The organism is Gordonia sp. NPDC062954 (assembly GCF_044543825.1).
GTDB lineage: Bacteria > Actinomycetota > Actinomycetes > Mycobacteriales > Mycobacteriaceae > Gordonia > Gordonia tangerina.
Window position 1 is genome coordinate 1 of record NZ_JBITWL010000004.1, and the last position, 57,671, is coordinate 57,671.

Sequence of the window (57,671 nt, forward strand, 5' to 3'; positions counted from 1 at the left end):
GGTGGGGCGGGGGGGCTGGGGCCCCCCGCAAACACACCCCCCCCCCCGCCGCCCCCCCCCCCCCCCCGGGGGGGCGCCCCCCCCCCGCCCCCCCCCCCCCCCCCCCCCCCCCCCCCCCCCCGCCCGGCGGCCCGCCACCCGGCGGATTCCGCCCGACCCCCGGATTCGGCGACGACCCTCGCCGCGGCCTGCACCGCACCCGCAACATCATCGTCGCGGTGATCGTCATGATCGCAGTGTTCGCGATCGTCGGCACCTGTTCGGCGAAGGCCATCAACGGGCTCACCGGCGACAACGCCAACGTCCGCAACTACATCACCGCGAATTACCAGCGAGACCCCGCGCTCGACGAGGGCAGCGTCGACGCCTATGTCGCACAGGGCACACCGTCGTCGGTGGCCTCCGAGTTGAGCGGGGTGGAACAGCCCACCGATCAGCGCGCCGGTGACACTGCGAACACCGCCAACGTCGCGGGCACCGAATTCCTGCAGTATCCGGACTACGTTGTCGGACTGTTCCCGCTCGCGGCCGGGACCACCAAGGTCATGCTGAGCCGCGACTACCGATCCGGGTACAACCACTTCCTGCCGTATGTGGGCGGCTTCTGGGTTCCGACACCGAATTTCGGCGGCTCGGGCAGTAGCTACCGCGGCGGCGGCTCAGGAGGCGGCGGCAAATGACCACCAGCTCGACCATCGCACCACCCTCGATCCCCCATCCGACGCGCATCACCATCTGAACCGGAGGACACGTGCTCACCGACATCGTCCGAAATGGCTACGCAGCCGCAGCATACGGCGGGACCGGCATGGTCCTCATGCTGGCATCGTTTGCGGTCATCGACGCCATGACCCCCGGAAACCTGCGGCACCTGCTGTGGGCCGACCGCAACCGCAATGCCGGAATACTGGTCGGCTCCAACGCCTTCGCCGTCGCCATCATCGTCGCGGCGGCGATCGTGGCAAGCGAGGGCCGACTCGTGGAAGGCCTCACCTACACCGTCGTGTACACCGTCATCGGGGTCGCCATCATGACGATCACCTTCTACATCATCGACCTGTTCACGCCCGGCAAGCTCGGCGAGCTGGTCGTCCACCCGGACAGTCACCCGGCGGTGTGGGTGCACGGTGTCGTGCACATCGGGATCGCGCTGATCGTCGCAGTTTCCATCCTGTAGTCACCTTTCGTCTCGACCATGACCGCCACCGATGACTCCGCGCAGCCCGAGCCCGAGCTGACCGACTTCCCGGTCGCCGACGACGCGGCGCGGCCCTCGGCCCGGTGGTCACGTGCGGCGCTGCTCGCCGTCGTCTTCGTCTGCGCGGCGTGCGGCCTCGTCTACGAGCTCGCGCTTGTGTCGCTGGGCTCGTTCCTGATCGGCAACACCGCGACCCAGGCGTCGATCGTGTTGGCGGTGATGGTGTTCGCGATGGGCATCGGGTCGCTGGCCGCCAAACCCCTGCAGTCGCGGCCGATCGTCACCTTCGCCGCGATCGAACTGGCATTGGCGTTACTCGGCGGCTTGTCGGTGATGGCGCTGTATGCGGCGTTCGCCTATCTGGCCCTGTACACGCCCGCGCTGGTGGTGGTCGCGTTTGTGCTGGGCGTGCTGATCGGCGCCGAGATCCCGTTGCTGATGGTGCTGTTGCAGCGCATCCGCCGACAGGACGCCGGCAGCGCGGTCGCCGACATGTTCGCCGTCGACTACATCGGTGCGCTCGTCGGTGGTCTGTGTTTCCCGTTCCTGCTGCTGCCACTGTTCGGGCAACTCGAGGGCGCCCTGGTGGTGGGTCTGGTCAACGCCGCCGCAGGCTCCTTCCTCGTGTTCGGTGTCTTCCGGCACGACCTGTCAGGTCCGGCACGGGCAGTCCTCGGTGTCGCCGCGGTCTCGGTCATCGCTGCACTGATCGCCGGCATGGTGTTCGCCGACCGGTTCGAGGTGACCGCCCGGCAGGCGATGTTCCGCGACCCGATCGTCGCCGCTGAGCGAACTCCGTACCAGGACATCGTGATCACCGAGAGAACCACGCCCCTGGGCCCCGACACCCGGCTCTATCTCAACGGCGACCTGCAGTTCTCGTCGATCGACGAGTACCGGTATCACGAGTCGCTGGTGCATCCGGCGATGGCGGGCACACACCAGCGGGTTCTGGTCCTCGGCGGCGGAGACGGCCTGGCACTACGCGAGGTGCTGCGCTACCCCGATGCCTCGGCGACCCTGGTGGAACTCGACCCGGAGATGATTCGGCTCGGCCGACAGGACGAACGACTGGCACGACTCAACGAGGGGTCGCTGGACGACCCGCGCAGCACCGTCATCACCGCCGATGCCTTCTCCTGGTTGCGCGAGAACTCCGGCGTGTTCGACGTCATCATCGTCGATATGCCCGATCCGGACGAATCATCAACTGCCAAACTGTATTCCACGGAGTTCTACTCGTTGGTCGGCGCCCATCTCGCCGATGGTGGTCGAGCCGTGATCCAGGCCGGTTCGCCGTACTTCGCTCCGAAGTCGTTCTGGTGCATCGGCGCAACCGCGGCCTCGGCCGGTCTGCGCACGCTGCCCTATCACGTCGACGTCCCCTCGTTCGGCGATTGGGGCTACTTCCTCGCCGGTGACACCGAACCCCAGCTCGCCCTTGACCTTCCGGCGCCCCTTCGCTTCCTCGACCAGGCGGAGCTGACCGCAGCATCGGTGTTCCCCGCAGATCGTCCACCGCTGGACATGCCCCCGTCGACGCTGATGGATCCGCGCATTTTGCGCTATGCGCAGTCGGAGTGGGCGGTCTACTGAGTGACGGCCCTCACGGAGTGTGTGGCAGGGTCTCTGGCGAGCGCGGCGACGTCTGCGCAACCGCCCAGTCAAGGGCATGATCGGCGACCGCCTCCCAACCCGGTTCACCACAGGTCCAGTGCGAACGTCCGGGGAACTCATGGAAGTCCGTGACCGCCCCCCGACTTCCGGTACTTGCGGGCGTTGGACTTGTTCACCGCGGCTGGCATGATGTGGTCGGCTCCCCCGGCGATGAACAGCAGTGGCGCACGATCACTCCGGCCGTAGTCTACCCACGTCTCCTGATGTCCGGGAAGAAGATTCGCGAACACTCCGTAACGGAACACCCATGCCCCGGGTGCGGGAATCGCATAGCGATCGTAGACGGCCTGGGACTCCGCATCGTCGAGGGTGTTGGTGAACGCGTAATGCCACTGCTCCGGGGTGAACCCGGCGGCCTTGTGGCGGTTGGACCACCGGGTGAGAATCGGCAGCAGCGATTTGACCTGCGATGGCGGCTGAGTGCGCACGCCCTCGGTGGGCGCGGAGTCGATCACCACGCCGGCGGCGCCAAGCCCACGATCGACGAGTAACTGGGTCATGATGCCACCGAACGAGTGCCCCATGAGGATCGGCGGGGTCGGAAGCGCCTCGACCACACCCGCCAGGTGATCGACCGTCTGCGGCACCGTGAGTGTCGCGATCACATCCGGATTCTCACGCAACGCCTCGACCTCGATGTCGAAGCCCGGATAGGCGGGCGTGATCACCCGGTAGCCCTTGGCTTCGTAGTAGGGCACCCAGTGTTCCCAGGACCGCGGCGTGACCCACAGGCCATGGATGAGGACGATGGTGTCGGGTGTGGCCATGACGGGCTCCGATCCTGATCGGGGTGCGAGGCGAAGCTCGGTGCGATGTGCGCGCGGCCACCCTACGGCCGAAACTGCCGCCCGATCTGGTCGTGCACGCACAATTGTGTGCTCTGCGTGCGGTGACCGGCATGGCCGGCGATGCTCATCACCCGGCGTTGTCGCGGCGCCACTGTGACGGCGAAACACCGAAGGCCATGCGGAATCGTTTCGCGAAGTGGGTGGGGTCGACGAACCCGTGTGAGCGCGCGACGGCTGGAATGGTGAGATGGCGCCGGGTGATCAGCGCATCGCGGGCGCGTTCGAGCCGCCGCCGGATGATGTAGTCACCGAGTGCGGGGCCGTCGTTCGGCCACTCCGCATACAGCTTTCGGGTAGAGATGCTGTGCTGTGACGCTATGAGACCCGCGCACAGGTCGGCGTCGGTGAGGTGTTCGTCGATATAGAGCTTCACCCGCACGATGAGTTCAGTTGACGGGCTGGGTTCGCCCGTCCGGACCGACATGAGCAACAGGGAACGGATGAGCTGGATCGTCGGCGGTGCCAGGTCGGGCAGCATCATCGGACAGGTCGCTCCGACACCCCCGAGGTGGGTCAGGTGCTCGCCGACGAACGCCGACAGCGGGTTGGCATCGTCCAGCCCGTCGATACCACGTCGGACTGTGTCGACCGGGAGAGTGAGCCAGGACATTGGAAAGTCCAGTACCACAGCGTTTCCCGGACCGAACGCTCGGAAGTCGAGGGGTTCGGACGGGTCGGCGACGGCAAGCACGCAGGGATTCGCCTGCGCAAGATCACGTCCACGCCGCAGAATCCACCGGTCGTTGTCGGGTACCGCGACCAAAATCCGGAGCGCGATACCCGGTAACCGTCGATTGTCGGTCACCGCGATGCCGTGATATCGGATGCGGGTCAACCACATGTCATCCCCCATCGGGGTGACGTATGTGTCCGGCGTGCCGACGCAATGCCCGCGGGGCGTCGACACGCCGATGTGATCGGCCAATCGCTGTGGCGCCGGGAGCTGACTCACGGGAACATCACCGCTCCGCGGACAGCGCGAGTTGACGCCACATCCTCGGGCTCATCCCGAACGTCGCGCGGAAGCGCCGACTCACATAGGAGGGGTTGGTCAATCCCCAGCGACGGGATATCTCCGCCACCGATCGGTGTCGGGATTCGGGTCGCGCGAGTTCGTCACGGATACCTTCGAGCCGGGAGGAGATGATCCACTGTTCGATGCTGAAGTCCGCCGCGGCGCAGATCGTGAAGAGCCGACGAACCGAGATGTCATGCGCGGCTGCGATCATCGCCGGCGACAGATCGGGTTCGCCGAGGTGGCGACGAACGTAGCCGCGGATGCGAGGCAACAGCACGTCGGCCATCGGCCCACGGCCGTACTCGATGTCGTATGCCGACGTCAGCAGCGCACGCGCCACATCGATTGCGACCGCCCCCACGGACTCGGCGGTGCCGGGATCGGCGCTGAGCCGATCACCGGCGTCGGTCATCTGGTCGATGCAGGTGCGCAGCAACGGGTACACCGGGCTGGCGGGCAGCCGGGTCGACGCCGCCCGGACCACGTCGGTCGGCAGGTTCAGGTCGGCGAGCGGAACATATAGCGCGCGTGAACTTCCGCGGCCCGGCCAGGCGTATCGGTAGGGCGAGTTCATGTCGTTGACCATCAGGTCGCGCGGCGCCACCGCACGCTGGCGGCCGTACATCTCGTGGCGTGCTGTGCTGCGTTCCTGAACAGCGATGGCCAGCACATCCGCCGGACTCGACCGCACCTGCCGGGCCGACCTGGACAGATGCACCCCGGTCATCTGGGCGCGGAAGATACTGGCCCGGCCGTAGGTGAACACCTCGATGAACGAGTCGGCTGCGGTCGGTTCGTCGAGGTCCACCGTGGTCGGCCAGGACTGCTCGAGGAATGAAGTTCGGGTGACCTCTTCGCGGTCGTTGACCGCAACGTCGGCGGAACGAAACACGATCGCCATGTCTCTCCCTGGGTGACTGGCCGATCCCACAATTGCGACAGCGCTGTGACCAGCAATAATACTGCGTACTTCGACGCCACGCGCAATCTCGGCCAGATCGGTCTCAACCCTCGGCCCGCATCGCCCACCAGGCGTACGGCGTCAGGCCGTAGGTGGTGGTGAAGGCCACCGCGAGTGCGGCGAGATCGCGGAATCCGTGCTCACGCGCAAACACCGCATCAGGCTCCACAGGTGCGGACATCAGGTCATGGCGAGCGCGCGACAGACGTGCCCCGACGATCCAACGCTGCACGTCGACGTCCTTCTCGGAGGTGATCCGGCGTAGCTCACACTCCGTCACCCCGACCGCGTGCGCGACGGTGGCCACCGTCAGATCGAGATCTGCGATGTGGTCTGCCAGCAGAGCGTCGATCCGGTGCATCAACTCCGACCACCCGTCGCTGCGGGACATCGGCTGCCCTTGGCGCGCCTGCTGTCGACCCGTGGGTACGCGTCAGCTACTCACCGCGGTCGCGGCGGACAGGATGATCGCGGTCACCGCGTCCGGCCGCGAAACCAGCGAGGCGTGTGAGGCATCCACCGCGGCGGTGCGTCCGGGTGCTGCACGCGACGCCATGAAGCGTTGCAGCGCGGGCGGGATGACCCGGTCTTGCTGCGAGATCAGATACCAACTCGGCACCGTGGTCCACGAGGGGGCGCCGGACGGTTCGAGGTTGGCCGCCAGCGCCGCCGACTTCTGGTGGGCGTACATGTCGGCGGCCACCGCCGGTGAGACGTCCTGGACAAAGATGTCGCGGAAGTACGGTTGGGCGATGTAGCCGTCGATGTTGCGGCCGGCGATTCCGGTCGGGTCGTTCTCGACCACCTTCACCTGCAGCGCGGGGGGCAGCAACCGACTGCCCGGATAGGTGATCGGATTCAGCAGACCCTGGACGAATTCGCCGGAGGCCGGGGCGAACGCAGCGATGTACACGTTGGCGCGGACGTCGGGATCGTGGGTGTTGGTGATGACGAACCCGCCGTAGGAGTGCCCGACGAGCACGATCGGACCGGGGATATCGGTGAGCTTCTTCTCCAGTTGCGCGGAGTCATAGGCCGGCGACCGGAGCGGGTTGTCGAAGGTCTGCACGGTGTAGCCCTGCCCCCGGAGGTTTGCCGCCACGTCCTTCCACCCCGAGGAGTCGGCGAACGCGCCATGCATGAGCACGATCGTCGGTTTCGGGTTCTGCGCGGACGCGGGCCCCGCTGCCACGCCCAAGAGGAGTGCCAGCGCGGAGAGGACCAGCGCGGCGCGGGTGATCCAGAGACGCAGATCAGGACGGAGAGCAGACATCGGCGACCTTTCTCGAAACCGGATGCGATCACCGTAGGGATGGCCCGTCCCCGCCATCTGGTTGCGCGCGCACGGATATGTGCTGAGCGTGCAGCCGGCCTGTTGGTCTCGATGGTCTCAGCGCATCAGGGATGAGAGTGTTGGAGCCATGTCCGGACAGCTCGCGGTAGCGCTGGCGGTGGTGGCCGTCCTGGTCGTGGTGATTGCAGTGGTCTTGATCCGCACCCGGCGGGTGGTCTCCACCCCCACTGAACGTGCCGTGCATTTCGCCCTGCAGACGGCATCCCGGGCGGCTCGGTCGTTGCGTACCGGGCTCTCGGCGGAGTCGGCACGCGATGCCGTACCGCACCTGCGGGCCCTGACCGCCGCCGATGCCGTCGCACTCTACGACGCGCACGGCGCACTGTTGGCCCGCGAACCCGACGACGATCCGTTCTGGGACACCCAGTTGGTCGCGGCAGCCGCGGACACCGCCACGATCGCCGACGACGACCAGCGCCGGGTGTTGGTCAACGATCCGTGCGGCACGGAGTCGCCGGTACGCGCACTGGTCGCGGCACCCCTCGCAGGCGAGGACACCAGTGTCGGGGTGCTGGTGGTCGCCACCACCCATCGTCCCGGGCCCGGCATGCTCGGCGCGGTCGGCGAGGTCGCCCGGTACGTGTCCAGTCAGATCGAGCTCGCCGAACTCGAGGCGTCCCGGGCACGACTCGATCGCGCCGAGGTGTTGGCGTTGCGAGCACAGATCAGTCCACACTTCATCTACAACGCGCTGAACACGATCGCATCGTTCGTGCGCACCGACCCCGACCGCGCCCGGGAGCTGATCCTGGACTTCGCCGACTTCACCCGCTACTCGTTCCGCGCCGCAGGCGAGTTCACGATTCTGGCCGACGAATTGCGCAACATCGACCGTTACCTGACCCTCGAGCGCGCACGGTTCGGGCCGGCGCTGGATGTGAAGCTGCAGGTGGCGCCCGAGGTCCTCAACGTCGTCGTACCGTTTCTCGCGCTGCAACCGCTGGTGGAGAACGCCGTTCGCCACGGGCTGGCAGGCAAGGGCGGCGGGACCATCACCATCACCGCGGCCGACGAGGGTGCCGACTGCGTCATCACCATCGAGGACGACGGCGTGGGAATGGATCCGGAGCTGTTGCGGTCCGGCGACATCGACGCGCTCGACGCGCCGTCTGCATCTGGTGAACGCAGCGAATCCGACGGGGCGCACGTGGGGCTGACGAATGTGGACCATCGACTGCGCGCCGCATTCGGCAACGACTACGGTCTAGTGGTCGACACCGGTGTGGGTGCGGGTACGCGGGTCGGCATGCGCGTCCCCAAGTTCCGTGCCGGTATCCGCGCGTGACGATCTCGGTGGTGCAAGGAGGTGGCCGATGACCCTCGTCGTCCTTGCCGTCGACGACGAACCGCCGGCACTCGACGAACTGGCCTACCTGCTCGGACGCCAACCCGAGGTCGGCGAGGTGCATACGGCAGGCGACGCCACGCACGCCCTGCGCGAACTCAGCGAGCGGCGTATCGACGCCATCTTCTTGGACATCAACATGCCCGGTCTGAGCGGTCTGGAACTCGCCGGGGTTTTGCGGCAGTACGCCGAACCCCCGCAGGTGGTGTTCGTGACCGCGCACGACGACAAGGCGGTCGACGCCTTCGACGTCGGTGCCGTCGACTACTTGCTGAAACCACTACGTGAGCAACGACTCGAGCAGGCGATCACACGTGTGCTCGCCGGTCGCGACACCGCGCCACGCACTTCCGATCCGGCGGTTCGCGCCGGCGCCACCGACGAGGTCATCCCGGTGGAGATGTCCGGGGTGACCTCACTGGTTCGCCGCGACAGCATCTCCTGGGTGGAGGCGGTCGGCGACTATGCCCGACTGCACTCCGACACCGGCGCACATCTGGTGCGGATTCCGCTGTCCACGTTGGCCACCCGCTGGCAGGATCACGGATTTCAGCGGGTGCACCGCTCCTATCTGGTGGCGTTGCCGATGGTCACCGGTCTGCGCGCCACCGGGTCGTCGACGGTGGTGGCGGTACGTGCCAACGGCGCCTCGGAGGCCGTCGAGTTGCCGGTGAGCCGACGCCAACTGCGCGAACTCAAGGATCTGCTGATCCGCGATCCCATGCGCCAGTATCGTTCCGACGGCGAGCCATGACCGAACAGCCACCCCGCCGCGAACGGGTCGTGCTGTCACAGCGTCGCGGCGCCCGCATGATGCGCACCCGCGTCGAGGTGCAGGAGCAGACCGAGGTGGGTGACGCGCTGGTCCGCGGTTTGATGCGCGCGCAGCTGGGGATCGCGTTGCGGCTGGCAGCGGCCGTGATCGTCGTGATCGTGGCGATCCCGTTGACCGGCACCGTGTTTCCGTGGCTGACCTCGGTGGAGATCCTCGGCGTGCGCCTGAACTGGTTGGTGCTGGTGTTCGCGCTCTATCCGCTGCTCTATGTGGCCGGTCGGATCTATGTGCACTTCGCCGAGCAGGCCGAGCGTGACTTCCTACGGGTCGTCGACGACGAGACCGACCACGAATGAACACCGACGTCGACGCCCTCACCGCGATCGCCCTGGGGCTGGCGGCCATCGCCACCGTCGCCGTTGGCGCCTACGGTGGCCGACTGTCGCGCACCACCTCGGACTTCCTGGTGGCCTCCCGCAGTGTCGGACCGCGATGGAATGCTGCCGCGGTGTCCGGCGAGTACCTCTCGGCCGCATCCTTTCTCGGTGTCGCCGGGCTCGTCGCCAAATATGGGGCCGATGCCCTGTGGTATCCGATCGGATTCACCGCCGGCTATTTGGGGCTGCTGTTGTTCGTCGCCGCTCCGCTGCGCCGATCCGGCGCCTATACCGTGCCCGACTTCGCCGAGTTCCGACTGAACTCCCGCGCCGCACGCCTGACGTCGATGACCGTGGTCGTGGTGGTGTGCGTGCTCTATCTGATCCCGCAGCTGCAAGGTGCCGGGCTGACCCTGAACATCCTGCTCGGCGCACCGGTGTGGGTGGGTGCGGTCGCCGTGGGGGCCATCGTCATCGTCAACGTGGTCGGCGGCGGCATGCGGTCGATCACCTTTGTGCAGGCGTTTCAGTATTGGCTCAAACTGACCGCCATCGCGGTGCCCGCTCTGGTGTTGCTCGGCGTGTTTCTCACCGACCGTGCGGCGTTGGGAGATCCGGTGCCGCCGCGGGTGGATCAGGCGACCACGGTGAATGTCACCACCCCGGTCACGATGACCGTCCCCGAGGTCGACGGACTACTCATCACAGGCACCCTCGACGGCGCGGATGTGGACGCCGCGCCGTTCCCCAGCATCGGCACCCACGAGGTCGGCGCGGGCAGTGTCATCCGACTCGAGGCCGGCGCGGCAACCCCGGTCGTGGATGGTGCGCCGACGACTGGTGAGGGCTGGATCGCCTCGGGCGGCGGGTTGGGTGGACGTCAGCCCCTGTTCGAGGTGTTGTCGCTGATCATCGCCACCTTTCTGGGGACAATGGGTCTGCCGCACGTGCTGGTGCGGTTCTACACCAACCCGGACGGGCGGTCATCGCGACGCACTGCGCTGGCGGTCATCGCGCTGCTGTCGCTGTTCTATCTGTTCCCGACCGTGTTGGGGGTCCTCGCACGCCTGTATGTACCGCAGTTGCTGATCACCGGTACGTCCGATGCCGCGGTGTTGTTGCTGCCCGCTGCCGCCGTCGGGGGGCTGGCCGGGCAGATCCTGGCGGCGTTGGTGGCCGCTGGTGCCATCGCGGCGTTCCTCGCTACCTCGTCGGGGTTGCTGGTCAGCGTCGCAGGCGCGTTGTCCACGGACGTGCTGCGCGGACGAGTGCGCGACTTCCGCATCGCCGCGCTCATCGGCGGTGTCATCCCGATCGGTCTCTCGCTGGCGGCGTCGTCGCTGGAGTTGTCGCGGACGGTCGGGCTGGTGTTCGCCGTCGCCGCATCGACGTTGTGCCCTCTTCTGGTGCTGGGCATCTGGTGGCGCGGCCTGACCGCGCCCGGCGCGGTTGCCGGGCTCATCGTCGGCGGCGTGAGTTCGGGTGCCGCGACCAGCCTTGCGATCGCCGGGGTGGTGAGCAACGACGTGCTCGGCGGTTGGCCCGCGGAGATCATCGGCTATCCGGCCGCGGTGACCGTGCCACTGGCGTTCGCGACGATGATCGGGGTGAGTCTCGCGACCCGTCGCCGAGTGCCCGACGATCTGGCACGGACCTTCGCCCGCATGCACGTGCCGGAGCGGTTGGGCATGGGGATCGAGCGCCTGCCGAGCGAGTAGGCGGTCGGCCGGCGTACAGTGTCGCGTACCGCGCACCACATGGGTTGTTGTGCAACCGATGTGGCCGTCGGGTACGCGACACCGTTGCGGCGCCGTTGGTTCACTCTATGGAGTTCTCAAGGGACGGTTGCGGTCCCGACCGGGATCGGGTGCGTGGGAAGACTTGGCTGCGTGACCTACTCGCCGGTCAGCGTGGCTCAGGCGGCGGCGGGTAGGTTGTCGAGGTTGAGGGTGCGTCGGTTGTAGGCCGGTATCGGCCGCCGGTGCGGGTCGACAGCGACGGGTGGGATGAGCCAGGGATGTCGGTCGTGGCCCATGATCACCTGCCACCCGTTGTGGTGGATGTCGGCATGACACGACGGGCACAGCAGACAGCCGTTGTCCAACACCGTGATTCCACCATCAGCCCAATGCACAATATGATGGCCTTGGCAGCGGGAGGCCGCCACGCCGCATTTGATGCAACACTGATCCCGCTTGTGCAACGCCTTACGCAGATACGCTGGGAACAGGCGTTTGTCTTTACTCATCTCCATCGGCACCGCCTCACCATCGACGATCGCGACCGTCGCGGTGGTGTCGCACGTCAACGTGCGCAACATGGCTTCGGAGATCGACCCCATGAACGGCAACTCGGCCAAATCAGGAGTATCAGCGGGCACCGACACCAGCAGCTGGTGACGGGGCGCCGAGGCCGCATCACCGCTGCGGGCAGCGATATCCAGCAACGCTTCGAGGGCGTCGGCATGCCGGCGCTCGGTGGAACGCGCATCCGGTGAGCCGTCGGGTTCAGGGCGCGGAGCCGCCAGCTCTTCCATCGCGGCCGAGAATTTTTCGCCGACTTCGGTGTTGAGGTCGGCGCGTACCTGCAGCCGCCCGTCACCATCGACATCGTGGACGAGCGCGTTGAGGTTGCGGTCCTCGGATGCCGGTAACCCACCGGTGTCGGCGGCGGCCTGGTTGCCCAGACGACGCGCACGTTTACCGATGTCGGCGGGGGTGGCGCCGGAAAAGAATTGGGCGAGAAGTTCGGTCACGATGTTTAGACGCGCCACATCGTCGAGCGGTTCCGCCGATCTTTTCCCGACATGATCGACCCCTTTACCCACCGCATCCACATGTTCGGCGGAGATCGCCCCATCGGCGGCATGCGCGCCCAGAGTGGGCAGCTGCGCACGGGCAGTGGCGATACGGATCAGACGGGACGCGACCGCCGGCGCGAGCCCCATCACGATCAACAACTCACTCAACTTGCGGCCGTGGTCACGGGCCACACCCAGTCGGTCCAGATGGCCGACCACCGTCGCAGCGTGATGGTCGATCAGATTACGCAACGTGACCAGAGCGGTCATCGCATCAAACGCCGCACGCCCCGACATATCGTCGGCAAAGTGCAGGTCACGAACAGAATCAGTGATGGTGGTGAGATCCCCCGAAGCTCCCATGACTCCACTATGGTCGAACACCAGTTCGATGTCAAGGAGTTTCTTGAAAATAGTGCAGAAGATTTTTGAGCGGGTGGGGTGGTTTCGATATGCGGCGGGCTCGCAAGCTCGCACGCCGCTGCTCAACCAGCGAGGGGGCGGCGGGCTGAGGCACTCGCCTCATGCCCCCTGTGCGGCCGCGAGACTTGGCGAGGGGTTCCCCACCCAACCGCTCGTCGGCCGCCATCGACCGTCCGTCGCACAGTCTCACTACTTCGCCGTGTGACCCACAACACCCCATTCTGCTGTGACTTGCACCTCAATACGCTTGCCAGTCGAGAGTCATCACAGACATTCAGGAGGTAGGCGTGTCCACGATCGAACATCCGCCCGGCTCGGCGTCGCATTCGCCGACCGGCGAGCAGTGGCTGGAAGTCCAGGCCAGCCCGGAATTCCAAGACCTGCGGCATCGACTGCGCCGGTTCGTCTTTCCGCTGACGGCGTTCTTCCTGCTGTGGTACGCGCTCTATGTGCTGCTCGGGGCGTTCGCCACCGACTTCATGGGCACAAAGGTTTGGGGCGATATCAACATCGGCCTGATCCTGGGCCTGCTGCAATTTGTCACGACCTTCGTGATCACTGGGCTCTACGTACGGTTCGCCAACCGTGACCTCGACCCGCGGGCCACCGCTATCCGCGAGAAGATGGAAAGCGAGATCAGCGCATGACCACGATCAATCTGGCTGCGTCCGTCGGCAACCCGGTCGCCAACATCTCCATCTTCGTAGCGTTCGTCGCCGTCACCATGTACGTGGTGATCCGGGCGAGCAAGAACAACAAGTCCGCAGCTGACTTCTTCACCGGCGGCCGTGGCTTCTCCGGCCCACAGAACGGCATTGCCATTGCCGGCGACTATCTGTCGGCGGCCAGCTTCCTCGGCATCGCCGGCGCCATCGCCGTCTACGGCTACGATGGCTTCCTCTACTCCATCGGCTTCCTGGTCGCATGGCTCGTCGCCCTGCTGCTGGTGGCCGAATTGCTCCGCAACACCGGCAAATTCACCATGGCCGACGTGCTGAGCTTCCGACTGCGCCAGCGTCCGGTGCGGTTGGCCGCGGCCATCTCCACGCTGATGGTGTCGCTGTTCTATCTCCTCGCCCAGATGGCCGGCGCCGGCGGTCTGGTGGCGCTGCTGCTCGACATCGAGAGCCGCGTCGGCCAGTCGATCGTGATCGCCATCGTCGGTGCGCTGATGATCGTCTACGTCCTCATCGGCGGTATGAAGGGCACCACGTGGGTGCAGATCATCAAGGCCGTCCTGCTGATCACCGGTGCCGCGGTCATGACGTTCATCGTGTTGGCGAAGTTCGGTATGAACGTGTCCAGCATCCTCGGCTCTGCACAGGATGCGATCACCGGGTCGTCGGATGAGAAGGTCGCCGCCCGTGACGTTCTCGCCCCCGGCGCCCAATACGGCGGATCGCTCTCGTCGCAGATCAACTTCATCTCGCTGGCGATCGCCCTGGTGCTCGGTACCGCAGGTCTGCCGCACGTGCTGATGCGCTTCTACACAGTGCCGACGGCCAAGGAAGCACGCAGGTCGGTGGTGTGGGCCATCGCGCTGATCGGCGCGTTCTACCTGTTCACCCTGATTCTCGGCTACGGCGCCGCCGCCTTGGTCGGCCCGGACGAGATCATGAACGCCGCAGGCGGACAGAACTCGGCAGCACCGCTGCTGGCCTTCGAACTCGGTGGCGTGGTACTGCTCGGCATCATCTCGGCGGTGGCGTTCGCGACCATCCTCGCCGTGGTCGCCGGCCTGGCCATCACCGCGTCTGCGTCGTTCGCCCATGACATCTACGGCAGTGTCATCAAGCGCGGCCAGGCCAGCGAGGACGACCAGGTGAAGGTGTCGCGCTACACCGTTGTGGTGCTGGGCATCATGGCGATCATCCTCGGCATCCTGGCCAACGGTCAGAACATCGCCTTCCTGGTGGCCCTGGCGTTCGCCATCGCCGCAGCCGCGAACCTGCCGACGATCCTGTACTCGCTGTACTGGAAGCGGTTCAACACCCGCGGTGCGCTGTGGAGCATCTACGGCGGCCTGATCTCGACGATCGTGCTGATCATCTTCTCGCCGGCCGTTTCCGGATCGGCGACCGCGATGATTCCCGGCGCCGACTTCGCCTGGTTCCCGCTGTCCAATCCGGGCATCATCTCCATCCCGGTGGGCTTCCTGCTCGGCATCGTCGGCACGCTGACCACGCCGAAGGATGCCGGCACCCCGGAACGTAACGCGGAGATGGAAGTTCGCTCGCTGACCGGTGTCGGTGCGGAAAAGGCGGTCGCGCACTAGGTTTCGCGGGGTTCCGTTCCACCGCTTCGTTCCCGCTCTCTCGCTTGAGGGAGCGGGAACGATGTGCGTCGTCGGCACCGACGGCCAGGATCAACGCAGGTCGGCTCGGGTCGCGCGGGTTGGCTCGGATCGCGCGGGCGGTCGACGACCTGCGTTTTATCGGCCGACCCGCGCGGGCGAAGACGACCCACGGCAGGCGGACCAAGCCGACGAAATCGTGCGATGCCTGGACCATGCGCTCGGGTTGGTCCGCCGGCTATTCCCTGCTCGGAGAGATCGGCCCAGGGGCGCATCGGCTCCCGATGTGCAACCACTGTCAACATCGTTGTAATGCATCGATACTCAGGAAGGCCGGAAATCACCTTGCGCCATTGACGACCTCCACGAATAGTCCGTGGCCGAAGACAAGCACCGGGCCGCCTGGGTTCACAGTTACACAGAGGATCAGCGTGAGCGCCCACACATTGGCTGCCGGGTCTGCTCAGCGCAACGCGATGATCTCGACACCCGAACTATCGTCGTTGTCAGAACGCCGGCAGAGCATCAGAACGGCGCCCGGAACCGGAGTGATACCGCCGGGTCGTCGGCCACACGGTGAGGGTCGTCGACTAATCGAGTTGTCGGGGTGCACCGTCACCAGCCGGTACAGTCCGTCGACGGCGAACTCCGTTGCCGTCATCAACTCCTCACCAACCGTCGCCCACCGAGCAAGGTTCAGCGCCGGGCTCGACCATGAAGTCCAAGCTTCGAGGCCATCGATCCGGCGTCGTTCACCGGCGGGCATCGTCAGCACGTCGGTGAAATCATCACCGGGGTGCGCCATCAGCTCCGCCACGTCGCCCGGAATCAGTCCCTCCTCCGGAGACAGGTGAAGCCAGTCAACCTGTCCCCAGTCGACTCTCGCCGTCGCCGTCGCGGTGTCGACGATGGCCAGGGCCTCGTTGTGCCGACCCCGATCCAAGGTGTAGCGGACCGCTATTCGCGACCCCATCACCGCGAGAACGTCCCACATGATGGCGGCGTCGACACCTGCCCATCGGGAGAGGTCGACCCGTATCCGTTGTGGCGTACCGGTTTCCATGTCAAAAGAGACGGCCGAGACATCCTTCGGTCCCGGGCACAGCTCGAGCACGACCACCGAGCTGGTCACGGTGGTGGCGCTCCAGAGGTCCGCGCACTCACGCACCGGCCGACTCCATCGAACGTGTCCGGTCCGGATGTTGAGGGCGCCGATCCGCGCATCAGTACCCTCGCCACGCACCACACCGACGGCTCCGTCGCCATCCGACACCGCTCGCGCCCGTATTGCCCAGCCCTCGGAGTTGGTCCACAGGTGTCGGCCGGTCATCGCGTCGAATGCGGTGAGGCCGGCATCGGACTGCTCATCGAGCGCGGCAGGCGTGTACTCATCGTCGTCGGCACATTGCACGATGACGACGCTTTCGGCGTCGGTCCCGGTGGACCACGCCGAATAGGGGAAGCATTCCTCCGAGAGTCCGTCGGTCGAGAACCGCCAGCGTTTCCGACCGGTTGCTCCGTCGTAGGCGGTTACGGCTTCCTCGTCGACGGTGACGAATCCAGGGCCGGCCGGGACCACGCGCTGCGAGAGCGCGCTCCGGAGTCTGTAAGCCACATTCTGACCGAGCGAAGTCGGGATCGCCGGTATGGCGATCGGTTCTGCCTGTGCGGCGTCGGCCCCCGTACCCGACCCGGTCGCGACGCCAAAAAGGGTCACCACCAAAGCGACGACGAGTCCGATGATGGGTCCCGCCCATCGGCGCTTCTGCCCAGGGGTCGCGCGAACGTCATGGGTGAGCGAGGCGGCGAGTAACGCCAGCGATGCCACGGCGTAGAGCACCCAAGCCGTCCGGGAGAGCACGACCACCGAATGCGCACCCGGCCCTGAGAGCACGGATACAGCGGCCGGCGCGGATTCGCCCAGAAAGACAAACGCCGCCAGCGCTGTGGCACTTGCGGCCAACCCTGCCGCCGGCATCGTCATCGGTCGTCCGTGCACCAACACCCCAGCGAGCACGATGACGGTCGCGCCCACCGTCAGACCGATACCGAGCGAAACCGCCAGGTACGTGGTTGCGGCGTGGAAGTCACCTCCAACTCGATTGGCAGGCTTCCGGAGCACGAGTGCAAGAACCGCCAGAACGGTTGCGCCGACAGTGGTGCCTACGGCCGTTCCCACACAGACGACGCGCCACATGGCCCTCACCCCCCGATCGATTCGCTGCAAGACCCAGGCTCTACTGCCTGAGCCCATCCCTCCCCCACAACCAATGCGGGATCCTGGCACGAGAGTGCCGCATCAGCGCGGAAAGCGCCTCGCGCTGTCGTCCGAGCGAATGACCAGGTGCGCGCGGCCGATACGCTCATTCCGTGCCGGTAGAGACAAAGGAAGAGCTCAATCGCCCCGACGACGACGCCGTTGGAGCCGAACATAACCAGGTGATGCCGCAGCCGGGTTTGTCACTCGGCATCGTGGTTGGGTTGCCCGTGGTCGCGCTTGGGACGTTGGGCTGGGCGTGGTTGAATCGCACGACACCTGTAGTGATCGATGGGCTCAACGACACGCTGTCCGTTCTACGTCAGACGACGGCAATGGTCGGTGTGACCGCGGGGCTGGTCGTCGCATATCTCACTGCCGGCGCCTACCGGGCCGTGAACAGTACGCGGACCAAGTTCATGGCGTACACGTCCCCGACGCTCGTGGCCGCCGCCATCGCCGGGTTCGTCGCGTGGCGTCGATCGGACAGCAGGGATGTATTCCAGGGCGCCGCCACCGAACAGGCAATCCCCGGTTCGAGCAACGTCCAGTCCGCCGCCAGTGTCGCGTGGGTGATCTCGTGCATCGCCCTCGTTGCGCTGGCGGTCGTCGCTGCCCGCTCCTACTTGCCGTTCTATTACCTGTTGTCGGACGAACCCGTTCCCCGTAGACCAATGCGCACAGCGATAGCGACGCTGCTTGCGGCCGCGGTAATCGGTAGCGCGACGCTCGCCATCGCCACCTACCGGCCCTCGCCATACGAAGGCGAAACCGCTGCTGGCGTGTCGATCCCACCGCTGCCTGATAGCCCCGGCCGAGAAGGGTACACAATCGAGCCCTCCCGCGACTTCACGATCGCCGGGGCGGGATACGCGGTGGTCGCTTCTCATACCGATGGTGTCGCCACCAAGAGCCACGAGACCATCGAGGGACACGGCGGCTCGGACGGCGAGCGGCTGTGGTGGTTCGCCGCGCGCAATAGTGACGTGCTGGATTTGACGTCCACCGGCACCGGCGAGTCCTCTGTGCTGATTGCGCACATTTCCGGTCAAGGCCAGCAAGGTATAGCGGGAGAACCGTTCATCGGCCTTGATGCCACCACCGGCGAACGTTTGTGGACCAAATGGTTTACGTCGCTGCTTGACTCACGCCAACCGTTTGTCATGGTCGCCGACGACGTGCTTCTCCTGCGCGATCAGTCCGATGAGGCACCGGCGACCACGGTCGCCGCTCCACACGAACAGTGGACCGCGATCTCACCGCGAACCGGCGAGGTTATGTGGACCCGCCCCCTCCCGGACCACTGCGAAACCCGGGCCCGCGCCGCCGACAACGCAATCGTCATGACGACGTGCGACGGCGACCCCGACCTCATCGCATCAGTTCTCGATCCGAGGACCGGCGATGCACTCCGCGAGATCCGAGAATCGTACCTTGGGATCGACATTGCGCAGGACACCATTGTGTCTCTGGCAGATACAAGGGGTACCCACGCTGTGGTGACCTTCAGGCCAACATCGGGTCCCTACACAGACGGAGTGCAGGCGCTCGTCGACATCGGAACCGGCCGCGTCGTCCACCGCTTCCCGGACGCTGCTACCGCCCGGTTCATCGACGAAAGTTCAATACTCGTGCAAACGTACCGCATGGGGCATGGGAACTACTCACTGTCGATCTTCGACAGTGGCTCTCGCACAACAACTCCCACCGGACTTTACGTGGGTGACAAAACCTACAGCGGTTCACCACCCTGGGTGGCGCTCGGCGACAGCTGGCTGGGCGCCGCAGCGGAAACACCTGTAGATATTGCTGATTCACGGGTGGGCGCCGCACGATGGGACTATTCCGCGTGGGTTGTCGACGAGGCCGGCGAACACACCCTGCTGCCGAATCCGTGCAGTTCATATGACGGCGGGCTTCCGCAGTTGATGCCGGGGGCCTTACTGATCGGCTGCGGGAATGAACTCACGGCCATGAACTAACCTCAGCGCAGGCCCAGGATCTCGACTCCCCGACGACGGGGCTCGTCGCGGCGACCCGGGTAACACACGAGCACGACCGAACCAGGGACCGCAGTGATCCCACCCGCGGTTTCGTCGCCACATGGCGACGAACGTCGTTCCACGATCGTGTCACCGGAAACAACAACGAGCTCGTAGTTCTCGTCGAAGCTTGCGGCGGTGGCGACCTGGTCACCGATCTCCGCCCAGAGCTGATCGTCGGCCACATCGTCGTCGATAACAGTCATCCGTACATCTGAAATCCGTCGAGTCTGCCCACCGGGCATCATCAGCAGTTCCACATAGTCCGGATACGAACTGTCGACCAGCTGGGTCAACGGGCCGGGATAGCGGTCGTCCTGCAGATCACTGGTGCTGGGAGCTGAAACATCGCCAGGATGTGATCTGTAGGTCGCGTTAGCGGCATTGACAATAACCGCCGATTCCCGGCTGTACTCGTCGTCTGGCCACATCTGAATTGCCACGGAATCGTCGTTGACCGCAAAGATCTCAGCGTGAAGGCGCTGCGCCGCCACCAGATCGGGGGATACCGCCAGCCGCACCCGCCGCTCATTCCCAGTAGTCGCCTCGAACACGTGGACGGCCACCCGACCACGCTCCTGACACGACTCGACAACAACGACCGAATGATCGGCTGTCGCCATGCCAACGGGGTCGAAGCAACTCGGCGCGGACCGGCTCCACAAGATCGCTCCGGTTCTGGCATCCAACGAACCGATCTCGGTATCACCGTAGGGATTACGGAGTACCGCGACGGCTGCACCAGTGGTGACGGCACGTGCCCGCACCGTCCAGTTCTCGGCATTGGTCCATAGATGCTCACCGGTCATCGCATCCACGCCGGTGATATAGCTATAGGTCACGTCGTCCTCGAAGTACTCGGTACAACCGATCAACACGACGCTCGTCGGCGTCGTGCCCGTCGACCTCACTCCATTTGACGAACAATTGTCACGCACGTCGGCCGACGTAGTCCACCGACGAGCCCCGGTTCCGCCGTCGTACGCGGTCACCCTGTCGCCGTCGTTGGTGACGAAACCCGGTCCGGCAGGTATCACCTGCATCGGATCCGCGCTCTCCAACCGATAGGCGACCTGCGACCCGACTGTCGTCGGCACAGCCGGAATCGGCACCGCCTGCACCGACGTCTCATCGCTTGCTCTGGCTACCGCAGCGCCACCCACCGCGATCGGCACGATCACCGTCACGATGACACACGCCGCGACAAGCACAAACGGAGCACCTCGGACGCCTGATTCAGGCTGAGGCAGCACCGATCCTGCGAGTAGCGCGAGAGCCGAACACGCCAGCACGAGCCAGGAAAGCTGCGCGATCGAAATGACCGGACCTGCACCTGGCACGGACAAAGCGGACCGCGCGGCGTCCGTGACATCGGCGAGGTACACCCAGGCTGTGACCCCGGCACATGCGAAAAGAAGCAGCGCTGCGGGCACAGCCATCTCACGGCCACGGATCATCAACAAGCCCACGGTGGCGATGATCAACGCGACCACGCACACCAACGCCAAGGACGCCCCGAGAAAAGTCGTCGCCGAGGTCAGATCCCCACCGATCAATCGGTCCGGCCGACGAGACACAAAGGCGTACAGCGCAATCAGAACTGCACCGATAGCCAGGCCCGCGGCACACGCAACCCAGATCCCACGCCACACGGCGTCGGAGACAGTCCGCCGCACTCAGCTCTCCTGAATCCGCGCGAACGGCTGTGCCGCTTCAAGTTCGAACGCCAGCTCCAGCAACAGCCGCTCCCGCCCCAGGTCGGCGCCGAAGTGGATGCCCAGCGGCCGGCCGTCGGAGGTCCGTCCCAGCGGTAGACTCATCGCTGGCGTGCCCGACGTATTGTTCGCAGGCGTGTAGGCGACGTAGTGCACGAGCCGCTCGAAGATCACGTCGAAGTCGCCGCCGGGATCGAGGTAGCCGATCCGTGGGACGGTGTGCGACAGCGTCGGCGACAGCAGCAGGTCGAAACGGTCAAAGACGGTGCGGAACTTCGCTGTGGCCCGTTTGAGCCCGATGATCGTCGCCGGGGTGCGCCAGAACGCCCGCGCGTATCGCCGCGCAAGTCCCCGAGTGAACGGGTCCAGGGCCGCTTTGTCGAAGTCCTTGCCGACCATGAGTTTTCCGGCGCGGTCCATGGTGAACGCGAGCATCGACCAGTAGTCGGTGAATTGCCGGACGAAGGTCTCGTCCAGCGGGACCGGGGTCGATTCCACGTGGTGGCCGAGCGACGTCAACAGTTCGACCACCTCGGTCATCGCAGTGGCGGTGTCGTCGTCGATCGGGGCGCCGGTAACGGTGTCGGTGATCAGTCCGATACGCAACCGGCGCGTTCCCGGCCCTTCCACCAGCCCGACGCGGGGCAGGCCTTCGGGCGCGCGGAAACGTTCGGCATCGTCGATGAAATGCGCAGTGTCACGCACGGTTCGACTCAGGATGCCGTTGGAGATGATATCGACTGGCAGGATGCGTCCGGTCGGCGACGGTTCGACACGCCCGCGCGACGGCTTCAGCCCGACCAACCCGCACGCCGCAGCCGGTATCCGGATCGAGCCGCCACCATCGTTGCCGTGCGCCAGCGGCAGCGCCCCGGCGGCAACCAACGCGGCCGAGCCTCCCGACGAAGCGCCCGCCGAATAGTCGGTGTTCCAGGGGTTTCGGGTGGGTTCGCGGTCGACGAACTCCGTGGTCGCGGTGAGCCCGAAGGCCGGCAATGTCGAGGCGCCGACGATGTTCACGCCGGTCGACAACAACTGCTCGGTGAACGGCTCGTTGCCCTTTGCCGGCAGATCGGGCATCGCGGCCGACCCGTTGCCCACGGGCAACCCCTCGAACAGGGTGTTGTTCTTGATGATCGACGGGACTCCGGCGAACGATCCGCCGGGGATGCCCTCCCCGACCGCCCGCTTGCGGGCCCGCTCGCGATCGTCGACGGCGACCGCATTCAGATGCGGCTCTACCGCATCGATGCGGGCCAGAGCGGCCTCCAACGCCTCAGCGGCCGATATCTCCCCGCCGGCGATCGCGGCGGCGATGCCCACCCCGTCTCGATCGCCGAGAGCATCATCGCCGAAGGCATGCACGTGTCGCATGCGCCGACCCTAGCGCGATGTGCCGCGCGATTCGGTCATGCGCATGACATCGGCGGCCAGCGTCGCGGCGTAGGTGTCGTCGAGCCCCAGGCCGAACACCGCGTGGTGGTAAAGGGGCGCGATGACATGGTCGAGGATCTGCCGCACCGACGGCGTCGCCTCGCCGCGCTGGGCGGCCCGATCCACCATCTGTTCGGCCTGTTCGCGCCGGATCTCCCAGCACGGGCACTCCTCCACTACGTCATCGCGGGCGAACACCATCGCCCGGAGGTAGGCGCGGCGCTTGGGCCGACCGATGTCGGCGGCGATGATCCGTGACCACTCGGCCAGATCAGCGCCGAGATCGCTGGTGTCGGGTAGCGGCTCACCCTGGGTGAGCGCTGCGACGGCCACCTCACCCAGCAACGCCTCGATGGAACCCCATCGCCGGTAGATACTGGTCGGATTGACCTCGGCCAACTCGGCGACCTCGGGGATCGTCATGGTGTCACGCCGACCTGCGCCCACGAGCTGACCTACCGCGGCATAGACCGCAGACTGCACTCGCGCGCTACGTCCGCCGGGCCGACGCGCCCGATCACCCGCGTCCGGACGCGATGCGGCGGCATGGGAACTACTCATGCGATCCATTATTGCAAACCAAGTTGCTTTAGTGGCGGCCTCTGGATACGTTGAATCTAACGCAAATGTCTTTGCTTTAGGAGTGGCGATGCCCCGGTTACACCCGCACCGCGCGTTCTGGGTGGTCACCGCCACGTTCGTGATGGTGCTCTTCTCCTCTGCGGCACCCTCGCCCCTCTACCCCGTCTATCAGGAGCTGTGGGGCTTCTCCGCATTCACCCTCACCGCGGTCTTCGCCATCTACGTGGCGACGATGCTGATCAGCCTGCTCACGGTGGGCGCGCTCTCCGACCACATCGGACGACGTCCGGTGCTCGCGGTGGCGCTCGCGTTGCTGATCGCGAGCATGGTGCTGTTCGTCGTGGCCGACAACGTCGGCGTTCTGATGGCCGCACGCGCCCTGCAAGGCCTTGCCACCGGCGCCGCGATGGGCACCCTGACCGCGACCGTCGTGGACCTGCAGCCAACTCCCCGCCTCGGCTCTGCCATCACCGGCGCCGCGCCGGCCATCGGACTCGCCGGCGGCGTCGCGATCGCCGGACTGCTGGTCGAGTACGCACCGGCACCACGGTTCCTCGTCTACGAGGTGATCCTCGGACTGTTCGCCGCGCTCCTCGTAGCGTTGCTGGTGGTCCCCGAAACCTCCGAGCGCGTCGGCTTCACCTCCCGACGACACCTTGTCGCCACCCTCTCACCGCAGGTGACCCTCCCCTCGTCGGTCCGCCGGGTGTTCGTCGCGGCGGTGCCCGCGCTGGTCGCGACGTGGTCGCTCGGCGGGCTCTACCTTTCGCTCGGGTCGTCGGTGGTGGCGCGGGTCTTCGGCGTCGAGAACCACGCCGAGGCAGGCGTGCTGCTGTTCACCTTCTTCGCCTCGGCTGCGGTCACTTCTCTGGTGATCACCGGTCGCGAAGCCGCCACCAAGCTGGCCTTCGGCTATCCCGCGCTCACCGGTGGTGCGGTCATCTCCCTGTCGGGCGTGCTGTCCGAGGCGCTGCCGCTATATGTCGTAGGTTCGATCGTGGCCGGATCCGGATTCGCCGCGACCTTCCTCGGCGCACTGGACAGCATCGTCGCGGCAACCCCGACACAACAACGCGGACAGGTCTTCTCATCGGTGTTCGTCGCCAGCTACCTCGCGTTCAGCCTCCCTGCGGTGGTGGCCGGGCTCGTCGTGTCCCATGCGGGCCTGCAGGCAACGGTCGTCGGGTACGTGGCCTACGTCCTGACGCTGGCGATCCTCGGCGCGCTCGTCAACGCGGTGCGACGCCGGTCGACGCGACGCGACGCCTCAGCAGCAGAGGCAGCCGACCACGCGATCGCGGCGCCTCGCTGAGGAGCTCGCACACACGCAGTCGCTCGGTCCCGAACGTCACGTACCCGCGTCGGACTCCCGAGCACCGACGATCCGCGCAGCCATATCTGCATGGAACTCACCGATCTGCTCGGGTGTCATCGCACCCGATTCCCGGTACCAACGCGCGACGTCGACGCCCATCGACAGCAGCAGCGTCGTCGTCGCCTTCGGGTCGTCGACGTCGAAGGCCCCGTCTGCGATACCCGCGCCCACAATCGCGCCGACTCGTGCGGCGACCTCCTTGCGCATGACCTCGATGGCCGCGCGATGCTCGGGCGAGAGCGAGTCCAACTCGTAATTGACCACCCGCGACCAGACGTGATCGCGGGCGTGGTGGGCGGCGAGCGCACCGATCACGGCCCGCAACCGGAGGGCGGGCGACTGCTCGGGGTCGTCGGAAGCGTCGATCAATCGCAGAAACGACCGATGCCCGGCGTCGGAGAGCTCGTAGAGCACCTCTTCCTTGGACTTGAAATGCACGTACACCGCCGCCGGACTCATCTGCGCGCCGGTGGCGATGTCGCGGGTGGTGGTCGTGGTGAACCCCTTGGCGGCAAAGGCCTCCACCGCGGCGCGCAGCAACCGTGAGCGTGCCGCGACGGCACGGGGCGGCGGTTCCACGACAGACATGTCCCTGTTCTCCGTTCTCGACATTTCGCCGGTTGCACGGCTCCGGACATTGACAGGGGCCGCGGGGCGCGGCATAGTGCACAGTATCACTAAGCAAGCGCTTAGTCAGCAGCCGCGGACAACCGGCCACCGAGTTCCGCGACCGCACCCCACATCCCCTGACCAGGAGTAAGACAGAACTCATGCAGCTGACATTCAGTCCCGAAGAAGAGGCGTTCCGCGATGAGTTGCGGGCGATCTTCGCGAAGGTTCCCGAAGATCTGCGGCGCCGGTCGGAAGCGGGCAAGCTGAACTACCCCGACGACCTGGTCACCACCACGCGCATCCTCAACGAACACGGGGTCGCGACGCCGGGCTGGCCGGTCGAGGCCGGTGGCCGCGACTGGACTCCCATTCAGAGCCACATCTACCGCGAGGAGATGAGCCTGATGCATGTCCCGGACCTGCTGCCGTTCAACGTCGGCATGATCGGCCCGGTCATCGCGCAGTTCGGTTCGCCAGAGATGAAGGAACGCTTCCTGGCCAAGACCGCCAACCTCGACATCTGGTGGTGCCAGGGCTTCTCCGAGCCCGAGGCCGGCTCGGACCTCGCCTCACTCAAGACCCGCGCGGTGCGCGATGGTGACCACTACATCGTCAATGGCCAGAAGACGTGGACCACCCTCGGCCAGTTCGCCGACTGGATCTTCTGCCTGGTGCGCACCGATCCGGACGCCAAGAAACAGGCCGGCATCAGCATGCTGCTGTTCCCGATGGACACCCCCGGCGTGGAACTGCGGCCGATCCAGTTGATCGACGGCAGCTTCGAGGTCAACGAGGTCTTCTTCAACGATGTCCGCGTGCCGGTAGAGAATCTGGTCGGCAAGGAGAACGAAGGCTGGACGCAGGCCAAGTTCCTGCTCGGCAACGAGCGCAGCGGCATTGCGCGGGTCGGCTACACCAAGACCAAACTCGCCAAGGCCAAGGAACTCGCACGCCAGATCACCACGGCGTCCGGCGGCACCCTGCTGGAGGACCCGCTGTTCGCAGCCCGGCTGGCCGAGTTGGAGAACGACCTGCTCGCCCTGGAGATGACCCAGTTGCGTGTGGCCGCCTCGTCGGCGGACGGAAAGCCCAACCCGGCGTCGTCGCTGCTGAAGCTGCGCGGCAGCCAACTGCAGCAGGACGCCATGGAGTTGCTCGCCGACATCGCCGGCGCCGACTCGCTGCCGGTTGCCGGTCTCGATGCGTCGGCCGCCAACGGCACCGCCGACGTCACGTCGCCGGAATGGGCACAGCTGTCCGCGCCGACCTACCTCAACTACCGCAAGGTCAGCATCTACGGCGGATCGTCGGAGGTTCAGCGCCAGATCATCGACAAGGCCGTGCTGGGTCTCTGATCCAAGCGCCGCCTCACTACTTTTCACGACTCACGAGAACCTGGGAACCATTCATGGATTTCGAACTTTCCGACGAACAGACGATGCTGCGCGACACCGTGCGCGAGGTGCTGACCCGCAAGTACGACGTCGAGACGTTGCGTAAGGTCACCGACACCGAACTCGGTTGGGACAAGGGGGTGTGGAAGTCGTTGGCCGACATCGGCATCCTCGGCCTGACCTTCCCCGAGGACGACGGCGGCATGGGCGCCGGTCCGGTGGAGTTCACCAGCGTCATGACCGAGATCGGTCGCGCCCTGGCACCTGAGCCCTACCTCGACTCCGTCCTCGTTCCGGGGTCGCTGGTCGCCGCAACCGCCGACGACGAGACCCGCGCCGAGCTGCTCGGCGGGCTGGCCTCCGGCGAACTGCTGATGGCATTCGCCCACCTCGAAGCCGGCGACCGCTGGCCGGGCGCGAAGGTGGCCACCACCGCCACCGACGGCAAGCTCAATGGCACCAAAACACTTGTCGGCCACGGTGACTGCGCGGACAAGCTGGTCGTGTCGGCGCGCACCGACGACGGCGTCGGGCTGTTCCTGGTCGACGCGAACGCCGGCGGTGTCACGCGCACCCCGTACCGTTCACATGATCGCCGTCGCGGGGCGCAGATCGAGTTCGCCGACGCGGCAGCGGTGCGTCTGGGCAGCGGCGACGCCACGCAGGTCATCGCCGACGCCGAGGTCGGCATCCAGACCGCCCTGTGCGCCGAGGCCGTCGGCGCAATGGAGCGTGCCCTCGACCTCACCGTCGAATACCTGAAGACCCGCAAGCAGTTCGGTGTCACGTTGTCGCACTTCCAGACGCTTACCCAGCGCGCCGCCGACATGTACACCCAGCTGGAACTGGCCCGCAGCATGAGCCTGTACGCGACGACCGCGCTGTCGGACGGCATCTGCGATCCAATCATCGCCTCGCGGGCGAAACTGCAGATCTGCCGCTCGGGCCGGGCCATCGGCCAGGAGGCAGTGCAGATGCACGGCGGCATCGGCATGACCGCCGAGTATCCCGTCGGCCACTACCTCAGCCGACTCACCGCGATTTCGCACACGCTCGGCGATGCCGCTGACCATGTGTCGGTCCTGGCACGCTCAGTCGGCGACCACGAGATGGTGATGGTCGGCTGAGTCGATTCGACACCTGACTGTCCAGGCTCCTGCCGCCCTTTCCGGGAGTTATCCCGATCGGCCGCCAGGGGCCTGGGCGTTATCGGGCGCCGCGCCTCGTCTCGGATCGCTACTGTTTCTCCCATGGACCAACTGCGCGACAACCTGGGCGATGCCGCCGCCTACAGCCTCGTGGGAATCGCGTTGCTCGTCGTGGGGTTCGTGGCGCTGGACCTCGTGACCCCCGGCCGATTGCGCAATCTGATCTGGCTCGACCACAACCGCAACGCGGTGATGCTGGCGACCGCCCAGGTCATCGGTCTTTCGATCGTCCTTGTTGCCGGCGCACGCGATTCACTGGCGCTCGAACTGTGGCGAGGAGTGCTCTACACCGCCATCTATGTATTGCTAGCGATCGCAGTGATGATGTGGTCGTTCGTTCTCATCGACTGGCTCACGCCCGGCAAACTCGGCACGCTGCTGCTGGAGGACGACGGGCACCCGGCGGGGTGGATCTGTGGCGCGGTGTTCATCGGGATCGGCGCGGTCATCGGCGCTGCCATCGGCTTGTAGTAGCGCTCGCGCGTTCCGAATCTGGTCAAGCGTGTCCGCCGGCATCACCGCTGAGCGCGCTCGGATGGATTATCCAGCCGATGGCACCCAACCGTGATGCTCGCGGACATCCGCAGCCCCAGAGAAGCCATCCGCCCACTATTGACTCGGAGACAATTGCCTATTGACCACCAGACAACAAGCTCTTAGTCTCGTGGCAATCGCTTAGCCACTCACCGAGGAGAAACAGCATGGCCGCGCCCCTGATCGAAGAATCCATCGTCATCAACGCCTCTGCCGAGGACGTCTGGGCGGTGATCTCCGACCTCAAGCGCATGGGCGAGTGGAGCCCGCAGTGCAAGAAGATGATCATCCGCGGCGGTGCCGTGGGCCTGGGCACCAAGACCATCAACATCAACCGTCGCGGCCCGCTCGTGTGGCCGACCACGTCGAAGGTGGTCCGGTTCGCCCCCAACCGTGAACTCGCGTTCCGCGTCGCCGAGAACCGCACCGTGTGGAGTTACACCATCGAGCCCACGGACAACGGTGTGACGCTGATCGAGAAGCGGGAGGTCGGCAACGGCACCACTGCTGTGTCGTCGTTCCTGGTGGACAAGGCCATGGGTGGTACCGCCAACTTCGAGGCCGAACTCAAGCTCGGGATGGCCGAGACCCTCGGCAAGATCAAGCGCGAAGCCGAGGCGTCGGCAGCGCGCGCTGCCTGAGCAGGTAGTCGGCCCTCGCTGGAAGCCTTTTGCCGCTAGGTGACGGGCATACACCGCTGGTCGAGCGCCCTTCATTCGCTGGTCGAGCGCCCTTCATTCGCTGGTCGAGCGCCCTTCATTCGCTGGTCGAGCGCCCTTCATTCGCTGGTCGAGTAGCCGCCGAGCCGCTAGGCGAGGGGGTGTATCGAGACCGCTTCTCGCGCAACTGGTCTCGATACGTCCCTCGCCTAGCGGCTCGGGACTACTCGACCAGCAGAAAGAGCGGCTCGGAACTACTCGACCAGCAGAAAGAGCGGTCGGGACTACTCGACCAGCAGACGGAGAGACCGGACGCCAGGGCGACGACGACGACGAGAACGGACGCCAGGGCGGCTATTGCTCCGCCAACTTCTGCACCAGCGCGGGCAGGTCGGCCACCGAATCGATCACGTGGTCGGGCACCGGCCCGAATTCGTCGCGTTGTAGCGCTCGCAACGCCTCGTCCCGGAACTTACCGGTACGCACCAGCACACCGATCAGCGCGGCGGCCTGCGCACCGAGGACGTCGTTGTGCATGTCGTCGCCGACCATGATCACCTGGTTTGGTTCGAGCTGCATCAGGTCAACGGCGGCACGGAAGCCGAGCGGGGACGGTTTGCCGATCGCCTTGATCTTGCGCCCGGCGGCTTTCTCCAGTCCCTCGAGGTAGACGCCGGTGTCGATGCTGAGCCCCCCGGCCGTCGACCATGTCATCGACCGATGCATGGCCACCACCGGCACACCGCTGACCATCGATTCGAGCACCTGGGACAGTGACCGGTGATCGAACACCGGTCCGGCGCCGCCGAGCACCACGACTTCGGCCGACGCGGGGTCGTCGGTGAGCTCCACACCCGTCATGTCTTCGGCGATGGGTCCCTCGTTGAGCACCCAGACCCGCTTGCCGGGGTGGTTCGCGGTCAGATACTCGGCAGTGAGCTTGGCGGCGGTGAGGATCTCCTCGGGGGACACCTCGAAGCCACACGCGTTGAGCGCCTCGGCGATGTCACCCCGCGACCGCGAGGTGGTGTTGGTCAGGAACATGCGCGGATAACCCCGCTCGTACAGTTTCGCGACCGCGTCGACCGCTCCCGGCAGCGCCTTCCACGAGGTGACCATCACCCCGTCGATGTCGAGCAGCAAACCGAGCGCCATGGTGTTTGAATCTAGTCCCGTCGACGGCACCCTGCACGGCCGGCCAACGCGAGATGGCATGCTGAGCGCATGCGATCGGTGTCCGACCACCAGGCCGTCGTCGCCGCACTCTTCGGCGACCCCGTGCCCGAGACCGTGCCGGTGGCCGCTGCGCTCGGCGCCGTCACGACCACCGAGATCCTCGCGTCGTCGGCGTTGCCCGGCTTCGACAACTCGGCAATGGACGGCTACGCCGTGCGTGCCGGCGAGATCTCCTCCGCCACCGAGCAATCACCGGTGACACTGCCGGTCGCCGAAGACATACCCGCGGGACGCACCGACCGGCTGGCGCTGACCCCCGGCACGGCGCATCGCATCATGACGGGTGCGCCGATGCCCGCCGACGCCGATGCCGTGGTGCCGGTGGAGATGACCGACGGCGGCGTGGACCAGGTGACGATCCGCTCCTCGATCCCCGCTGGCAAGCACATCCGTCGCGCCGGTTCCGACATCGAGGCCGGCCGGCCCGCCATTGCCGCCGGCACCCGGATCGGTGCACCTCAGGTCGGCCTGCTCGCCGCGCTGGGAATCACCGAGGTCGTGGTGTTCCGGCGGCTGCGCGTGGTGGTGCTCTCGACCGGCTCCGAACTCGTCACCCCCGGTCAGCCGCTGAGCCACGGACAGATCTACGAATCCAATGGGCCGATGCTGACCGCGGCGGCCACCGAAGCCGGCGCCGAGGCCACCCACCTGCACTACGTGACCGACGACGTCGACGCGTTCCGCACCCGGCTCGACGAGATCAGCGGCTGGGCCGACGTCATCATCACCTCGGGCGGGGTCAGTGCGGGCGCTTTCGAGGTGGTCAAGGATGCGCTCACCGACAGCGACGACATCGAGTTCGTGAAGGTCGCGATGCAGCCCGGCATGCCGCAGGGCTGCGGCCACTACCCCGGGCCCGACGGTCGCCGCGTACCGATCATCACGCTGCCCGGCAACCCGGTGAGTTCGCTGGTGTCGTTCGAGATGTTCATCCGGCCCGCGCTGCGCGCGGCGATGGGGCTGCCGGAGGACCGTCCGATCCGAACGGCCCGGCTGAGCGCCGACGTGGTGTCGCCGGCCGGCAAGCGACAGTTCATGCGCGGAGTGCTGCGCAGCGACGACACCGGCGCGGTTGTCGACCCCATCGGCCCACCGGCCTCCCATCACCTGCGCTATCTGGCGCAGGCGAACGCACTGATCGACATTCCCGAGGATGTCGATGCGGTCAGCGAGGGTACATCCGTCCAGGTGATCGAGCTGTGACGTGCTCGCAGCGGGCCGCCGTCACGCTGACCGACGGGCTCGACACTCTAAGCTGGGGCGAGCGGGCCGTGACATCGCATGTGCCCAGTCGACTAGCAGGAGGTTGATGTTGGCCAGGCGCCCGCGGCCGAACGGAACGCGCAGCGGACCAGGACATCTCGTCGACCTCGCGCGGGAGACCATTCCCCCGGTGCATTCGGCGGGTATCCCCTTCGTGGTGGGACCGGCCACTGTCGCCTTCCTCGGCAGACGCCATCCGTGGATCGCCCGGCCTGCCGCACTCACCGCAGCGGCTTGTGCGCTGTTCTTCCGGCATCCACGACGCGTGCCGCCCGCCGACGCGGGCGCGGTCGTCGCCCCCGCCGACGGCACCATCTCCCTGGTCGACGCGGCTGTGCCGCCACCGGAGTCGGGCCTCGGCGATGAGCCGCTGCCCCGCGTGTCGACCTTCTTGTCCATCTTCGACGTACACGTCCAGCGCGTACCGGTGGCCGGTCGGGTGACGTCGGTGACGCACACACCCGGCGCCTTCGTCTCCGCCGATCTACCCGAGGCCAGTTCGGTCAACGAGCGGTCCACGATGACGTTGCGCTGCCCGGTCGGCCAGACCGTCCACGACGTCGCCGTCGTCCAGATCGCGGGACTCATCGCGCGGCGCATCGTGTGCGAACCCGTCGTCGGCGACGAGCTGGCCATCGCCGACACCTACGGCCTGATCCGATTCGGCTCCCGCGTCGACGTCTACCTGCCCGCAGGCACGATTCCGAACGTCCGGGTCGGCCAGCGCGCAGTGGGCGGCGAAACCCTGCTCGCGACGCTCGGCTGATCGCATGCCTCCCGCCCGCAGGTCCGAACGTCCGACTCCCCACCGAACACCGAGTTCCCACCGAACGCCGAGCGCGCATCCGACGCGAGGCGCACGCACCACCGTGTCCACCGCAGCCGCACCCGAGCGCACCGGATTGCGCGGTCAGGCTGCCGCCGGACGACTCTTCGTGCCGTCGGCGCTCACGATCCTGGCGATCTGCGCGGGTCTCACCGCGGTTCGGGTCACCGACGCAGGTCAGATCGATGCGGCGATGGGTCTGGTCGTGGCGGCCGCACTCCTCGACGGCATCGACGGCCGTGTCGCCCGGATGATGGGGGCGACCACCCGGATCGGGGCGGAGATCGATTCGCTGGCCGACGCGATCAACTTCGGCGTGGTACCCGCGCTGATCGTCTACCTGTATCTGACGCCCGACAAGGACATCGGCTGGGCGTTCGCGCTGATCTACTGCTGCGCGATCGTGTTGCGGCTGGCTCGCTTCAACACGCTGATCGACGACGACGAGGCGCCCGGGTACACCCGCGACTTCTTCGTCGGTGTCCCGGCCCCGGCCGCGGCGATCATCGCCCTGCTGCCGGTCGGGCTGTCCCAGCAGTTCGGGTCTGGCTGGTGGACGTCGCTGCCCGTGGTCGGCGGGTGGCTGGTGTTCGTGGCTTTCCTCGCGGTCAGCCGCATCCCGACCGCGTCGCTGAAGACCGCGTCGATTCCACCGCGTGCATTGGCCGGATTGTTGATCGTCGTCGCGATCGGCGCCGCTCTGCTGCTGACGTTCCCCTACACCCTGATGCTCATCGCGATCGGCGGATATCTGCTGCACATCCCCTTCGCCTGGCGCAATCAGCGCTGGGTGGCATCGAGACCCGAACACTGGGAGGCGCACCCGTCGGAACGTCGGGCCGAACGGCGCGCGATGGCCCGCTCACAGCCCCGACGCCCGCGATTGACGTCAACGAACCGGTCGCAGGCTCGGCTGGGCTTGCGCCGCCCGACCGGGACGATCGAGCCCACGGCCTCCGGTGTAGACCAGGGCCACGACGTCGAGGAGCGCTGATGGCCGGCCACGTCCAGCTGACGCTGACCGCACGGGTCAATCCCGCCGCGGGTGAGGCGCGCCGCGGGATCGTCCGGGTGCATCCAGAAGTGCTCGCTGCGCTGGGCCTGCGCGAATGGGATGCCGCGTCGATCACCGGTGCCCGCGTCACCGCTGCGGTCCTCGCCACGGCCGGCCCGGACACCCCGCCGGGCACCGCATTGCTCGACGACATCACGTTCGCCAACGCCGGCATCCGGGAGAACGCATCGGTGGTGGTGGCGCCGGTGACGGTGCACGGCGCCGGACAGGTGACCGTGTCCGGCTCGGCATTGGCCGCCGGACAGGTCGACGAACCCACGTTGCGGCGCGCACTGCTGGGCAAGGTCGTCTCGGTGGGCGACTCGGTCTCATTGCTGCCCCGCGACCTCGGTCCCGAACTGACCGCGACGCCGGCCACCCGTGCGCTGGCGGTGTCAGTGGGGATCACCTGGACCAACGAATTGGTGACGGTCTCGGCTACCGAACCCGACGGGCCCGTGAGCGTGCAGACCAACACGGCTGTGATGTGGGCGGGTGAACGTGGCACCGGTGGCACATCTGCGCCGACGCCCCCGCCGTCCACGGCACTGGGATTCGCCGCGAGCGCACCGCTGGAGCCGACGGCGGCGCGGTCGACGACGTCGATGGGCGTGGTGTCGCACCGCGCGTCGACCGGGCCGCTGGTGCGCCCGGTGTCGACGCTGGTGGGCGTGGACACCCAGGTGGCCCGGCTGACCGAATGGCTGTCGATCACCCTCGACGAACCCGAGGTTCTGCACACCCTCGGTGCCGCGCCGCGCCTCGGGGTGCTGATCACCGGGCCGCCCGGCGGCGGCAAGGCCACCCTGGTGCGTTCGGTGTGCGCGGAGCGACCGCTGACCGTGGTGGACGGCCCGACGGTCGGGGCGTTGGAGAGCGGGGCCCGCCTGGCTGCGGTGCGGTCGGCGATCGCCGACCTCGCCGAGACGGGCGGGGTGCTGATGATCACCGACGTCGACGCCCTCCTGCCCGCACCCCGGGAATCCGCGGCCGCCGACCCGGTGTCCACCTTGATCCTGGACGAACTGCGTGCCACGGTCGGCGGCGGCCGTGTCGCACTGATCGCGACCACCGGGGAAGCCGTCCGCCTCGACAGCCGCCTGCGCGACCCTGCCCTGTGCGATCGCGAACTCATCGTCGGACTACCCGACTCGTCGACGCGTGCCCGACTGCTTGGCGTCATTCTCGCCGACGTACCCACCGAGGGTCATCTCGACCTTGACCTGATCGCCACCCGCACACCCGGTTTCGTCGCCGGTGATCTCGCCGCCCTGGCCCGCGAGGCCGCGTTGCGCGCCGCGGCCCGGGTGACCTCGGCGGACGACGAGGAACGGCCGGAACCGGCGCTGCGGACCGACGATCTGCTGGGTGCGCTGGCGGTCATCCGCCCGGTGTCGCGGCTGGACTCCCCGGAGGTCGCGGTCGGGTCGATCACGCTCGACGAGGTCGGCGACATGGTCGAGACCAAGCAGGCACTCACCGAGGCGGTGCTGTGGCCGCTGCAGCATCCCGACACTTTCACCCGCCTCGGTGTCGCCCCGCCGCGCGGAGTATTGCTGTTCGGACCACCCGGCTGCGGCAAGACGTTCGTGGTGCGAGCGCTGGCCGCCTCGGGCCGGCTGTCGGTGCACACCGTCAAGGGTGCGGAACTGATGGACAAGTGGGTCGGGTCGTCGGAGAAAGCGGTGCGGGATCTGTTCGCCCGCGCCCGCGAGTCGGCGCCGTCGCTGATCTTTCTTGACGAGATCGACGCGCTGGCCCCGCGTCGCGGACAGTCCAGCGACTCAGGTGTCGGCGACCGGGTGGTGGCGGCGCTGCTCACCGAACTCGACGGCGTCGAACCGCTGCAGGACGTAGTGGTGCTCGGCGCCACCAACCGCCCCGATCTGATCGACCCTGCACTGCTGCGCCCCGGACGGCTTGAACGACTGGTGTTCGTCCCACCACCCGACGCCGCGGCGCGCGCCGACATCCTGCGGGCGTCAGGTCGCAACGTGCCGTTGGCCGACGGCGTCGACCTCACGGCGCTCGCCGACGATCTGGATGGTTACTCGGCCGCCGACTGTTCGGCGCTGCTTCGTGAGGCCGCGTTGTCGGCGATGCGGCGCGATATCGACGCCGCGACCGTCGGCCCCGACGACATCGCCGACGCCCGCGGTCGGGTGCGGCCGTCGCTGGATGCCGCACAGGTGGCGAACCTACAGGCGTTCGCGCAGCGACGGGTGGAGTGACCCGCCGCGCAGTGAGGTGAACGTGCCGATATCCGCAACGTTCACCTCACTCGGTTCAGGCCCCAGTCCCGCTCTCCGTGCTGGGGGTCGTGGTCTGCCCGTCCTGACCGGGAAGTTGGCCTTGTTGTCCCGGTACCTGCCCCTGCTGGCCCGGCATCTGCCCCTGCTGACCGGGCATCTGGCCCGTGCCGCCCTGTCCGCCGGGCATCTGACCGAAGCCGCCCGACCCGCCGAAACCGCCGCCGCGCTGCATGTTCATACCCGGCCCCTGATTCGATGACGATGAGTCGCCGACGACGTAACCGGCGCCGAACCCGATGAGACCGAACACCACCGCAACCCCGATGCCGCCGGCGATGACCGCGTTGCGCACCTTGTCGCTGACGCCATTCGCCTGGTTCGGCGGCACCGGCTGATTCGGATACATCGGCGGTGGGCCGGCGTACGGCGGGTACGGGCCGTTCGGCGGCACCGTACCGGCCTGTGTGATCGGTTCGGTCGGGGCGTTGTGCTGTGCCGCGACGTCGGGGCGATCGGTCGGCTGCGGATCCTGTGGTTGTCGCAGGTCGCGGGGAGCCTCGGTGTTCGTCGCGTCGGTCGTCGGGTGGGGTGTGGACATCGTCGTCTCGCTTTCGTGGACGTGAAAAGTGACATCCACGGTGCGGACGGGGTCTGTCAGCGGACTGCCGCGAGACTGTCAGTTGGCTGTGAGGTCGGGCGATCGTGCCTTCGTGACATCCCTCCGCAAGCTCCGGGATTCCTCAGGCACCAGGTAGGGCGGCCCTCCGCAAGCTCCGGGATTCCTCAGGCACCAGGGGACATCACTCCACAGAGACCTGATAAAACACCGACCCCGGCCCACCGGCGGCGCCAGGGGTACTGCCGACCTGCACCCAGTAGTCGGTGGCGTCCTTGGTCGCGGACAGCACCACCACCCGCTGACCGCCCTCGGTGGTGCGCTGCGACTCGGTGAACCCGGCATCGGTGAGAGTGGACACCGCGGCGTCGAGGATGTTGCCCGCACCGGCCGCGCCCTGCACGGTGACCGCCCACCCGTCGGCGCGGGTGCCGTCGGCGGTCAGCACCGTGCCCTCCACGAGCGGGACCTGCGCAACCGGGAAATCCTGCGGTAAGGCGGCACCGGGCGGACGATCCTCCTCGACCCCACTACACGCGGCGAGAAGTGCGATCAGTGCGATCCCGGCCACCAGCACCGACACCATCCTGTCGAAGCGGTTCATGTTCGCAACGGTAAAGTAGTCGACGCGGGCGATGCCCGTGACACCCCGCCCAACAGTTGAAAGACGGTGTGCCCACTTGATCGGTGTACTGGTTGCGCTCGCGCTCAGCGCGCTCTGTGCACCCCCGGTGATCAAGTGGCTGGGCACGCGCGGCTTCTATGTCCTCGCCCTTGCCCCCGCCGGCGCACTCATCTGGGTGATCCTGAACTGGCCGACTGCCGGCGAACCACCCCGGGTGGAGACCATAGAGTGGGTACCGGTCCTGCAGATGGACATCGTCACCCGCTTCGACACCCTCAGCGCGATCCTGTCGGTCCTCATCCTCGGTGTCGGTGCGCTGGTGCTCTGCTATTGCGCCCGCTACTTCGACGACGCCCGTCCCCGGGTCGCCGTCTTCGGCGGCGAGATGATCGCATTCGCCGCGGCCATGTTCGGCCTCGTCGTCAGCGACAACATGCTGGTGCTCTACGTGTTCTGGGAGCTGACCACCGTCTTGTCGTTCATGCTGGTCGGCTTCTACGGCATCCGTGCGACGGCCCGTCGAGCCGCCACCCAGGCGTTGCTGGTCACCACCGCCGGCGGTCTGGCCATGCTGGTCGGCATCATCATGCTCGGCGAACGCACCGGCAGCTACCTGCTGTCCGACCTGCTCACCAGCCCACCGGCCGCCGGGGTCTACGTCGACACCGCGGTCGTCCTGCTGTTGATCGGCGCGCTCAGCAAATCGGCGATCGTGCCGTTCCACTTCTGGCTGCCCGGCGCGATGGCCGCGCCCACTCCGGTCAGCGCCTACCTCCACGCGGCGGCGATGGTGAAGGCGGGTATCTACCTGATCGCGCGGCTGGCACCGGCGTTCTCCGAAACCCCGAGCTGGCACGTCACCGTGGTGGTGCTCGGCATGATCACCATGGTGTTGGGTGGCTGGCGCTCCCTGCGCGAACTCGACCTCAAACTCGTCCTCGCCTTCGGCACCGTGTCCCAGCTGGGATTCCTGGCGGTCCTCGTCGGTATCGGCGACGCCAACGTGGCGATGGCCGGCATGGCGATGCTGGTGGCCCATGCCCTGTTCAAGGCGTCGCTGTTCATGGTCGTCGGCATCATCGACCACTCCACCGGCACCCGCGACATCCGCAAGCTCGCGCGACTCGGACAACGGCTACCTGTCCTCGCGCTCACCGCGGCCGTCGCCGGTGCCAGCATGGCCGGCTTGCCGTTCACCATCGGCTTCGTCGGTAAGGAGACCGCCTTCGCGTCGGTGTGGGACTCCGGCGCCTACCTTCCCTGGCAGTCGGAGACCATCGACATCGTCCTGCTCGTCGGGTCGGTGATTACCTTCGCCTACACCTGCCGCTTCCTGTGGGGCGCCTTCGGACGCAAGGTGCGCGCCACCCCGAGTCCGGCCGTGGCCAATATGCACCCGCCAGGCGCGCCGTTCTACTTCGCGCCCGTCGTCCTCGCCGCCGCCGGTGTGGTGGCCGGTTTGCTGAGTTCCCAGATCGGCCCGCTGTTCGAGCCGTACGCCGAGACACTGCCCGCCTACGGCCACGAACTCGAGCATCTCGCCATGTGGCACGGCTTCGGTCTGCCGGTCGTGTTCTCCATCATCGTGGTGGTCGCCGGGGCGCTGCTGTTCCTGATCGTCCGGCAGCTGCGCGGTCAGCTGTTCCGCTACCGGCCGTTGCTCAACGCGGACCGCATCTACGATGCGACGCTGCGCGGCGCCGACACCCTGTCGCTGATGATGACCCGCAACACCCAGCGCGGGTCGTTGCCGATCACCCAGGGCGTCATCCTGTCCACCGCGATCATCGTGCCGACCGCGGTGCTGGCGTGGGGTGGCCGCAACCAGCTGGAGTGGCGTGGTTTCGACTCGGCGGTCCAAGCCGTGATCGGCGGCATCATCGCGGTGTCGGCGCTGGCCGCCATCATCCTGCGCAACCGGCTCGCCGCAGCCCTGGTGGTGGGCCTCACGGGCTACGGCGCGGGCATGCTGTTCGCCCTCTACGGTGCGCCGGACCTCGCGCTGACGCAGTTCCTGGTCGAGACGCTGACCCTGGTCATCTTCGTGCTGGTGCTGCGCAAACTGCCCGCCGAACCGGAACCGCGGCACGCCACCGGCTTCAAGCCGCTGCGGGCGCTGATCGGTATCGCGTTCGGCGCCACCCTCGTGGTCATCGGACTGTTCGCGGCGGCCGCCCGCTCCGAACAACCGGTGCAGGTCGACATCCCCGAGGCCGCCTACGAGTTCGGGCACGGCGCGAACGCGGTCAACGTCCTGCTGGTCGACATCCGCGCCTGGGACACCCTCGGCGAGGTGTGTGTGCTGATCGTCGCCGCGACCGGTGTGGCGTCGATGGTGTTCCGCAACCGCCGCTTCGGCGCGGTCCCCCGCGTCGCCGACGCCGCACGCCTGCAATCGGGCACCAACGGCACGGATGTCGACGAGCCGATCCCGCCCGACCGCACCCGATGGCTGCTCGGCAGCGACTTCCGCGATCCACGCCACCGGTCGATGGTGCTCGAAGCCACCACCCGACTGATCTTCCCGACGATGGTGGTGCTGTCGGTGTACTTCTTCTACGCCGGGCACAACGCGCCGGGCGGCGGCTTCGCCGGCGGGCTCACCATGGGCCTCGCCCTGGTGTTGCGTTACCTCGCCGGTGGCCGCTACGAACTCGGCGAGGCGTTGCCGGTGGAGCCGGGACGCGTCCTGGGGGCCGGGCTGGCAATCTCCGCGGGTACGGCGGTGACGTCGATGTTCCTGGGTGCGCCCGTGCTGTCGTCGGCGGTCTTCGAGATCACCCTGCCGGTGCTCGGTGACGTGAAACTGGTGACGGCCCTGTTCTTCGACCTCGGCATCTACCTGATCGTCGTCGGCCTGGTCCTCGATGTCCTGCGCAGCCTCGGCGCGCGCCTGGACGTCGAGACCTCCATCGCGGACAACCAGCCCATGCCCATCCGTGCCGACGCCGAGGCGGTGAGCCGGTGAGCATCAACCTCGGTTTCCTGATCGTCGTCGGCGTGCTCGCCGCCTGCGGCGCCTACCTGCTGATGGAACGCAGCCTGATCCGGATGCTGTTCGGGCTCCTGCTCTGCGGCAACGCCATCAATCTGTTGATTTTGGTGGTCTCCGGCGGCATGGGCAATCCGCCGATCATGGGGCGGGCCTCGGAGAACCGCGCCCACGACGCCGATCCCCTGGCCCAGGCGATGATCCTCACCGCGATCGTCATCACGATGGGCATCGCTGCATTCGTCCTGGCGCTGGTCTACCGGCTGTACGTGATCAACCGCGACGACGTGGACGTCGAGGACGACCCCGAGGACCGCAAGATCGCCACCGGTTCGCTGCAGACCGCGCCCGACCGCGACCGCAGCGACGACCCGGTGACCCTGGCCGACACCAGTGCCGGCGATTTCTTCGACGATGAGGGCAATCCGCTGACCCGAGAGGAATTCATCGAACGCCACCGCGGGCTCATCGAAACCGACCTGATGCCCGAGGACGCCGACGTCATCGACGAGGTCGGCCCCGACGAGCCGGGCGCCAACGGACACGAGAATTCGGGGTCGGACCGCGACGGAGGTGGCCGATGACACCGCAACCGTCGTGGGTGCCGGTACTGATCGTGCTGCCCACCCTGGTGCCGATCATCGCCGCGGCGCTCACCCTGCTGCGCGGTCGCAGCCCACGCTTCCAACGCCCGATCACCGTCGGCGCCATCCTCACCGCGTTCATCGCGTCGTGCCTGCTGCTGTATCTGACCAACGAGTACGGCACCTTCGCGGTCACCATCGGCGGCTGGGGCGACAAGGGATTTCCGAACGGACCACTCGGCATCACATTGGTCGTCGACCAGCTCGCGGCGCTGATGCTGGTGGTTTCGACGATCGTGCTGCTGTGCGTGGTGGTGTACGCCATCGGGCAGGGCATCCGCGACGGCACCTCCCATCAGCCGGTGTCGATCTTCCTGCCCACCTACCTGATCCTCACCGCCGGCGTCTGCAATGCCTTCCTCGCCGGCGACCTGTTCAACCTTTACGTCTCCTTCGAGGTGCTGCTGGCGGCGAGCTTCGTGCTGCTGACCCTCGGTGCCAGCGCCGAACGGGTCCGGGCCGGCGCCTCCTACGTGATGGTGTCGATGGTGTCGTCGTTGATCTTCCTGTCGGGGATCGCGTTCGCCTACGCCACCACCGGCACCCTCAACCTCGCCGAGATGGCCGCACGCCTCGACCACGTCCCCGACGGCACCCGCAATGCGCTCTACGCGGTGCTGCTGGTGGCGTTCGGCATCAAGGCCGCGGTCTTTCCGTTGTCGAGCTGGTTGCCCGACTCATATCCGACCGCACCCGCCCCGGTCACCGCCGTCTTCGCCGGCCTGCTCACCAAGGTCGGTGTGTACGCGATCGTGCGGGCACACACGCTGCTGTTCCCCGGCGGCTCGATGGACACGATGCTGATGATCGCCGGTCTGCTGACGATGCTGGTCGGTATCTTCGGCGCGATCGCGCAGTCCGACATCAAACGTCTGCTGTCGTTCACCCTGGTCAGCCACATCGGATACATGGTGTTCGGGATCGCGTTGTCCTCGCAGTTCGGGTTGTCGGCGGCCATTTATTACGTGGCCCACCACATCCTGGTGCAGACGACGCTGTTCCTCGTCGTCGGACTCATCGAACGGCAGGCGGGGTCGTCGTCACTGCGTAGGCTCGGTGGGCTGATGGCCAGTCCGGTGCTGGCCGCGCTGTTCCTGATACCGGCGCTCAACCTTGGCGGCATCCCGCCGTTCTCCGGTTTTGTCGGCAAGGTCGCGCTGATCGAGGCCGGCACCCAGGACGGATCGGTGCTGGCCTGGATGCTCGTGGCGGGGTCGGTGGTGACCAGCCTGCTGACTTTGTACGTGGTGGCTCGTGTCTGGACCAAGGGTTTCTGGCGGCCACGCGCCGACGCGCCGGAAGGCGACCTGTCCGATCAAGGTCCGTCGGCGCTGGTCGACGAGAGCACCGACGGCGCCTTCGACGACCGCGACGACGTCGGGCGGATGCCGGCCGGGATGGTGTTGCCCACGGCTGTCATGGTGATCGCAGGCCTGGTGTTGACGTTGTGGGCCGGACCCATCCTCGGCTTCACCGACCGCGCGGCCACCGACATCACCGATCGCGGCATCTACATCGAGGCGGTTCTGGGAGGTGACCGGTGAACGACGGACCCGAACAGCAGCAGGACGGACGCTCACCCGTGCCGGTGCGGTCGCGCATCATCACCGCCCGCCGAGTGTCGTTGCTGTTCCTGTTCTGGCATTCGGTGACGGTGTTCGTGTGGATGCGCGAGCACATCCACATCCCCCGTTGGTTGGGCAGCGACTCACGAGAGGTCGCCGTCCGACTGTGGACGCTGGCCTGGCTGACCTTCGTGTGGGTGTTGCTGTGGGGCACCGTGTCCTGGGCCAACATCCTCGGGGGCCTGGTGCTCGCGATCGCCATCGTCACCCTCCTGCCACTGCCCCGGGTGCCGGTGGAAGGCCGGGTCCATCCCATCGCGGTGCTGGTCATCCTGGTGCGGTTGGTCATCGACTTCTTCGTGTCCAGTGCACAGGTGGCGTGGGCGGCGATCAGACCGGGCAAACCACCGCTGGGGGCGGTGATCCGGGTGCGGGTGGCGATCAAATCCGACATGGTGCTGACGCTGGCCGTCGACTATCTCAACCTGGTCCCCGGCACCATGGTGCTCGACATCGACCACCGACGACGCATCCTCTACATCCACGTCTTCGACGTGCGCACCGAAAAGAAGGTACAAGCCTTCTACGACCAGGTCGCGTTTGTCGAACGGTCCTTCATCCGGGCGTTCGAGCGCGACAGCGAATGGCATCCGAGTCCGTATCATGGCCTCGACGACGAGTACCACCGGGTCCACGACATCGGTCGCGCCGAGACCGACAACCCCGACGTGGCCGACGTGGCCGACGTGCCACCGACCGACGGGGGCCGCCGATGACCTACGTCTGGATCACCGTCAGCGTGCTGCTGATGATCGCCGCGGTGTTGACCACGGTGCGGGTGCTGCGCGGACCGTCGTCGCTGGATCGGCTGGTCGCGCTCGACACCATGATCGCCCTGTGCATGTGTGGCCTCGCCGCCTGGGCGGCCTACAGTCGCGACTCGACGGTGGTCCCGGCGATCGTCGCGCTGAGCTTGTTGAGCTTCACCGGTTCGGTGGCCATCGCACGTTTCCGGGTGAGGGACGACGAGACATGATCGGCGACATCATCTCCTCGGTGTTCCTGGTACTCGGTGCCGCGTTGGCGCTGACCACCGCCATCGGCATGCTGCGGTTCAAGGACACGCTGAGCCGCATGCACGCCTCCACCAAGCCGCAGACCTTCGGGTTGCTGCTGATGCTCATCGGCGCGATGATCCGGCTCGGCCAGCACGTCGACGTCGGCATGCTGGTGCTGGCCGGACTGTTCGCGCTGATGACCGCCCCGGTGATCGCCCACCGCATCGGCCGATTGGTGTACCAGGAGCAACGCGCCCGCGACGGTCTGCTCAGTCGCGACGACATGGAGAACCCGGCACAGGACTAGCGTGGCGGTCGGCTCGCGCCCCGATCCTCGGATGGGTCTGCCAGAGTGCCGTAGATCTGAGTCACCTGGTGACCCAAATCAACGGCACTTTCGCCGCCGGCGGGGAGTGCGGGGGTTGCGGCGAGTGGTCACGACAGCTCGGTGACCACCGACCGGACCACCTCGCGCAAGTCGCGGGTTTCGCGGTAGGCGTGGCGTTGACGCTGATAGCTCGCGCCGTGCGCAGCGATGTCGGCGACGTGCGCGAGCTCGGTGGCACAGTTGAGGTCGCGGGCGATGGGTTGCAGCCGCGTCAGCAGGTCGGCGAGATCGTCGGTGACGAGCCGTTCGGTGCAGTCGGAATCGAGGATGACGATGGCGTCGAGACCGTAGCGGGCAGCGCGCCACTTGTTCTCCTGCACCAGCCACGGCGCCATCTGCGGCAACGTCTCCCCGGCCGCCAACCGCCGATCCAGCTCGACCACCAGACAGTGGATCAACGCCACCACCGCGGCCAGGTCGGCGACGTTGGTCATACCGTCGCACACCCGCACCTCGATGGTGCCCAAATGGGGTGACGGCCGAATGTCCCACCGGATCTCGTTGATGTGGTCGATGATGCCGGTCATCTTCTGGTCGGCGACGAACGACTCGAACTCGGCCCAGGTCGCGAACTGGAACGGCAGTCCCGCAGTGGGCAGCTGCTGGAACATCATCGCGCGATTGCTCGCATATCCGGTGTCTTGCCCGGCCCACATCGGCGACGACGCCGACAAGGCCAGCAGATGCGGGTAGTAGTTCAGCAGGGCGCCGAGGATCGGTAACACCTTGTCGCGGTGACTGATCCCCACGTGCACGTGGACCCCCCAGATCAGCATCTGCCGCCCCCACCACTGGGTGCGTTCGATCAGTTCGGCGTACCGATGACCTTCGGTGAGCAGTTGGGTCGACCATTGGGCGAAGGGGTGGGTACCCGCCCCGTAGAGGTCGACGCCCAACGCTTCGGTGTGCTCGCGCACCGAAGCCAGCGTCTCGGTCAGATCCGCCATCGCCTCCGGGGTGTCTCGGCAGATGCCGGTGACGATCTCGACGGTGTTGCGCAGCAACTCCTTGTGCACCTTGTCGCGCCGGGCCGGGCAATGCTCCGATACGCGCGTGAACAGGTCCGCGGCCGAATTCGACAGGTCACCGGACACCTTGTCGGTGAGCGCGAACTCCCATTCCACGCCCAGCGACGGTGTCGGTGAACCGTCGAACTCGATGGGGGTGACCATCACAACAGCCCGGTGGAGAGCACGTCAGTGCCGATCGGGGTCAGCGGGTCCGCGTCACTCGTGCGCTTCGATGACGCCACAGGCCACACGGCTGCCCGCGTCACCGGTCGACATCGTCTGCTCGTCCGGGGCAGGCGCGTAGCGGGTCGGGATGTTGGCGAAGTTGTCGGCGCCCTCGTGAATGATGATCGACTTGCCGACGATCTGCTCGAGGTTCACCGAGTCGGTGGTGGTGACGGTCTCCGCCGTGCCGTCCTCGAGCACATTGAGTGAGACCAGATCACCGCTGGCCGGGTGGCCGGTGTTGCCGTCGACCTGCAGATGCCCACCGGCGCTGGAGAATGCGCTGTCGCCGCCGGTCTCGCAGACCCCGTTCTCGTGAATGTGCATGCCGTGGAAGCCTGCCTCGATACCGCTGTCGGCGCTGAGCCGCACGGTGACCTTGACCGACGACCCGCTGGGCTCGAAGGTGGCCTCGCCGACGTCCTCGCCCTGATCGTCGACGAGTCGTGCGGTGGCGTCCTCCTCGGGCGACTGCCCGATGCCGTCGGCGTCGTCGACCTCGCCGGGGGGCGCCTGATTGCCGGTCACCACCGAGGGAGTGGTGCCGGGTACGTCGGTGGGCGGCTCGTCGGGAGTGCAGCCGGCCAGCACTGCGCCGGCGATACCGGCCGAGGCGAGCACGGCGAGCGTGCGGCGAATCTGAAGCTTACTGGCGGTCATGTCACTCCTTGATCGTCAACGGGCCGAAATCTGTGGGTGCTCATCGGAGTTCGTGGTCATCGGGTTCGCGGGTGTGGTGACCACCCCTCGGATCGTCGAGGGAGATCACCGCGTGACCACGATGACAGGCATACCGTCCGGGCATTGGGTGAACGACGACGGACGCGGGTCGACACTGGCGTCACCGCCGAGCGCATCCGCGACCTCTTCGGCCGCCGACTGCTGTCCGGTGTCGTAGAAGATGGTGTTCTCGGTGATCGACGCGGTCGACAGGTTCCCCGGTTCGTCGGTCTGGAAACCTGCGGCCTGCAACGATTCGGTGATGTCGGCGGCCAGACCCGAGATCGACCCGGCGTTGAAGACGCACAATTGTGGCGTATCGGCCGATGCCGTCGCCGACGACGAGGCGGCCGCGCTCGCCGACGACTGCGTCGTCGCGCTGGTGGCCTGGCTCTGCGCCGCCTCCAATTCCTGCTCCGGATCATCGCCGCTGGTGGCCGCGGAGTGCCAGCCCAGGCCGAGGAAGACAATGGCCACGGCCAGCAACATCATCGCCCCCGCCCGCAGCGGCAGGCGACTCGGCTCGTGATCAGCGTTCATCACCGAGAACCTTACTTCACATCCGATGACGGGCCCGTCACGGTCACGGGAGTCACCGACGTGGTCGGGTCAGGTGATCTCGAAGCCCAGGCGACGCGCCGCGCGGGCCTTCTGGCGCGACGCCCGCAGCCGGCGCAGCCGCTTGACCAGCATCGGGTCGGCGGCCAGCGCCTCGGGGCGATCGACGAGCGCGTTGAGCACCTGGTAGTACCGGGTTGCCGAGAGTCCGAAGAGCTCCTTGATGGCTTCTTCTTTGGCCCCGGCGTACTTCCACCACTGCCGTTCGAACGACAGGATGTCGTGGTCGCGACGGGACAGCCCGTCCGGCCCGACCTCGTGCGGATCGACAGGGTTCGTCGTCTGTTCGGCGGATGAATCTGCGGGTGTGGGTTGATCGCCCTGCTTCTGGCTTCGCGCAGCTGCGCCGTCCATCTCGCTCCCTCAAGATCGCCTCGTGCACATCACATCACCGCTCGCCCGGCGGGCGCTACCCCCGCCCCACACCGGTCGACACCACCGACCGGAACCTCGAGGCCCGGACAAATCACAGCAATGTGGTTCGCTGATCATCTAACCACGATCGGCGGCCCCGTTCGCGATGTGACTCGCCACGAGAAAGGGGCGTCGGGCCGCTGGGTAATCTGTCCCACATGGCAATTCTCCCGATCTGCATCGTCGGCGAACCGGTGCTGCACCATCCCACCGAGCTCGTCGAACTCGATGCCGACCGCCGCCCGTCGCCGGAATTGGTGACACTACTCGACGACATGTACGCAACGATGGACGCTGCAAACGGGGTCGGGTTGGCCGCCAATCAGGTAGGGGTCGGCAAACGCATGTTCGTCTACGACTGCCCGGACGGTGAGCGCTACACCGCGACGCGTCGCCGCGGCGAGGTGATCAATCCCATGCTGGAGACCTCGGAGATCCCGGAGACCATGCCCGATCCCGACGACGACGTCGAAGGGTGTCTGTCTGTGCCGGGTGAACAGTTCCCCACCGGCCGCGCGGACTGGGCCCGGGTCACCGGTGTCGACCGCAACGGCGACGAGGTGTCGATCGAGGGCAACGGATTCTTCGCGCGCATGTTGCAGCATGAGGTCGGTCATCTCGACGGGTTCCTGTATGTCGACGTGCTGATCGGACGCAACGCGCGGGCGGCCAAGAAGACCATCAAGCGCAATGGCTGGGGTGAACCCGGCCTGACCTGGCTCCCCGGCAGCGTCGACGATCCGTTCGGGCACGACGACGACGAAGACGACGACTGAGCGACAACTCCCGGTGACGACACACCCGTCCGACGACCCGGCGTCCGGCCACCGCATCCCGTTCGTGGGTGACCGCGTCGTCATCCGATACCGTCTGGGCGACGCGACACCGGCCGATTGGCGCGGCGGTTCTGGTGCCGCACTGTCCGATGTCACCGGGGTGCTGCTCGACGACGGGGACCCGTTGGTCGTCGACCGCGATGGCCCACAGTCGATCCCCCGCACGGCGGTGACCTCGATTCGCGTGCTGTCGCGGGTGACGGTCCGCAACTCGCAGATCCGCAATCTGGAAGCCGCGGCGGCGGCCGCCTGGCCGGGCACCGAATCGGGGATGATCGACGGATGGTTGTTGCGGGCCGGCCACGGCTTCACGCGACGCGCCAACTCGGCGGTGCCGCTCGAGTTCGGCGCGGGCACCGACGCGGCCACCATGTCGGCGCTGCGCAGTTGGTATGCGGAGCGCATCCTGCCGACGGTGGTGGCCATCCCCGAGCGGCTGCTACCGGCGGGACAGATCGTCGGACAGCCGGTGGGCGACGAAATGCAGCTCCTGGTCGGCGATCTGGACGGGATCCGCATGGAGCCGACGACACCGACCGAGCAGGTGCGGCTCGACGACTCACCGAGCCCGGCGTGGCTGCATGCCTACCGCGGTCCCGACGTCGATCTGTCAGTCGCGACCGCCGTCGTCGGCGCGTCGGAGGGACCGGTGGTGTTCGCCTCGATCGGCGACGGACCGGACGCGATCGGACGCGGCACAGTGACCGAGGGAACCGATGGCACCAGGTGGCTCGGCCTGTCCGTTTCGTCACCGACTCCCGGTCAGGCAGATGCGGTGATGGCGGCGCTGGTCGCGTGGGGCGTCGACCGCGGCGGGCAACGCGCTCATGTGCAGGTGCGCGCCGGCAATCGGATCGCAGGCACCTGGTATCGGGCGGCGGGCTTCGGTCTGCATCACACCTCCCGCTATCTCGCCCTGTGATCGAACGACTTAAGGTGAGCGCGTGACGAGGACGAGGGTGGCGCGACGGCGCACCATCGCGTCGGTTGTCGGGATCGTTCTCGCGATCGCCGCGGCGGTCCTCACCTGGTCATTCGGCAGCTCCGACGACGCATCGCAGGCCACCCGGGGTGTCGCGGGCAATGCCACGGCCACCGGAACGGTGGCAGCCGACATCCCCGCCCACGTCATGGCGACCCTCGCGCTGATCGACGCCGGCGAATGGCCGGAAGCGGCCGATGCACCCGGCACCCGCGGCGGTTCGGTCTTCCGCAACAACGAGGGCCTTCTGCCCGCTACGAGCGCCGGCGGACGCATCGACTATCGCGAGTGGGACGTCAATCCCAAGGAACCCGGCCGCAGCCGCGACGCCGAGCGCGTCGTGACCGGCAGCGATGGCAGCGCCTGGTACACCGATGACCACTACCGCTCGTTCGTCCAGATCCGGGGACCGGACCAGTGAGTCCCGACGCAGCGCCCACACCCATCGGGGTGCGGCGGTTCCTGTTCGACGCGGGGCGCGCCGGGCCGGTCGTCGGCGTCATCGCCGACGGAAACTGCCCGGCGATGCCCGCGCAGACTCGGCTACGGCATGTCGACGGCCGCGCAATGCCGTCGCTCAGCTCACTGCTCGACGAGTTCGCACGGGGGTGGGGTTTTCCGCCGCATTTCGGTCGTAACCGCGACGCCTTCGACGACTGCATGCGCGACCTCGATGCCGATGCCCCAACCGACGGCTCGCTCACGGCGCTGGTGACGGTGGTCGATCATGCAGAGAGCCTGTTGCGTCGCGACCCGGGTGACCTGCGATGGCTTGCCGATTCGCTGGTCTTCTATCGCGATCACTACCGTGACCGCGACACACCGTTGCCGTTCGCGATGATCCTGCTGACCCCACCGGCACTGACGAGCTGGGTGACGCAACGGTGGCACGACGCGGGGGCTGTGGTGGCCGAGATCGCACCCGACGCCGACGACGACACCGAGGACTGACTGATGCGCATCGCCACCTGGAATGTGAACTCGATCCGCGCCCGTTCGGAGAGCGTGGTCGGCTGGCTGGAACGCAACGACGTTGACGTGCTGGCGATGCAGGAGACCAAGTGCCGCGACGACGAGTTCCCGGTGATGAGTTTCCTGGCCGCCGGCTACGACGTCGCACACATCGGCACCGGCGGCTTCAACGGCGTCGCGATCGCCTCACGGATCGGGCTCGACGAGGTCGAGACCGGCTTCGAGGGGCAGCCGTCGTTCGGCGCCGAGTACACCACGCCCGCACGGGAGGCACGCGCGATCTCGGCCCGCTGCGGCGACGTCCGGGTGTGGAGTCTGTATGTGCCCAACGGCCGGGCCCTCGACGATCCGCATTACCGGTACAAACTCGACTGGCTGGCGAAGCTGCGCGACATCTCGTCGTTGTGGCTGGCGCATGATCCGGCCGCCCAGGTGGTGCTGGCCGGCGACTGGAATGTGGTCCCGACCGACGATGACGTCTGGGACCCCACAGCGTTCGAGGGACACACCCACGTCTCCGACGTCGAGCGTGCCGCCATCCAGGCCATCGGTGATGTGGGCTTCCGCGACTCGGCACTCCCCTACGCCGACGGTTACACCTTCTGGGACTACACGCAGTTGCGTTTCCCGCGTGACGAGGGCATGCGGATCGACTATCTGCTGTGTTCACCGGCGTTCGACGATCGGGTGCGCGGCGCCTGGGTGGACCGCGAGGCACGCAAGGGCAAGGGCGCCAGCGACCACGCGCCGGTGGTCCTGGAGTTCTGATTGCTCGGCCGGTCATGGGCCTGCCTCCGATCTGGATGCTTAGGTTAGGCTGCACGCATGACCCGTGCGTTGCGTGTTCTGCTCGTGTCGATCGCCTCTCTGGTGGTGGCGGCGCTGGCGTTGAGTGCCTGTAGTTCGCCCGACGAATCGGCCGACGAGGGCGCCCCGATCCAGGTCAACACGTCCAAGGGCTCGGTCACCATCAACGGTGTGCCCAAGCGGATCGTCACCCTCGGCGCACAGTGGATCGACGTCACCCTGTCGTTCGGGATCACCCCCGTCGCCTACCTCGACAACATCCAGGTGCTGACCGGCAATCCGGCCCCGTGGGCCAGCGATCAGCTGCAGGATTCCACCCCGATCAGCACTGACGACATCGTCGCGCAGGTGGCCAAGGCCGAGCCCGACCTGATCCTTGCGACGTCGTACATGGCCGACGGGCAGCCCGAGATCTATGACAGTGTCTCGAAGTTGGCGCCCACGATCCCGGGCATCACCGGCAAGCAGATCGACCCGTGGCAGGACATGGTCACGTTCCTCGGCACGGTGCTGCGCGAACCCGAGAAGGCCAAGGAGATCACCGCGGGCGTCGACGAGAAGATCAACGCCGCCAAACAGGACATGCCCGGTCTGAACGGCAAGACCTACACGATGGCCTACATGTTCTCCAACGATCAGATCCAGGTGATGGCCGATCCCGACGACGGTGCCACCTACCTGTTCTCATCGCTGGGTATGACCATCGCGCCGCAGCTGGTCGCGGAATTCCGCAAGAACGGTCAACCACGCTTCCCGATCTCCACCGAAAACGTCCCGATGCTCGATTCGGATCTGTTGGTGGTCACCGCCAACACCGACCAGCAGATGAACGCGCTGGAGAAGCTGCCCGGGTATCAGGGCCTGCGTTCAGTTGAAAGTGGTGCAGTCAGCCGACTGTCGGTCGCCGAGATCGGCGGCCTCAACGAGCCGACGCCGCTGTCGATCCCGTACGTGCTGGACAAGATGTATCCGGCGCTGCAGCGTGCCGCCGCCTGACGTCGGACTCATGAGCGAGCGCACCCCACATACCGTCTACACGCTGGCGCCCGGAGCCCGATTCCTGCTGGGCGGCGGTGGTGTCGCGGTTGTTCTGCCGGCCAAGAAGCGGTTGGACAAGCTCACCCGACCGCAGCTGGCCGTGCTCCGGTCGCTCAACGCGGGCCCGATCACGGTGTCCGAGGGTTCCGATACGGACGTCGACAGCCTCGTCGAGCGGTTGATCGATGCCGGAGCGTTGTCGATGACGGTCTCTGTGGGTGAGCGAAAGCTGTACTCGTTGCGGCCGTTCCGACGGCCGCCGACTGCGCGCCCCACGGTTGCCGACGTCGGCGACGACGTCGAGTTGTCGCGGTTCACGGTGATCCGGCGCGAAGATGGCGTCGTCGTCGCAGAGAACCCGCGCAGCTGGTGTGATGTCGAGATCCACGATCCGGAGATCCTGTCCGTCGCCGGCGGCCTTGGCTCCGAATCACCGAAGTCATCGGTACAGCTACGGCTGCTGTCCGATCTGACCTGGTCGGGTCACGCGGTCGCCGCCGGCCGTGAGCATGCCGAGTTCCCCACCCGGAGTTGGGGTCCGCATGAGCTCTGGTTCCATCGCCACAGCACGGTCGGCGACCGCGCGACCAACTGGCAGCATTTCGGACCCACCCGTTGGGCCGAGGGCACATTCGAGCCGGCCCCGGCGCGACGCGACGTCTACCCCGGCGACCCGATTGCCCTACCAGAACCCGACCTCTCCGATCTCCGCACCGCCGACGCGCCGCTGGCCGCCGTGGTGGAGGACCGGAAGTCGGTGCGCGACTTCGACGATGCACACCCGATATCCCTCGCCCAGCTCGGTGAGCTGCTGTTCCGATGCGCGCGTACACGCAGCGTCCGAACTGTGAACGCCGACCGGCCGGTCCCCGAGGAGCTGCCGTCGCGGCCGTACCCGTCCGGCGGGTCGCTCTACGAGCTGGAGATCTATCCGGTCGTGCGCACCGCCGACGGCGTGGCGCCGGGGATGTACCACTACGATTCCTTCGACCATGTCCTGCGGCCGGTCGCGCCCTACGACAGTCCGGCGGTCGCCACATTGTTCGCACCCGCGTCGCTCACCCTTGCCGATGGCCAACTGCCGCAGATACTCCTGGTACTGGCGGCGCGCCCCGGTCGGATCATGTGGACCTATGAGCAGATGCCGTACGCGGTGATCCTCAAACATGTCGGCGTGCTCACCCAGACGCTTTACCTCACCGCCACCGCCATGGGACTCGGCGGCGTCGCCCAGGGTTACGGCGACACCGCCGCGTTCGGCGAGGCCACCGGGGTCGACGAACTGGTTGAATGCAACGTCGGGAGTTTTGTGGTGGGGACGCCGGCAAAAAGTTCGTGAAAAGTTGTTGACTTCGAACGCGAGTTCGAATACCTTTGGTTGCCAGCAGGCCGAGATGATGACGATATACCGGACCGGATAAGCACGCACAGGAGCGAATGCGTTGCTCGGCACGGTAGGAAACCCAGAACGGCCGCCTGCATCACCGGTTACACCGGTGCCGTTGTCGTATCTGCTGGGGAGTCGTCATGTCTGTCATCGCTGAAGTGTCTGTATCTGCGGAGCTACCTCCATCTACCGAGTTGTCTGCGGTGGGCTCGGTATTGCGCGAGCTGCGCTGCGATGACCTGTCGGGGCGTGCCACCTTCGACGCCATGGGTCAGGTCCTGGCGCTACGCAACCTCATCGATCATCACGCCGCGCGCCTGGCCGCGCAACTCGACCGACTCGGTGTGGCCCGCGACCACGGCCGCAGTACCCGTGAACTGCTCATCGTGATGGGATTCGCACCGTCGGTGGCCCAACGCCTGCTGCGTATCGCCGGCTCGCTCGACACACTGCCCACCCTGCACGCGCACGCCGCCGACGGCGCGATCCCCGCCGAACACCTCGACGCCATCGTGCGCGGAGTCAGCCATATCGCCGGCAGATCGGCGGAACCAATCGACGACGCATTGCGTCTAACCCATGTGGCCGATCTTCTCGGACAATACTTTTCCGGCGCCACCCCCGCCGACATCGACGCCCGCGCCCGCACCCTGGGCAACCAACTCGCCTCCGACACCAACGGCCTACCCGCCGCCGAAGACCGCCAACTCAACGAACTCACCCACCACCGCGACACCGACGGCCGCCTCCACCTCGAGGCCAGCCTCGACCTCGAAGTCGGCGAAAAACTCTGCGCCGCCCTCAACGCCCTCGGCGCACCCCGACCCCAACCCGACGGCTCCCGCGACCCCCGCACCATCGCCCGCCGCCACGCCGACGCCCTCGACACCATCCTCGACATCGCCGCCCGCATGCCCAGCGACATCGCCAGCGCCGCACCCAAAACCCAGCTCCTACTCACCATCCCCGCCGACACCCCCACCCTGGCCGAACTCGACCTCCTCGGCTCGGTCACCCAAGCGACCCTGCGCCGACTCTCCTGCGATGCGGCCACCACCACCCTGCTCGTCGACGACGAACGCGTCCCCCTCGACATCAGCCGCGAGAAACGATTCGTCCCGCCACACATCCGAAAAGCGTTGCACGTCCGAGACGAATGCTGCATCAAATGCGGCGCACCCGCCAACCGCACCCAAGCCCACCACCTGACCCACTGGATCGACGGCGGCGACACCAGCCTCGACAACAGCTGCCTACTCTGCCCCACCTGCCACACCGACATCCACCACAACGGCTGGGACGTGTTCCTCGGCACCGACCGCCACCCCTGGCTCATCCCACCCACCGCCGTCGACCCCACCCGCACACCACTCCCCGCCCACAACCGGCGGACCCTCAACCTCGACAACCTGTCTGCCGCCGCCTGAGCGTCACAGCAGCAGCCGCCCCACAGATCTCGATACGCCACCTCGCCCAACGGCTCGGCGGCTACTCGATCAGCTAGTGTCCCGCGTCGGAAATTCGTTTCATGAGTTCGACGATCCAGGTGGATGCATCGCGAGGCGGCGGAGGAGCAGGTACTGGATGTACCTGCGACGACGCCAACGAAGCGAGGCGCCACCTGGACGTCGAAATCATCAACGAAATTCCGACGCGGGACACCAGACCGCACCCGATCTCGTCGGGACCGCATCTGTACCTTGACAACTCAACAGTGTGAACAAGCCTGCTGACCGACCGACCCGAACGTCAGCGACGGACGCGACACCATCGCGGCCGGTCGGTCAGCACGCTCGATCAGCAGGCGGGTCGGCAACCACCGACGCCAGCGCGGAGACCGACAGCTGCCACAGCTCGGTGAGTCGTCCGGCTTCTCCGGCGGTCAGCAGGCTCTCGCCGTAACGCCAGTTGGCGACGAGCTGTGGGCCATTCTCGGTGGCGCGCACCACGGTTACCACGTCGAGTGTGTATCGAAGCGGCAGATCGGGCTCCGGATCGGTAGGGAGCCGATCGTTGAGCTCGAGGTCGGTGATCGGCGCCCACGGCTGCCACGAATCGTCACCACGGCGCGAACCCCCACCGCTGGGCGAATCGTCAACACCGCGCGAATCGGCACCGTGCAGATCGAAGCGGCCGAGATAATTGAACTCGATCTGCGGCTCGACCGTATCGACCAGCTCGTCGGCGCCGCGGACATACTTCAGGATGCCGAAATCGATTCCGCTGCCGGGGATCGTGGAGAGGTCGGTGGCGACGTCGTCGAGCAGACGGGTGGCGGCGGCCCGATCGCCAGCGGCCTCCGCGGGGTCGAGATCGTGTCCGGTGCCGAGCCGGACCGGATAGACGGTGGTGAACCACCCGAGAGTTCGGGTGGTGTCCACCGACGGGCCGGCCAGTTCGTCGTCGCGTCCGTGCCCTTCGAGGGCTATATAGGCACCCTGGGTGGGATCGGCGCCGCGTTCCCGCCGCCATCCGGCGATCGTCAGGGTCAGTGCGGCCAGCAGGAATTCGCGCATGCCGATACGTTTGTCCAGCGCGCCCAGGATGGTCCCGGTGATGTCGGCGGGTGTCAGGGTGACCGCGGACCGCAGCGACGACCAGGTGTCCACGCGCGGGTCCGGCAGCCGGGCACCGATCGGGGCGTCGGGTGCGGACACCTGCTCGACCCAGTGGTCGAGTTGTGCCGACACCTCCGGACGATCGGCACGGGCCCGGATCTCGGTGCACCAGTACCGATAGTCGGTGCGTTCGCCGTCGATCGTCGGCGGGGCACCCGCGGCCAGAGCCGCACCGGCGCCGGCGAGGTCGCCGAAGATGATCTGCCAACTGACTGCGTCCACAGCCAGGTGATGGATCGCGAGCAGCAAGATGTCATGGGCGCCCAGCCGGTTCAGTCGAACCGCGGCCAGCATCCGCCCCTTGTCGGGGTCGACCGCGTCATTGGCGCGTCGCGCGGCAGTGGTGATGCCCGCGGGCAGATCAGTGCTCGGCATCGAGGCGAGAATAGTTGTGGCGTCAACGGTTCCAGCATCACGGGTGACGACCCCCGCGGGCGTACGCGTGGCCCGCAACATGTCGTGACCGTCGATGAGGGTCTGCAGGATCGTCTGCAGATCGCCCTCGGACAGACCATCTGGCAACGCGAACAGCACGGTCTGCGTGAATCGCCGATCGTTGCCGTACTCGTCGAGCCATTCCACGATGGGCAGGGCGGGCACGATGCCGGGGCCGGCGCGGGTGGCGTCGGGTTCATCGACGTGGCGGTCGATGGCATCCGCGAGGTCGGCGACCGTGGGGTGCGCCAACACCATCCGTGGTGTCACGGTCAGGTCGTGCTCGCGCAGTGCGTGCACCGCGGCCATGGCGACGATGCTGTCGAGGCCGAGGTCGAAGAAGTCCTCGTCGGCCGCCGGGGTACTCCCCAAGACCGCACCGATCACCGACGACACCACGCGCCCGGTGGGGGTCAGGTCGGCGCTGTCCGCGCCGGATCGCGCTTGCAGCGCCTGCGCCGCGGACTCGGCCAGAGCACGGCTGTCCACCTTGCCGTTGTTGTTCATCGGCAACACCGGCAGCGTGACGATCCGGGTGGGCACCATGTGCGCGGGCAGCAGTTCGGCCAACCCTGATCGCACCAGGCGCGCGTCGAGCTCGGCACCGGCAACCAATCCGACGAGCGCGGGACCGGCCGTACGGTCGACCACCACGACAGCAGCCGACCGAATCCCGGGCAGCCGCCGCAGCGCCGCCTCGATCTCGCCGGTCTCGATGCGATAGCCGCGGATCTTCACCTGGTCGTCGCGGCGACCGACGAAGACGATGTCGCCACGATCGTTACGGCGCACCAGATCTCCGGTGCGATACATCCGTTCCCCTTCGGTGAACGGGTCGGCCACGAAGCGTCCGGCGGTCATCGCCGCCTTGCCCGTGTAGCCGCGGGTGACCTGCGTGCCAGAGAGATACAGCTCCCCGGCGACCCCCGTAGGAACGTGACGCAGACGGGTGTCGAGGATGTAGGCGGCCATCCGATCGGTGGGTGAGCCGATCGTGGGCACGGGCGAGTCCGGTATCCGAGCGACCACGGCCTCCACCGTGGTCTCGGTGGGCCCGTAACAGTTGTGTGCGGTGGTGCCGGGTAGCGCGCTCAGCTGACGCCAGAGCGCGGGGCCGATCGCCTCACCACCCAGCGCGAGTACGGACAGATGGGCATGACCGACGCCTTCATCACCGACCAGTCCAGCCGCCGCGAGCTGACCGAACATCGACGGTGTCGTGTCGATCATGTCGATGGCGCGCTCGGCGAGTCCGGCGACAAGTCGTCCTGCATCGCGCATCTCGTCCTCACCGAACAGATGGACGGCGTGACCGTCGAGGAGCGCCGCCAGCGGCTGCCACGACGCATCGAAGCTGAACGTCCAGGCATGTGCCACCCGAAGCGGCCGGTCGAGCCGCTGGCGTGCCGGGGTGAGCATGTGATCGCGGTGGTCGCGGCAGTAGCTCACCAACGCCGCATGAGTGCCTATGACACCCTTGGGTTCGCCGGTCGACCCCGACGTGAAGATCACGTAGGCGGCACTCTCGGGGCATAGCGCGGGGCGCGTGATCTCAGCGGGACGGGCGGCGATCCGGTCGGCCGTGTCAGCATCATCGACGACCACCGCGGTGACCCTGCCGTCGGTCCGGAACCGCGACAGATTGGCCAGATCGGTCACGACGACCCGCGCACCGGATTGCTCCAGCATGTTGGCCATCCGCTGATCGGGCAACGCGACATCGACCGGGACGTATGCGCCACCGGCAAGCATCGTGGCCAGGATGGTGATGACCGAATCCGCCGATCGCGGCAGCGCGATCGCGACCACCGACTCGGGTCCAACGCCGCGGGCGCGGAGTTCACCGGCGAGCTGGGACGAGCGCGCGGCAAGCGCGGCGTAGCCGATGGACTGTGTCGCGTCGACGAGCGCAGGTGCCTCCGGTGTCCGACGGGCCTGATCGAGGAACGCCGCGATCACCGACGGTGCGAGGTCTGCGGCCTCGGCCCGCCGCGTGGAGGTCCGGTCGATCAGTGCGCGCTCCTCGGGCAGCAGCACGTCGATAGCATCTGTGGGACCATCGCCCGCGGCGGGCAGCTGTTCGAGCACCCGCAGCAGTCGCGCCGCGATCTCGGCCGGGCGGAGGTCACCGAGCGCACCGTCGATCGCCTCGGTGATGATGACGAGTTCGCCGTCGAGCACGTAGGCGACGACGGTGAGGGGGTAGTGC

Annotated in this window: 52 protein-coding genes (1 of these 52 running past the window's edge); 33 read left to right on the plus strand and 19 right to left on the minus strand. The window is 67.0% G+C overall.

Going from position 1 to position 57,671, the window contains the following annotated elements:
- Window positions 1-188: 188 nt before the first annotated feature.
- The 3 genes from ACIGKQ_RS05565 (at window position 189) to ACIGKQ_RS05575 (ending at window position 2,794) form a co-directional block, all read left to right on the plus strand.
- Window positions 189-680, plus strand: a complete 492-nt coding sequence (locus tag ACIGKQ_RS05565; protein ID WP_396572868.1) for a DUF4247 domain-containing protein — start codon at window positions 189-191, stop codon at window positions 678-680.
- A 71-nt stretch (window positions 681-751) separates the two neighbouring features.
- Window positions 752-1,177, plus strand: a complete 426-nt coding sequence (locus ACIGKQ_RS05570) for a DUF350 domain-containing protein (RefSeq protein ID WP_266060325.1) — start codon at window positions 752-754, stop codon at window positions 1,175-1,177.
- 18 nt (window positions 1,178-1,195) lie between these two features.
- Window positions 1,196-2,794, plus strand: coding sequence for a polyamine aminopropyltransferase (locus tag ACIGKQ_RS05575; RefSeq protein ID WP_396572648.1), 1,599 nt, complete (start codon window positions 1,196-1,198; stop codon window positions 2,792-2,794).
- Window positions 2,795-2,931: 137 nt separating this feature from the next.
- Here ACIGKQ_RS05575 and ACIGKQ_RS05580 read toward each other — a convergent pair whose 3' ends face one another.
- From ACIGKQ_RS05580 to ACIGKQ_RS05600, 5 genes are all read right to left on the minus strand, one after another.
- Window positions 2,932-3,642: an alpha/beta fold hydrolase gene (locus tag ACIGKQ_RS05580; protein ID WP_396572650.1), complete on the minus strand. Its 711-nt coding sequence runs from the start codon at window positions 3,640-3,642 to the stop codon at window positions 2,932-2,934.
- Between the two features lie 148 nt (window positions 3,643-3,790).
- Window positions 3,791-4,675, minus strand: coding sequence for an AraC family transcriptional regulator (locus tag ACIGKQ_RS05585; RefSeq protein ID WP_396572652.1), 885 nt, complete (start codon window positions 4,673-4,675; stop codon window positions 3,791-3,793).
- 7 nt (window positions 4,676-4,682) lie between these two features.
- Entirely contained in the window at window positions 4,683-5,642 is a 960-nt protein-coding gene (locus ACIGKQ_RS05590) for a helix-turn-helix domain-containing protein (RefSeq protein ID WP_235723911.1), read from the minus strand.
- A gap of 103 nt (window positions 5,643-5,745) precedes the next feature.
- The gene (locus ACIGKQ_RS05595; RefSeq protein WP_235723910.1) at window positions 5,746-6,093 is read right to left on the minus strand and encodes a helix-turn-helix domain-containing protein; all 348 of its coding nucleotides are present in this window, start codon (window positions 6,091-6,093) and stop codon (window positions 5,746-5,748) included.
- A gap of 42 nt (window positions 6,094-6,135) precedes the next feature.
- Window positions 6,136-6,975 (minus strand): alpha/beta hydrolase, encoded by an 840-nt coding sequence (locus ACIGKQ_RS05600; protein ID WP_235723909.1) that lies wholly within the window; start codon window positions 6,973-6,975, stop codon window positions 6,136-6,138.
- A gap of 148 nt (window positions 6,976-7,123) precedes the next feature.
- Here ACIGKQ_RS05600 and ACIGKQ_RS05605 point away from each other — a divergent pair, with 148 nt between their 5' ends.
- From ACIGKQ_RS05605 to ACIGKQ_RS05620, 4 genes are read left to right on the plus strand one after another with little or no spacing between them, the layout of a single operon-like run.
- On the plus strand, window positions 7,124-8,341 hold the full coding sequence (locus tag ACIGKQ_RS05605) for a sensor histidine kinase (protein WP_235723908.1): 1,218 nt from the start codon (window positions 7,124-7,126) through the stop codon (window positions 8,339-8,341).
- A gap of 28 nt (window positions 8,342-8,369) precedes the next feature.
- The gene (locus tag ACIGKQ_RS05610) at window positions 8,370-9,155 is read left to right on the plus strand and encodes a LytR/AlgR family response regulator transcription factor (protein ID WP_396572655.1); all 786 of its coding nucleotides are present in this window, start codon (window positions 8,370-8,372) and stop codon (window positions 9,153-9,155) included.
- A complete protein-coding gene (locus tag ACIGKQ_RS05615; RefSeq protein WP_235723906.1) occupies window positions 9,152-9,532 on the plus strand; it encodes a hypothetical protein in 381 nt (126 codons plus the stop codon). Before ACIGKQ_RS05610 ends, ACIGKQ_RS05615 begins: the two co-directional genes overlap by 4 nt.
- Window positions 9,529-11,271, plus strand: coding sequence for a cation acetate symporter (locus tag ACIGKQ_RS05620; protein WP_396572657.1), 1,743 nt, complete (start codon window positions 9,529-9,531; stop codon window positions 11,269-11,271). The genes ACIGKQ_RS05615 and ACIGKQ_RS05620 overlap by 4 nt, the downstream gene beginning before the upstream one ends.
- Window positions 11,272-11,468: 197 nt before the next feature.
- On the opposite strand, the gene ACIGKQ_RS05625 is transcribed toward ACIGKQ_RS05620, so the two are convergent.
- Window positions 11,469-12,716: a DUF222 domain-containing protein gene (locus ACIGKQ_RS05625; RefSeq protein WP_396572659.1), complete on the minus strand. Its 1,248-nt coding sequence runs from the start codon at window positions 12,714-12,716 to the stop codon at window positions 11,469-11,471.
- A 347-nt stretch (window positions 12,717-13,063) separates the two neighbouring features.
- On the opposite strand from ACIGKQ_RS05625, the gene ACIGKQ_RS05630 reads away from it, so the two are divergent.
- Window positions 13,064-13,423, plus strand: coding sequence for a DUF485 domain-containing protein (locus tag ACIGKQ_RS05630; RefSeq protein WP_266060308.1), 360 nt, complete (start codon window positions 13,064-13,066; stop codon window positions 13,421-13,423).
- Window positions 13,420-15,051 carry a cation acetate symporter gene (locus tag ACIGKQ_RS05635; protein ID WP_266060306.1) on the plus strand — a complete coding sequence of 544 codons (1,632 nt, stop codon included), beginning with the start codon at window positions 13,420-13,422 and terminating at the stop codon, window positions 15,049-15,051. The genes ACIGKQ_RS05630 and ACIGKQ_RS05635 overlap by 4 nt, the downstream gene beginning before the upstream one ends.
- A gap of 481 nt (window positions 15,052-15,532) precedes the next feature.
- Here ACIGKQ_RS05635 and ACIGKQ_RS05640 read toward each other — a convergent pair whose 3' ends face one another.
- Window positions 15,533-17,104, minus strand: a complete 1,572-nt coding sequence (locus tag ACIGKQ_RS05640) for a PQQ-binding-like beta-propeller repeat protein (protein ID WP_266060305.1) — start codon at window positions 17,102-17,104, stop codon at window positions 15,533-15,535.
- 335 nt (window positions 17,105-17,439) lie between these two features.
- Here ACIGKQ_RS05640 and ACIGKQ_RS05645 point away from each other — a divergent pair, with 335 nt between their 5' ends.
- Window positions 17,440-19,308, plus strand: a complete 1,869-nt coding sequence (locus ACIGKQ_RS05645; protein WP_266060303.1) for a hypothetical protein — start codon at window positions 17,440-17,442, stop codon at window positions 19,306-19,308.
- A gap of 2 nt (window positions 19,309-19,310) precedes the next feature.
- On the opposite strand, the gene ACIGKQ_RS05650 is transcribed toward ACIGKQ_RS05645, so the two are convergent.
- Genes ACIGKQ_RS05650 through ACIGKQ_RS05660 form a run of 3 tightly spaced genes read right to left on the minus strand, consistent with a single transcriptional unit; the run spans window position 19,311 to window position 23,087 of the window.
- A complete protein-coding gene (locus tag ACIGKQ_RS05650; protein ID WP_266060301.1) occupies window positions 19,311-21,044 on the minus strand; it encodes a PQQ-binding-like beta-propeller repeat protein in 1,734 nt (577 codons plus the stop codon).
- Window positions 21,045-22,457, minus strand: coding sequence for an amidase (locus ACIGKQ_RS05655; RefSeq protein ID WP_396572662.1), 1,413 nt, complete (start codon window positions 22,455-22,457; stop codon window positions 21,045-21,047).
- A 9-nt stretch (window positions 22,458-22,466) separates the two neighbouring features.
- On the minus strand, window positions 22,467-23,087 hold the full coding sequence (locus tag ACIGKQ_RS05660) for a TetR/AcrR family transcriptional regulator C-terminal ligand-binding domain-containing protein (RefSeq protein ID WP_396572663.1): 621 nt from the start codon (window positions 23,085-23,087) through the stop codon (window positions 22,467-22,469).
- A gap of 79 nt (window positions 23,088-23,166) precedes the next feature.
- Between ACIGKQ_RS05660 and ACIGKQ_RS05665 the strand changes: the two genes are divergently transcribed.
- On the plus strand, window positions 23,167-24,411 hold the full coding sequence (locus ACIGKQ_RS05665; protein ID WP_266060298.1) for an MFS transporter: 1,245 nt from the start codon (window positions 23,167-23,169) through the stop codon (window positions 24,409-24,411).
- A gap of 36 nt (window positions 24,412-24,447) precedes the next feature.
- Here the strand turns inward: ACIGKQ_RS05665 and ACIGKQ_RS05670 are convergent, their stop codons facing one another.
- Window positions 24,448-25,062 carry a TetR/AcrR family transcriptional regulator gene (locus tag ACIGKQ_RS05670; protein WP_266060297.1) on the minus strand — a complete coding sequence of 205 codons (615 nt, stop codon included), beginning with the start codon at window positions 25,060-25,062 and terminating at the stop codon, window positions 24,448-24,450.
- A 182-nt stretch (window positions 25,063-25,244) separates the two neighbouring features.
- Between ACIGKQ_RS05670 and ACIGKQ_RS05675 the strand changes: the two genes are divergently transcribed.
- The 4 genes from ACIGKQ_RS05675 to ACIGKQ_RS05690 all read left to right on the plus strand — a co-directional run bounded on the left by ACIGKQ_RS05675 (window position 25,245) and on the right by ACIGKQ_RS05690 (window position 28,863).
- On the plus strand, window positions 25,245-26,441 hold the full coding sequence (locus ACIGKQ_RS05675) for an acyl-CoA dehydrogenase family protein (RefSeq protein ID WP_328713489.1): 1,197 nt from the start codon (window positions 25,245-25,247) through the stop codon (window positions 26,439-26,441).
- Between the two features lie 53 nt (window positions 26,442-26,494).
- Complete coding sequence (locus tag ACIGKQ_RS05680; RefSeq protein ID WP_396572666.1) at window positions 26,495-27,607, plus strand: acyl-CoA dehydrogenase family protein; 1,113 nt, start codon at window positions 26,495-26,497, stop codon at window positions 27,605-27,607.
- A gap of 123 nt (window positions 27,608-27,730) precedes the next feature.
- A complete protein-coding gene (locus ACIGKQ_RS05685) occupies window positions 27,731-28,159 on the plus strand; it encodes a DUF350 domain-containing protein (RefSeq protein WP_396572668.1) in 429 nt (142 codons plus the stop codon).
- 230 nt (window positions 28,160-28,389) lie between these two features.
- Complete coding sequence (locus ACIGKQ_RS05690; protein ID WP_266060293.1) at window positions 28,390-28,863, plus strand: SRPBCC family protein; 474 nt, start codon at window positions 28,390-28,392, stop codon at window positions 28,861-28,863.
- Between the two features lie 372 nt (window positions 28,864-29,235).
- On the opposite strand, the gene ACIGKQ_RS05695 is transcribed toward ACIGKQ_RS05690, so the two are convergent.
- The gene (locus ACIGKQ_RS05695; protein WP_235726136.1) at window positions 29,236-30,036 is read right to left on the minus strand and encodes an HAD-IIA family hydrolase; all 801 of its coding nucleotides are present in this window, start codon (window positions 30,034-30,036) and stop codon (window positions 29,236-29,238) included.
- Window positions 30,037-30,105: 69 nt separating this feature from the next.
- Here ACIGKQ_RS05695 and glp point away from each other — a divergent pair, with 69 nt between their 5' ends.
- From glp to ACIGKQ_RS05715, 4 genes are all read left to right on the plus strand, one after another.
- Complete coding sequence (gene glp / locus ACIGKQ_RS05700) at window positions 30,106-31,320, plus strand: gephyrin-like molybdotransferase Glp (protein WP_396572670.1); 1,215 nt, start codon at window positions 30,106-30,108, stop codon at window positions 31,318-31,320.
- Between the two features lie 109 nt (window positions 31,321-31,429).
- Window positions 31,430-32,146, plus strand: a complete 717-nt coding sequence (locus ACIGKQ_RS05705; RefSeq protein WP_396572870.1) for a phosphatidylserine decarboxylase — start codon at window positions 31,430-31,432, stop codon at window positions 32,144-32,146.
- A 103-nt stretch (window positions 32,147-32,249) separates the two neighbouring features.
- The gene (locus ACIGKQ_RS05710; protein ID WP_372475449.1) at window positions 32,250-33,200 is read left to right on the plus strand and encodes a phosphatidylcholine/phosphatidylserine synthase; all 951 of its coding nucleotides are present in this window, start codon (window positions 32,250-32,252) and stop codon (window positions 33,198-33,200) included.
- Entirely contained in the window at window positions 33,200-35,491 is a 2,292-nt protein-coding gene (locus ACIGKQ_RS05715; RefSeq protein ID WP_396572673.1) for an AAA family ATPase, read from the plus strand. The genes ACIGKQ_RS05710 and ACIGKQ_RS05715 overlap by 1 nt, the downstream gene beginning before the upstream one ends.
- A gap of 55 nt (window positions 35,492-35,546) precedes the next feature.
- Here ACIGKQ_RS05715 and ACIGKQ_RS05720 read toward each other — a convergent pair whose 3' ends face one another.
- Together ACIGKQ_RS05720 and ACIGKQ_RS05725 are read right to left on the minus strand one after the other, a co-directional pair.
- The gene (locus ACIGKQ_RS05720; RefSeq protein ID WP_396572675.1) at window positions 35,547-36,110 is read right to left on the minus strand and encodes a hypothetical protein; all 564 of its coding nucleotides are present in this window, start codon (window positions 36,108-36,110) and stop codon (window positions 35,547-35,549) included.
- 202 nt (window positions 36,111-36,312) lie between these two features.
- Window positions 36,313-36,732 carry a hypothetical protein gene (locus ACIGKQ_RS05725; RefSeq protein WP_235726143.1) on the minus strand — a complete coding sequence of 140 codons (420 nt, stop codon included), beginning with the start codon at window positions 36,730-36,732 and terminating at the stop codon, window positions 36,313-36,315.
- Between the two features lie 76 nt (window positions 36,733-36,808).
- Between ACIGKQ_RS05725 and ACIGKQ_RS05730 the strand changes: the two genes are divergently transcribed.
- From ACIGKQ_RS05730 to mnhG, 6 genes are read left to right on the plus strand one after another with little or no spacing between them, the layout of a single operon-like run.
- Window positions 36,809-39,721 (plus strand): Na+/H+ antiporter subunit A, encoded by a 2,913-nt coding sequence (locus tag ACIGKQ_RS05730; RefSeq protein WP_396572677.1) that lies wholly within the window; start codon window positions 36,809-36,811, stop codon window positions 39,719-39,721.
- Complete coding sequence (locus ACIGKQ_RS05735) at window positions 39,718-40,329, plus strand: Na(+)/H(+) antiporter subunit C (protein ID WP_235726145.1); 612 nt, start codon at window positions 39,718-39,720, stop codon at window positions 40,327-40,329. Before ACIGKQ_RS05730 ends, ACIGKQ_RS05735 begins: the two co-directional genes overlap by 4 nt.
- On the plus strand, window positions 40,326-41,933 hold the full coding sequence (locus tag ACIGKQ_RS05740; protein WP_266060869.1) for a Na+/H+ antiporter subunit D: 1,608 nt from the start codon (window positions 40,326-40,328) through the stop codon (window positions 41,931-41,933). Before ACIGKQ_RS05735 ends, ACIGKQ_RS05740 begins: the two co-directional genes overlap by 4 nt.
- Window positions 41,930-42,730: a Na+/H+ antiporter subunit E gene (locus ACIGKQ_RS05745; RefSeq protein ID WP_396572679.1), complete on the plus strand. Its 801-nt coding sequence runs from the start codon at window positions 41,930-41,932 to the stop codon at window positions 42,728-42,730. The genes ACIGKQ_RS05740 and ACIGKQ_RS05745 overlap by 4 nt, the downstream gene beginning before the upstream one ends.
- On the plus strand, window positions 42,727-42,990 hold the full coding sequence (locus tag ACIGKQ_RS05750; RefSeq protein WP_235726150.1) for a monovalent cation/H+ antiporter complex subunit F: 264 nt from the start codon (window positions 42,727-42,729) through the stop codon (window positions 42,988-42,990). The genes ACIGKQ_RS05745 and ACIGKQ_RS05750 overlap by 4 nt, the downstream gene beginning before the upstream one ends.
- Entirely contained in the window at window positions 42,987-43,319 is a 333-nt protein-coding gene (gene mnhG, locus ACIGKQ_RS05755; RefSeq protein ID WP_235726154.1) for a monovalent cation/H(+) antiporter subunit G, read from the plus strand. The genes ACIGKQ_RS05750 and mnhG overlap by 4 nt, the downstream gene beginning before the upstream one ends.
- Before the next feature lie 128 nt (window positions 43,320-43,447).
- On the opposite strand, the gene ACIGKQ_RS05760 is transcribed toward mnhG, so the two are convergent.
- The 4 genes from ACIGKQ_RS05760 to ACIGKQ_RS05775 form a co-directional block, all read right to left on the minus strand.
- Complete coding sequence (locus tag ACIGKQ_RS05760) at window positions 43,448-44,572, minus strand: glutamate--cysteine ligase (RefSeq protein WP_266060866.1); 1,125 nt, start codon at window positions 44,570-44,572, stop codon at window positions 43,448-43,450.
- A 54-nt stretch (window positions 44,573-44,626) separates the two neighbouring features.
- Window positions 44,627-45,295 (minus strand): superoxide dismutase[Cu-Zn], encoded by a 669-nt coding sequence (sodC, locus tag ACIGKQ_RS05765; protein WP_235726157.1) that lies wholly within the window; start codon window positions 45,293-45,295, stop codon window positions 44,627-44,629.
- Between the two features lie 105 nt (window positions 45,296-45,400).
- Window positions 45,401-45,895, minus strand: a complete 495-nt coding sequence (locus tag ACIGKQ_RS05770; protein WP_235726158.1) for a LytR C-terminal domain-containing protein — start codon at window positions 45,893-45,895, stop codon at window positions 45,401-45,403.
- Between the two features lie 69 nt (window positions 45,896-45,964).
- The gene (locus ACIGKQ_RS05775; RefSeq protein WP_235726159.1) at window positions 45,965-46,327 is read right to left on the minus strand and encodes a DUF3263 domain-containing protein; all 363 of its coding nucleotides are present in this window, start codon (window positions 46,325-46,327) and stop codon (window positions 45,965-45,967) included.
- A gap of 218 nt (window positions 46,328-46,545) precedes the next feature.
- Between ACIGKQ_RS05775 and ACIGKQ_RS05780 the strand changes: the two genes are divergently transcribed.
- The 8 genes from ACIGKQ_RS05780 (at window position 46,546) to ACIGKQ_RS05815 (ending at window position 53,836) form a co-directional block, all read left to right on the plus strand.
- Window positions 46,546-47,163: a peptide deformylase gene (locus ACIGKQ_RS05780; protein ID WP_266060864.1), complete on the plus strand. Its 618-nt coding sequence runs from the start codon at window positions 46,546-46,548 to the stop codon at window positions 47,161-47,163.
- 13 nt (window positions 47,164-47,176) lie between these two features.
- Window positions 47,177-48,145: an N-acetyltransferase gene (locus ACIGKQ_RS05785; RefSeq protein ID WP_396572681.1), complete on the plus strand. Its 969-nt coding sequence runs from the start codon at window positions 47,177-47,179 to the stop codon at window positions 48,143-48,145.
- A 22-nt stretch (window positions 48,146-48,167) separates the two neighbouring features.
- Window positions 48,168-48,626: a ribonuclease domain-containing protein gene (locus ACIGKQ_RS05790; protein WP_396572683.1), complete on the plus strand. Its 459-nt coding sequence runs from the start codon at window positions 48,168-48,170 to the stop codon at window positions 48,624-48,626.
- A complete protein-coding gene (locus ACIGKQ_RS05795; protein WP_235726164.1) occupies window positions 48,623-49,156 on the plus strand; it encodes a barstar family protein in 534 nt (177 codons plus the stop codon). The genes ACIGKQ_RS05790 and ACIGKQ_RS05795 overlap by 4 nt, the downstream gene beginning before the upstream one ends.
- 3 nt (window positions 49,157-49,159) lie before the next feature.
- Window positions 49,160-49,945, plus strand: a complete 786-nt coding sequence (locus ACIGKQ_RS05800; protein ID WP_235726166.1) for an exodeoxyribonuclease III — start codon at window positions 49,160-49,162, stop codon at window positions 49,943-49,945.
- A gap of 57 nt (window positions 49,946-50,002) precedes the next feature.
- Window positions 50,003-50,980 carry an ABC transporter substrate-binding protein gene (locus ACIGKQ_RS05805; protein ID WP_235726171.1) on the plus strand — a complete coding sequence of 326 codons (978 nt, stop codon included), beginning with the start codon at window positions 50,003-50,005 and terminating at the stop codon, window positions 50,978-50,980.
- A gap of 10 nt (window positions 50,981-50,990) precedes the next feature.
- Complete coding sequence (locus ACIGKQ_RS05810) at window positions 50,991-52,361, plus strand: SagB family peptide dehydrogenase (protein ID WP_396572686.1); 1,371 nt, start codon at window positions 50,991-50,993, stop codon at window positions 52,359-52,361.
- A gap of 188 nt (window positions 52,362-52,549) precedes the next feature.
- Window positions 52,550-53,836, plus strand: a complete 1,287-nt coding sequence (locus ACIGKQ_RS05815) for a DUF222 domain-containing protein (RefSeq protein WP_396572688.1) — start codon at window positions 52,550-52,552, stop codon at window positions 53,834-53,836.
- 357 nt (window positions 53,837-54,193) lie between these two features.
- Here the strand turns inward: ACIGKQ_RS05815 and ACIGKQ_RS05820 are convergent, their stop codons facing one another.
- Window positions 54,194-57,671, minus strand: the 3' portion of a protein-coding gene (locus tag ACIGKQ_RS05820; RefSeq protein ID WP_396572690.1) for an amino acid adenylation domain-containing protein. Its footprint extends 1,118 nt past the window's final position; only the last 3,478 of its 4,596 coding nucleotides appear in the window; its start codon lies beyond the right edge, outside the window — the gene reads right to left on this strand; the stop codon is at window positions 54,194-54,196.

Coding starts and splice junctions, on each gene's coding strand:
- ACIGKQ_RS05670 (WP_266060297.1), bottom strand. CDS start 25,062: ATGTCTGTCGTGGAACCGCCGCCCCGTGCCGTCGCGGCACGCTCACGG.
- ACIGKQ_RS05605 (WP_235723908.1), top strand. CDS start 7,124: ATGTCCGGACAGCTCGCGGTAGCGCTGGCGGTGGTGGCCGTCCTGGTC.
- ACIGKQ_RS05680 (WP_396572666.1), top strand. CDS start 26,495: ATGGATTTCGAACTTTCCGACGAACAGACGATGCTGCGCGACACCGTG.
- ACIGKQ_RS05805 (WP_235726171.1), top strand. CDS start 50,003: ATGACCCGTGCGTTGCGTGTTCTGCTCGTGTCGATCGCCTCTCTGGTG.
- ACIGKQ_RS05690 (WP_266060293.1), top strand. CDS start 28,390: ATGGCCGCGCCCCTGATCGAAGAATCCATCGTCATCAACGCCTCTGCC.
- ACIGKQ_RS05580 (WP_396572650.1), bottom strand. CDS start 3,642: ATGGCCACACCCGACACCATCGTCCTCATCCATGGCCTGTGGGTCACG.
- ACIGKQ_RS05590 (WP_235723911.1), bottom strand. CDS start 5,642: ATGGCGATCGTGTTTCGTTCCGCCGACGTTGCGGTCAACGACCGCGAA.
- ACIGKQ_RS05625 (WP_396572659.1), bottom strand. CDS start 12,716: ATGGGAGCTTCGGGGGATCTCACCACCATCACTGATTCTGTTCGTGAC.
- ACIGKQ_RS05740 (WP_266060869.1), top strand. CDS start 40,326: ATGACACCGCAACCGTCGTGGGTGCCGGTACTGATCGTGCTGCCCACC.
- ACIGKQ_RS05810 (WP_396572686.1), top strand. CDS start 50,991: ATGAGCGAGCGCACCCCACATACCGTCTACACGCTGGCGCCCGGAGCC.
- glp (WP_396572670.1), top strand. CDS start 30,106: ATGCGATCGGTGTCCGACCACCAGGCCGTCGTCGCCGCACTCTTCGGC.
- mnhG (WP_235726154.1), top strand. CDS start 42,987: ATGATCGGCGACATCATCTCCTCGGTGTTCCTGGTACTCGGTGCCGCG.
- ACIGKQ_RS05660 (WP_396572663.1), bottom strand. CDS start 23,087: ATGGATCGCATGAGTAGTTCCCATGCCGCCGCATCGCGTCCGGACGCG.
- ACIGKQ_RS05750 (WP_235726150.1), top strand. CDS start 42,727: ATGACCTACGTCTGGATCACCGTCAGCGTGCTGCTGATGATCGCCGCG.
- ACIGKQ_RS05620 (WP_396572657.1), top strand. CDS start 9,529: ATGAACACCGACGTCGACGCCCTCACCGCGATCGCCCTGGGGCTGGCG.
- ACIGKQ_RS05610 (WP_396572655.1), top strand. CDS start 8,370: ATGACCCTCGTCGTCCTTGCCGTCGACGACGAACCGCCGGCACTCGAC.
- sodC (WP_235726157.1), bottom strand. CDS start 45,295: ATGACCGCCAGTAAGCTTCAGATTCGCCGCACGCTCGCCGTGCTCGCC.
- ACIGKQ_RS05695 (WP_235726136.1), bottom strand. CDS start 30,036: ATGGCGCTCGGTTTGCTGCTCGACATCGACGGGGTGATGGTCACCTCG.
- ACIGKQ_RS05800 (WP_235726166.1), top strand. CDS start 49,160: ATGCGCATCGCCACCTGGAATGTGAACTCGATCCGCGCCCGTTCGGAG.
- ACIGKQ_RS05635 (WP_266060306.1), top strand. CDS start 13,420: ATGACCACGATCAATCTGGCTGCGTCCGTCGGCAACCCGGTCGCCAAC.
- ACIGKQ_RS05615 (WP_235723906.1), top strand. CDS start 9,152: ATGACCGAACAGCCACCCCGCCGCGAACGGGTCGTGCTGTCACAGCGT.
- ACIGKQ_RS05775 (WP_235726159.1), bottom strand. CDS start 46,327: ATGGACGGCGCAGCTGCGCGAAGCCAGAAGCAGGGCGATCAACCCACA.
- ACIGKQ_RS05780 (WP_266060864.1), top strand. CDS start 46,546: ATGGCAATTCTCCCGATCTGCATCGTCGGCGAACCGGTGCTGCACCAT.
- ACIGKQ_RS05665 (WP_266060298.1), top strand. CDS start 23,167: ATGCCCCGGTTACACCCGCACCGCGCGTTCTGGGTGGTCACCGCCACG.
- ACIGKQ_RS05725 (WP_235726143.1), bottom strand. CDS start 36,732: ATGAACCGCTTCGACAGGATGGTGTCGGTGCTGGTGGCCGGGATCGCA.
- ACIGKQ_RS05760 (WP_266060866.1), bottom strand. CDS start 44,572: ATGGTCACCCCCATCGAGTTCGACGGTTCACCGACACCGTCGCTGGGC.
- ACIGKQ_RS05600 (WP_235723909.1), bottom strand. CDS start 6,975: ATGTCTGCTCTCCGTCCTGATCTGCGTCTCTGGATCACCCGCGCCGCG.
- ACIGKQ_RS05815 (WP_396572688.1), top strand. CDS start 52,550: ATGTCTGTCATCGCTGAAGTGTCTGTATCTGCGGAGCTACCTCCATCT.
- ACIGKQ_RS05770 (WP_235726158.1), bottom strand. CDS start 45,895: ATGAACGCTGATCACGAGCCGAGTCGCCTGCCGCTGCGGGCGGGGGCG.
- ACIGKQ_RS05575 (WP_396572648.1), top strand. CDS start 1,196: ATGACCGCCACCGATGACTCCGCGCAGCCCGAGCCCGAGCTGACCGAC.
- ACIGKQ_RS05675 (WP_328713489.1), top strand. CDS start 25,245: ATGCAGCTGACATTCAGTCCCGAAGAAGAGGCGTTCCGCGATGAGTTG.
- ACIGKQ_RS05655 (WP_396572662.1), bottom strand. CDS start 22,457: ATGCGACACGTGCATGCCTTCGGCGATGATGCTCTCGGCGATCGAGAC.
- ACIGKQ_RS05595 (WP_235723910.1), bottom strand. CDS start 6,093: ATGTCCCGCAGCGACGGGTGGTCGGAGTTGATGCACCGGATCGACGCT.
- ACIGKQ_RS05720 (WP_396572675.1), bottom strand. CDS start 36,110: ATGTCCACACCCCACCCGACGACCGACGCGACGAACACCGAGGCTCCC.
- ACIGKQ_RS05715 (WP_396572673.1), top strand. CDS start 33,200: ATGGCCGGCCACGTCCAGCTGACGCTGACCGCACGGGTCAATCCCGCC.
- ACIGKQ_RS05685 (WP_396572668.1), top strand. CDS start 27,731: ATGGACCAACTGCGCGACAACCTGGGCGATGCCGCCGCCTACAGCCTC.